Genomic DNA, 57671 nt, shown 5'->3' on the forward strand with positions numbered 1-57671 from the left:
AAGCGAGCCCACTGGACACTATCTCGGAAATTCCGTCGAATGTGGTGCTGCTGATCTCGATGCGCTTCTTGATGCCCAGCTCGGACAGTTGCTGATCGAGTCCGCGAAAGTACGCCGTGGTCACTCCTGCGGGGGAGACCACGTAGGAGAGGTCGGCCAGCTCGGTCAGGGCGACGGATTCCCGCCCGGCGAACCGGTCACGGGGGACGACCGCTCCGAGCCGCTCGGACATCACCGGCAGCAGCTCCAGCGCCGGGTCACCGCCGGCGGGGAGGCGTGCCAGGGTCAGCGCGAGCCTGCCGTCGCAGACCGCGTCGACGAGACGGTCGTTGCCGCCCGGCCAGCGCTTGATCTCGTACCGGTCGCCGAGGCGCTCGGCCAGGGCGTCCATCCGCTCCCGCAGATCTGGGTGGATGCCGGTGGGCACCCCGACCAGCAGGGTGGTCCGCTGCGGCCGTGCTGTCTCGTCCAGCCGCCAGCGGATGGAGTCCACCTGCTCCAGCACACCGCGCGCGATCGGCAGCAGCGCGTCACCGGCCGGCGTGAGGGCCACGTGGTGGGTGCTGCGGTCGAAGAGACGGTGCCCGAGTTCGTTCTCGAGATCCTTGATCCGTCTGCTGAGGGGGGAGGCCGCCATGTGCAGCTTGCGGGCCGCGGTGGAGAAGTTCAGTTCCTGGGCGACAGCGACGAAGTAACGCAGATGCAGGAGTTCCACGGTGCCCACGGTAGAGGGCTGCCGGGCGGGAGTGATCAAGGGCCTTGCCGGGCGGCCGGGTACGTGCCGGTACGGCCGCTCGACGGCCGACGCCCTGGAGCGGACACCACCGCGATGTCGCGGCCTGCCGTGACTGCCGCCCTCGCCCGACGATGCCGCTGTCGGTCGGCACCGGGGTCGTCGTGCGGCGACGGCGTCCGCCCCGCGGGGACGTCATGTACGGCCTCGCGGGACGGTTCTCTCCTCAAGTGCTTCCGACGGGTCCGCACCCGTGCCGGAAATCAGGCCGCGACGAGTTCCTGCTCGCGGTCCGGCGTCTTGACCTTGGGCTTCTTGTTCGGCAGCGACAGCCGGATGACCTTGCGCCACGCGGAGAACACCTGCTTGGGCAGCGGCCCGGTGACGTACTCCAGCTCGTACTTATCGAACAGCGCACGCACCTTCACCGCGACCTCGGCGTACCGGTTGCTCGGCAGGTCCGGGAAGAGGTGGTGTTCGATCTGGTGCGACAGGTTGCCGGTCATGAAGTGCATGGCCTTGCTGCCGCTGATGTTCGCCGAGCCCATCATCTGACGCAGGTACCACTGGCCGCGCGTCTCGCCCTTGATCGACCGGCGCTCGAAGACCTGCACGCCCTCGGGGAAGTGCCCGCACATGATCACCGAGTGGGTCCAGATGTTGCGGACCAGGTTCGCGGTGAACGTGGCGGCGAGCGTGGTGAGGAACGACGGGCCCGACAGCAGCGGGTGGATCACGTAGTCCTTGAGCACCTGCTTGCGGATCTTGCGGCCCACGGCCCTGGCCCGCGCGCGGAACTCCGGGTTGTTGCGGCGGCGCTTGTGCAGGTTCTTGCCGAGTTCCAGGTCGTACGCGGCGATGCCGTACTCGAAGAAGCAGGCGTTGATGAGGTTCCACAGCGGCTGGCCGAGGTGGAACGGGTGCCACCTCTGGTCCTCGTCGACGCGCATGATGCCGTAGCCGAGGTCGTTGTCCTTGCCGATCACATTGGTGTACGTGTGGTGCAGCTCGTTGTGCGAGTGCTTCCACTGGTCGGCCGGCGAGACATGATCCCATTCCCACGTGGTGGAGTGGATCTTCGGGTCCCGCATCCAGTCCCACTGGCCGTGCAGGATGTTGTGGCCGATCTCCATGTTGTCCATGATCTTCGCCACGGACAGGCCGGCGGTGCCGATGATCCACGCGGGCGGGAAGAACGAGAACAGCAGTACGCCCCGGCTGACCAGCTCCAGCTTGCGCTGCGCCGAGATGACCTTGCGGATGTAGGCGGCGTCCTTCTCGCCACGGTCGGCGATCACGTCGTCGCGGATCGCGTCCAGCTCGCGCCCGAGCTCCTCGATCTGCTCCGCGGTCAGGTGGGCGGTGGGGTCGATGGCGGTCAAGGTGCTCCTACCGTTCGATGTCGCAGGGGCCCGCCGCGGCGGACACACAGGTCTGGATGAGGACGCCCGGCTCGGCCTCGGTGATCTCGCCGGTGCGCAGGTCGCGGACGGCGCCCGCCTTGAGCGGCGTGACGCAGCCGAAGCAGATGCCCATGCGGCACCCGGACGGCATGAGCACGCCGGCCTCCTCGCCGACGTCCAGCAACGGCGTGGCGCCGTCCGCGTCGACGGTCTTGCCGGTGGTGCTGAACGTGACCTCGCCACCGTCGCCGGTGGCGACGACGGTGGGGCGGAAGCGTTCGGTGTGCAGGCGCTCCGGGACGCCGTGCTCGGCCCAGTGCTTCTCGGCGGCGTCGAGCAGGCCCGCGGGCCCGCAGGCCCAGGTCTCCCGCTCGGCCCAGTCGGGCACGAGTTCGTCGAGACGGGCGATGTCGAGCATGCCGTCCGTGTCGGTGTGCAGCTCGGTGAGGCGCAGCTTCTCGTCCGCGACCAGGGCATGCAGATCGTCGCGGAAGATCACGTCGTGCGGCCGGGGCGCGGAGTGGACCATGACGGCGTCGTCGAACTCGGTGTCGCGCAGCATGCCCATCACGGGCGTGATGCCGCTGCCGGCCGTCAGGTAGAGCACCTTGGCGGGCTTGGCCCGCGGCAGCACGAAGTCACCGGTCGCCTGGTCGAGCTGGATCAGCGTGCCCGGCTTCGCCCTGCGGACCAGGTGGTTGCTGACCTTGCCGTCCGGGATCGCCTTCACGGTGATCGCGATGCGACCGTCCCCGCGGTGCGTCGGCGAGGTGAGCGAGTAGGCGCGCCACAGGCGCACCCCGTCGACGTCGACCCCGATCCGCACGTACTGACCGGCGGTGTGGCCGCGCCAGCCCCGTCCCGGTCTGATCACGATGGTGGCGGCGTCCGGCGTCTCGGGCTGCACGGCCTCGATGCGCCCCCGCAGATCGGCGCCCGCGCGCAGCGGGCTGACCAGGTCGAGGTAGTCCGACGGCAGCAAGGGCGTCGTGACCATCTCCAGCAGTTTCCAGGCCCTGCCGCGGAGGGCTGCACTCGTCATGACTCCAGCTTGATGCGCCTCAGGGCGTAAAGTCCTGTCCGCAGGACGTGAATCTGATCGGCTGAATTGTTCGCAGGGAACAAAAAATGAGCCATGTAATCCGGAGGGCCACCGAACTGGCCCTGGATGAGACGACGGTCACCGCGCTTCGGGCCGCGCTGAGGACCACCGCCGACGAGGTCGTCCAGGCGATCATCGACGAGGTCCCTCCCTACGCAGGCGCCCTGTCGGGCCGCATGGGCGGCACCATCCGCCGAGCCGTCCGCACCGCCCTGGGCCACTATCTCGACGTGGCGAGCGGGAACGCCACGGGCGGCGACGCCGGTGACGCGGCCTACGAGCTGGGCCGCGGCGAGGTGCGCGACGGCCGTTCGATGGACGCCCTGCTCAGTGCCTACCGCGTCGGCGCCCGCGTGGCCTGGCGAGGCCTGGCCGCAGGTGCCGTACCGGCGGGACTGCCCGCCGCCGAGGTCGCCAAGTTCGCCGAGCTGACCTTCGCCTACATCGACGAGCTCTCCGCCGCGAGCGCCGCCGGCCACGCCGACGAACTGGCCGCCCGGGGCCGGGTTCATGAGCGCCACCTGGAACAACTGGTCCGTGATCTTCTCGCCGGCGCGAGCCCGGACGTGCTCCAGGCCTCCGTGCAACGGGCAGGGTGGCAGCCTCCGGTCTCGCTGACCGCGGTCCTGCTGCCCGCCGCCCAGGCCCGGCCCGCGTACCGCACGCTCGACCCGGGCACGCTCGTCCTCGACGATCTGCCGGACGCCCTGGGCGTGCTCCTCGTGCCCGATGCCGACCGGGCGCATCTGTTGCGGCAGCTGTCCGACCGCACCGCCGTGGTCGGACCGGCCCGGCCATGGACGCGCGCGTCCGCCTCGTACGCACGGGCCGTACGCGCTCGCTCCCTCTCCTCCGACATCCGCGACACCGAGGACCACCTGCCCGAGCTGGTGCTGAGCGCCGACACGGACGCGTACGCGGACCTGCGTGCCCGAGCCCTCGCACCGCTGCTGGCTCTGCCTGTCGCGACCGCGCGGCGGCTGGAGGAGACCCTGCGGGCGTGGCTGCTGCATCAGGGCAGGCGGGACGAGGTGGCGGCGGCGCTGTTCGTCCACCCCCAGACCGTCCGGTACCGGATGTCCCAGCTGCGGGAGCTGTTCCCGGATCTCGCGTCGCCGCACCGCGTCCTCGAACTGACTCTGGCGGTCGGTCTTCGGGCCGGCTGACGCGTTCTCCAGCGGCCCATGTCCGCGTCCGTGAGCTGACGTCGAAGAAGCTCCGCCGCGGGTGTGTCCGAGGGCGGGTGGCGCATCCGCCGGCCGGTCACGCGCGGAAGGCTTGGGTGAGGGGCGGTGCGGGCCGCGCCGGGACAGTCGGGAGAGGTGGTCGTGTGTCCGGAACCGAGGGCGCGACGGACGTGCTGGTGGTCGGGGCCGGTGTGGCCGGACTCGCGTGCGCCCGGGACCTGGTGGCGGCCGGTGTCGGGGTGCGGGTGCTGGAGGCCGGAGACGACGTCGGCGGGCGGATGCGTTCGGACCGGGTCGAGGGGTTCGTGGTGGACCGCGGATTCCAGGTGGTCAACACGTCGTACCCCCAGCTCCGGCGCCGCGTCACCCTGAAGGACCTGAGACTTCGGCCCTTCACCCTCGGCGTCCTCGTCCACAGCCCCTCGGGCCGACTCCGCTTCAGCGACCCCACTCGCCGCCCCCGTGCGCTGCCCGACCTGCTGCCGGGCCGTCTGGCCGGACCTCGTGACCTGGCCGCCCTCGGCGTGCTGTCCGCCCGTGACATGTTCTCGTCCCCCCGTCGGCTGAAACGGGTCGCGGACACCACCACCCGCACCGCGCTGGCGGACGCCGGGTTCTCCGAGACCTTCGTCGAGAGTTTCTTCCGTCCTTTCCTGTCCGGAGTCTTCCTGGAGGACGACCTGGAGACCTCCGCCCGGATGTTCCACCTGGTGTGGCGGAGCATGCTGCGCGGCACCCTGTGCCTGCCCGCCGAGGGCGTCGGAGCGGTTCCCCGGGCTCTCGCGGCCGCCCTGCCCCAGGGCGCCGTGCGGCTGGAGAGCCCCGTGGCGGGGCTCACGGATTACGGAGTGCTGACGGCCGGGGGCCGCGAGATCCCCGCACGCGCGGTCGTGATCGCCACCGGCCCCGGCTCCGTCGGCGTGCTGCTGCCCGAGGTCGCCCTGCCCGGCTACCGGACCGTGACGACGTACTACCACGTGGCTCCGCGTTCCCCTCTCGGCGAGCCGACGCTGCTCGTGGACACCCGGCGCCGGTTCCTGAACACCTGCGTCCTCAGCGACGTCGTGCCAGGGTTCGCCCCGCCGGGCCACGCACTTGTCGCCACGTCGGTACTCGGCCGCGAGGAGGAGGACCGGGAGGGCCGGGAAGCGCGGGAGCGGAGGATCCGGGCGGCGCTCGGGGAGGCGTACGGCACCGGTACGGAAGGCTGGACCCTGCTGACCGTCCGCACCGTCGAGGACGCGTTGCCCGCCATGGCGCCGCCGCAGCCGCTGACCCGCACCACACGCGTGGCACCGGGCCGCTACGTGTGCGGAGACCACCGCGCCACCGGCTCCGTCCAGGGCGCACTGGCCTCCGGGGCACGGGCGGCGCGCGAGGTACTGCGGGACCTACGACGCTGACGCGCATGGCCGTCGTCCCGTGGCGGCAGGCGCGTCCCGTGGCGGCAGGCCACCGGGAGCCTCGACGTCCGGGCGGGCCTCGCCGTGAGCCGGTGTCGTCGTCAGGGCGGACCGTCGCCGCGCCGGCTCTCCTGGCGCAGCAGCTCCTCAAGGTCCGCGAGCCGGTCCAGCCCTCGCACCGGCTGAGCCATCCGGGGATTGCGCTCCAGCCGGGCCCGGTGCCGGTGCAGGAAGGCCCAGTACCCGGCGGTGTACGGGCAGGCCCGGTCACCGGTCCGCTCGCCCGGCCGGTAGACGCACCCGCCGCACAGATCGCTCATCCGGTTCACGTAGGAGCCGCCGGAGGTGTACGGCTTGGTCGTCATGCGCCCACCGTCGGCGTACTGCGACATGCCGACGACATTGGGGACCATCACCCAGTCGTAGCCGTCGACGAAGCACCGGTGGAACCAGTCCGTCACCGCGGCCGGGTCCCAGCCGCGTTGCAGGGCGTGGCTGCCCAGCAGCATCAGCCGGGGAATGTGATGCGTCCATCCGGTGTCCCGCACCTGGGCCAGTGCCGTGGCCAGGCAGCGCGCCCCCACCGCGTCCGCGTCGAGTTCCAGGAACCACTCGGGGAGCGGTTCGTGGTGCCGCAGGGCGTTGCGGAGGCGGTAGTCCTCGCCGAAGTGCCAGTAGAGCTGCCAGACGTACTCACGCCAGCCCGCGACCTGGCGGACGAACCCCTCCACACTGTTGACCGGGGCGCGACCCGCCCGCCAGGCGTCCTCGGCGCGTCCCACGCACTCGGCCGGGTCCAGCAGGCCGAGGTCGAGGGAGGAGGACAGCAGGCTGTGGCTCATCACCGGGTCCCGCGCCAGCATCGCGTCCTCATGCGGCCCGAAGCCGGCGAGCCGGTGCTCGACGAACCGGCGCAGCGCGGCCAGCGCCTCACGCCGGGACGCGGGAAACATCCGGGGGCCGTCCCTGCCGACGAAGGCGACGGAGCCCTCGCGCTCCCAGCGGTCGAGATCACCGCGCACCTCGTCGTCGATCTCGTCCTCCTCCGGCCGGTACGGCGGCGGAGCACCCAGGGTGCGCGCTCCCCTCGGCGGGGGCTCACGGTTGTCGTGGTCGTGGTTCCACCGGCCGCCCACCGGCTGGTCGCCGTCCATCAACAGGTCGTGCGAGCGGCGCACCCACCGGTAGAAGTCCTCCTGCCGCAGCCGCTGTCCCGTGTGCCCGTCGGCCCAGGCACGGAAGTCGTCGTGCGTGACGAGGAAACCGCGGGCGGGCAGCACCCTCACCTGGTCCAGCGACTTCACCAGTCGGAGCGCCGCGTACGACGTCGGTTGACGTACCGTCACCGGCCCGTTCCCGATCGCCTCACGCAGCCCCTCACGGTAGGTGTCGGCGCGGACGTGACGAACCCGGTCACCGAGTTCGGCGGCGCGGTGACGCATCGCGGACAGCACCAGGTGCGCCTTCGCCCGGTGGAAGCGGCGGCGCCGGAAGACCGACCGGGCCTCGATCATCACCACGGGTGTGTCGGATCGGCCGGTCAGGAAGTGCGGCCCGAGCTGGTCGCCGAACAGCCAGTGGGGGACCGACATGAAACGTCTCCTCATCTCCCGATCCGGAGGCCGGATGCATCCGGGAGGACGCCGTAACCGTATGCCCCATATCGGCGAAAAAGGTGATGAAAGCGAACCGGGTGTCGGCTTCAGTGCGGGGCGGGTGCCCTCGGCCACGCAAGCGGCGCCCCTTCTTGCCGTAGTCGTCCTGTCGTACTCGCCCAGCTCCGCGGCCCGGTAACGGCTGTTACCATGCTGGCATGGCCAAGACGCAACTGGGTGCCCGTGTGGACGAGGATGTCGCGGAGCTCGCGAGGAAGCGCGCTGCCGACCTGGGACTGAGCATCGGGGACTACCTCGCCAGGCTGGTGCAGGACGACACCAGCGGGCTGCGCGCCCGCGCGGTGGACGCTGCCGCTCGTTTCCTCGCCGAGCACCAGGCGGTCTTCGACGAAGCCGAGGACACCCAGCAGACGGTGCGCGGAGCCCACGCGGCCTGATGGACCTGCACATCGACGTCCCCTGGATCCTGCAGGTCGCCGAGGCCGCGGGGGCCGACGACCCGGCCCCCGACGACTATGGCGTGCCCGTCTCCGCGGTGGCCCGCCACCGGGCCGAGCTGTTCGAGCAGCCCGTCTACGACGGCCCCTACGCCAAGGCCGCCGCCCTGGTGCACACGCTCGGCCGGTGCCGCTGGCTCGAGCGCTCCAACATGGCCGTCGCCGCCGCGTCCGGTGTCATGTACTTGGAGGCCGCCGGAATCACGGTCAAACCAGGCCACGAGGACGCCGTCGCCCTCAAGGACCTGCTCCTCGACCCTGCCTGCACGGCCGGGAAGATCGCCGCTCTGCTGCGGACCTGGCCCACTGCCACCTGACGCGGCAAGGCTACGGACACCCGTGCCCGATCCGAACCGGCACGCCCGCGAAGGCGGCCAGCGCCGCGCGAGCCGCAGGGTAGACGTCTGCCGGGAAGCACCGATCGGACGACAGCGTCGCTTCGAGCAGAGGCGCCGCGGCGGAGGCCGGGGAGCCGATCTGGGCGACGTACCGGAGTGCCGCGCGGCAGGGCTCGTCGGCATCACCCGACTTCAGAGGTTCCAGGGCCGCCAGCAGCACCGGGACGGCGGCGTCCGTGTCGCCGGTGATCCGCCACCAGGCATGGGCGGCCTGGACACGGGTCCACGGGCCGGGGGACCGCAGCAACGGCCGAACAGCGGCGGCGTATCTCGTCGCCTGCGGCCCCAGTTCCGCCAACCGGCCGAGGTCGGCGTTCACCAAGCCCCGGGATGCCGCGTCCTCCAGGAAAGTCAGGAAGACGCGCGCGTCACCGGTGATGCGCCAGTGCGCCCACGCGGCGTTCTGAGCACCGTGCCATCGTCGTTCGCCGTTCGACACCAGGGTGCTGCCGTCGTGACGCGGGGGCTGCCTGACGCCGCGGACGAAGCTGCTGAGGATGTCCGCCGCAGGTGCCGCCGCCGCGCCGATACCGCCGAGCGCATCGCAGGCCCATCGTGCGTTGCGGGTGGCGAGTGCCGGCACCAGCTCCGGGACCGTCGCACTCGCGACGGGGCCCCATGCGGTCAGTGCGGCGAGGACCTGACGTAGCCCTTCGTTGTCGGCCGAGTCGACGAGCATGCGACGGATTCCGGGGAGCAACTCGTCGGCATGTCCGACCAGCTGCCGCAGGACCGGCCCGAGTGAGGTCACCTGGAAGTACGGGGGTCGGCTGCTCGACGCCAGCCATCGGTGTACCGCGTCCAGAGCTTCCGGACGGTCGAGACGGGCGAGAGCCAGCGCCGCCGGTCCGGCAACCCTGTCGTTGGAGTCGTTGGCAGCCACGACCAGTGCGGGAACGGCCGACGTGATGTCCTGCGTGGAGTCCGCCGACACGAGCCGCGCCAGCACCATCGCAGCGTCGCTTCGCGCATAAATATGATCGGACTCCAGGCAACGCACCAGGCCGGCCACCAACTCCGGCCGGGGCGTCCGCCATCGCCGCAGAATGTCCGAGGCGATGGAGACCGCGCCCTCGACCAGCTCGGAGCGCGGGGACTCGAACCCGGCCATGGCGAGCGCGACCCCGCGGTCCACGTGTTTCCGCACGTCCAGCCGCAGATCGTCCGGATCCACACCCGCGTCCACGAGCAACTTGCGCGCCCAGAAGCCGTGTACCGTCCCGGTCCTGGCGCCTATCCCCGGCGTCATGGCTGGCAGGCTACAGGGGAGGGACGTTTCGAGATCACCGTGGGTCGCGTCCGCGTCCGCGTCCGCGTCCGCGGCGGGCGTCGGCCGGCGTCGGTTCGCCCGCCGACGCCACTGCCGAAGGCCAGGAAGCGGGCCGCCCGAGAGGTACCCGCGCCGAGAAGTCTCCCGGTGATCAGCGCAGACCGGCGAAGAGGTCGTTCTCGGGTACGGCCGCGCCGGTGGCGTCCTGGACACGTACGAAGGTCTCCATGCCCATCAGTTCGCCGAACCTCTCCTTGCCCATCTTGAGGAAGAAGATGTTCTCGCCCTGACTGGCGTGCGCCGCCAACGCGTCGAACTTCTGACCGCTGAACGCGGTGGTGTCCACCCATGTGGTGATCTCGTCGTCGGGGAGGCCGATCTCGGCCAGCGCGGCGGCCTCGGCCGGGTCCGGCTCCGGCATGTCCTCGTGGAACTCGCGCATGACCTCGCCGAACCGCTGCATCATCGAGCGGGGTGCCGTGGTCCAGTACACCTTGGGCGTCAGCGCGGTCATCTCCAGCGCCGCCATCGTGATGCGGTGGGCCTGGATGTGGTCGGGGTGGCCGTAGAAGCCGTTCTCGTCATAGGTGACGACCACATCAGGCCGGTAGTGCCGCATCAGTTCCGCGAGTCGGGCCGCGCCTTCCTGCACGGGTGTCTGCCAGAAGGAGTCGGGGGCGTCGTTGCTCGGCCAGCCCGCCATTCCGGAGTCGGCGTAGTCCAGCGTCACCAGGTCGCTGATCTTCAGGACATCACAGCTCGCCCGGAGTTCTTCACGGCGCATCGCGGCGACGGCCGAGGGATCGTGCCCCGGTTCGCCCGGCTTGACGCCTCCCGGTCCGTCGCCGCAACCGCCGTCGGTACACGTCACGAGAACCGTCCGGATGCCCTCCGCCGCGTACCGCGCGAGGACCCCTCCGGTTCCGGTGGCCTCGTCGTCGGGGTGGGCGTGCACTGCCATGAGCGTCAGCGGCCGGTCAGCCATGAACAAGTCCTCCTGCGGAAAGCGTCTGGGTCTGCTTGCCTAACCATGCCGACCGGACCGGCTGTTCCCAGCAAGGCCGCTTGTTTCGAGAACTTTCTCGCGCGACAGGCAGACGACCCGTCCCGCTCGCTCTACGAGTGCGGCGTGGCCGTGGAGGGCCGCGGCACCGCGGCGAACACCGACAGCGCGAACCACCCCGGCACCGCCCGGCGCAGTGGCTCGGGGCCCTCCACCTTGACCGCGCCGACCCGCAGAGCCTCCGACCAGGTGACGTCACCGCGCCACACCTCGATCATGCGGCGCAGGCCGGCGGTCACCGTGACCGTGACCGCGTGACCGGGGTCCACGTCGCAGACGTCGGTGTCGTCCGGCGTGATCACCAGCCACCAGTTCCGGGTGCTCGCAGGCACGTCCGGGAAGCTGAACCGGACCACTGTCCGCCCGTCGGGGACGGCGTCACGGACGACGTTCCGGTGCAGGTCCCACAGCAGCAGCTTCGGGTCGAGATCCTCGTCCCCGATCTGTCCGATCCAGCGCGTGCCCCAGACACCGAGCGCTTCGATCACCGGGCGCAGCTCGACCCCCGCCGGGGTCAGGACGTACTGCACGTCCCTGCCCTCGGTCCGCTTCTCCACGACGCCGGCGCGCACCAACTGGTGCAGCCGCTTGGACAGCAGCGTGGGCGACATCCGGGGCACCCCGCGGCGCAACTCGTTGAAGCGCCGACTGCCGAGCACGAGTTCACGCACGACGAGCAGCGTCCAGCGCTCGTCGAGCAGCTCCATGGCCTTGGCGACCGGGCAGAACTGGCGATACGGGGACCCCATGCCGGGCAGCGTATGTCCGCGCGGCCGGACGAACCAGGCCAGTGTCAGCCTGATGGTGCCGAATGGCGACGCTCCGGTACAGATCTGGTACTAGGAGACGGCGCGCTCCGTTCCTAGTCTCTGTTCCGTCACGTACGTCATGTTCGTCAGGTTCCGTCGCGTTCCGTGGCGGGCGGCGCGTTCGTCGTCCCGTCACCGTCGTCGTGGTTCCGCGTACTGCCAGAAGGAGAACTGTCGTGAGCGAACTTCCCGACCCCGCCGAGGCCGACCGTGCCCTGAAGGCCAAACACCGGGCGATGTGGGCCCAGGGTGACTACCCTTCCGTGGCCGCCGAGATCATCCCCGAACTGGGCCCGATCCTGGTCGAGGCGTGCGGACTGCGAGGCGGGGGCGGCACCGGGGCTCCCGGCGCCGAAGGCAGGGGCACGCGGGTGCTGGACGTGGCGGCCGGTTCGGGCAACGCCGCGATCCCCGCGGCGCTGGCCGGCGCGCGCGTGGTGGCCAGCGACCTGACTCCGGAGCTGTTCGACGCCGGACGGCGGCTCGCGGCCGAGCGGGGCGTCGACGTGGAGTGGCGCCAGGCCGATGCCGAGGCGCTGCCGTTCGCGGACGACGAGTTCGACGCGGTGCTGTCCTGCGTCGGGGTCATGTTCGCCCCGCACCACCAGGCCGCCGCCGACGAACTGGTACGCGTCTGCCGCCCCGGAGGCACGATCGGCCTGCTCAGCTGGACACCCGAGGGCTTCCTCGGCCAGATGCTCGCCACCATGAAGCCCTATATGCCGCCGCCCCCGCCGGGTGCGCAGCCCCCGCCCCTGTGGGGGGACGAGGCGCACGTCCGCGCCCTGCTGGGGGACCGGGTCACGGACGTCGAGGCCCGCAAACAGACGGTGCTGGTCGACCGTTTCAAGAGCCCCGAGGAGTTCCGCGACTACTTCAAGGCGCGCTACGGTCCGACCATCGCGGCCTACCGGGCCGTCGCCGACGACCCCGACCGCACGGCCGCGCTGGACCGCGACCTCGCCGAACTCGCCCGGCGGCACGACCAGGGGTCGGGCAGCACGGCGATGGAGTGGGAGTACCTGCTGTTCACCGCTCGTGCCGCGTGAGGGGCTGACGGCCTGGGAGTGCACGAGGACGCCGCGGCCGGCCGTGGGCCGTCGCGGCGTCCGCCGTGCGGGTCGACGATGCGCGTCCCTGCCTACCGGCCGGGCGCGTCGGGCAGCCCCAGCGCGTCCGCCGGCACGGGATCAGGATTGAAGGAGCGGTGGTAACTCTCCGGCGGCGCGAGGTAGGTGACGGGCAGCCCGCCGGTGTCGATGACGATCTGGTCCACGGCGATCGCGGGGTCGACCATGAAGAGCCGCAGGACGTGTTCGCCGGGTTCGGTGACGGCCACGGTGGTGGTCAGTCTCTCGATGCCGTCCTCGACGTTGCGGGCCCAGGCGTCACCGCGGTTGCCGGTGGCGACGGCCTGTCCCGTCAGAACGGTGACCGGCTGGTCGTCGAGGGCGAGGGCGACCCGGCGCCGCCCGCGCTCGTCGAGGGAGGGGAGCCGGAGGACGGTGACCCGGAAGTCCCCGGTGCCCGCGAAACGGACCCGATAGCGCAACTCCGGTGCCCGCGTGGTGATGTCCTCGGTGATCGGCGCCGCTGTCGAAGGCGTCGTCTCCATGGCGGCCGTACGGCGCCCGAGCCCACGTACCGTCCGCCAACGCGCCCCGCCGCGCGCCACGCGATGGTCGTGGTGCGCGGCGTCGATCGAGACGTATCCGTGGGTCTCGACGAAGCCGCGCGCCCGCTTGCGCGCCCGCCTTCCGTCGTTGAGCACCCGCAGGGGCACGTCGAAGCTGTTCCCCGCGCCGGTGACGGTCACCGTGGCATCGTGGGAGCCCTCGGGCACCCGCTCCCAGTCGATCTGCACCGACACCCGGGTCTGCTCGGTCATCGTGCCGCCGGAGGTGCTCAACCGCACCCAGGGGTGGCTCGCCTCGGCGGCCCAGTCCAAGGGGAGGAAGCCGGTGTTGAACACGTCGACGAAGCGCCGGTCACGGGTGTAGGAGGAGAAGGACAACGGCCGCGCGGTGCCGGTCTCGTTGCCCTCGGCCGCCACGCCCAGACCTGAGGTCTCCTTCCGGGCGACCCTGGTGACGCTCGGACGGCCCGGCGCCTTGGGGATCTCCGAGGGGTACGGGTTGACGATCCCGTTCCATTTTCCGCCGGCCACCTCGGTGTTGTAGCGCCTGGTGATCGCCGCCTCCTCGGCGTGGGCGGCGTCGGACAGGTCCGCGAAACGGTTCGCGCCGGCCCCGCGTCCCTGGCGGACCGCCACTGCGTTGCGCTCCGCCCAGTAGAACTTCAGATTCATCAAGTAGGCGCCGTGGACCGGGTATTCGACGAGTTCGAAAAAGGCGTCCCGGTAGGCCTCCGGCAGCTTGGCGCCGAGCGCGCGGACCCGCTGGAGGAGACGGTCGTACGCGGCCATCCGGCGGCCCGCCTCGTCACCGTGGTGGACCACGGAGAGCAACCCGCGGGCGACGAACTCCGGGCGCAGCTCGGCCGCGAGACGGTAGTACTCGGTGCGGATCGCGGCGATCTCCGCGCCGTGGCGGTGTCCGAACTGCCGCCCGGCCCATTCGACGAGGAAATCCTCCACATCGCCGGCGCCCCACCGGTCCACGTCCCAGGCCATGTCCATGGAGAAGGACAGCCCGGTCTCGATGGACTTGATGTCTCCCACGTTGAAGATCCACATACGGTCGGCGCCGTGCTCGTACACCCGACGCAACTCCTGCCAGATCTTGGCGAGTTGGGTGGTGTCCAGCCACAGATAGCTCTTGGGGCGGCCCCAGTAGGAGAGGTGGTAGTAGATGCCGTTGCCGCCCGGTCGCCGCCGCTCCGCCTCGTCGGGCAGTTGGCGCATGTTGCCGTGGTTGTCGTCCGGCCAGATCAGGGTGACGTCGTCGGGCACCTGGACACCCGCGTTGTACAGGTCCAGGACCTCCTTGTACGGGATGAAGATCTGCGGTTCGGCCGCCGCGCCCACCTCCTCGGCCAGCAGGCGACGCTGGTCCGCGATGATGTCGTTCATCACCACGACCTTCTCCGCGAGGGTGGTGGCGTGCTTGGTCTCCAGCGCGCTGTCGTGCAGACCGCGCATCCCCAGGGTCCAGCTGCTCTCGTAGCCGGCGTTCTGCCGCGCCCTCGCCCGCCAGTAGTCGGAGATGACGGCGGGGTTCACCGTGTAGTCGTACAACGGCAGGCTGCCGTCGGCGGCCGGGTGCTCCTTCGCCCAGGGGTCCCACTCGTGGACGCCGTTGCGCAGCATGGCCTCGGGGTGGCTGGATCCGACGACGATGCCGTAGTGGTCGGCCAGTTCGGGGTTGGCGCGGTGTTTGTTGAAGAAGTCGGAGTACGGATGCATGGCGGGCCACAGGTAGTTGGCCTTGAGGCGGAGCAGCAGCTCGAAGACGCGTCGGTAGGTCTCCGGGCCGATGTTCTTGTCCGGCTCCTGCGTCCGATGGGACCAGGTGGTGAGGTTCTGCTCGTCGTTGATGAAGATGCCCCGGTAACGGACGGACGGCTCGTACCGCTTCCGCGTGCGCGACGGGACCGTCACCGTGTCGCGGCGTTCGACCGGTACGTCGGCCCACCAGTGCCACGGCGACACCCCGATGCGCTCCGAGGTGTCGTAGACGCCGTAGACGGTGCCGCGCCTGTCGCTGCCGGCGATCACGAGGGCGCGTTCCACGCCGGGCAGTGGGCGGTCCACGACCTGTGTCACAGACGCCTCCCAGCGGCCCTTCACGCGGGAGACGTCCAGCCGCCGGTCCTCGATGAGCCGGTCGATGGCCGGGCTCGCGCCGATGGTGCCCACCAGGACGAGGAGCGAGGCCTCCTGGGGCAGGGCGCGCAGCAGTCGCGGACGCACCCCGCCGACCCGCTCCAGGTCCGCCTGGAGATCCCCGGCCGCGCGGGCCACGGCGGGATCGTCGGCCGGGTCGACGAACAGGTCGACGACCACGCCGTCCCGCAGCAGCGGGAAGCCTCCGGCACCCTCCGACGAGGCGGCCCGGGCCGGCGAGGGCAGCACCCCGGGGAGCAGCGGGGCCACACCGACGGCCGCCATTCCCCGGAGGAACGACTTACGGGTCCACGCGGGCGGCGGGCTCTGTGGTTCGTCGTGCGGCACGGGGCGCTACCTTTCCGCGTCGGGCCGCACCGATGCCACGTCCGGGCCGTCGGGCAGGGCTGACGCATGACTCGCTGGCAGAGGGCGGGGGAGCGGTGCTGTCGGCGCGGGGCGTAGGCGTGGGGCACGGCCCGGTCACGGGGGCAGGTTGGCATGACCAGGCCAGAAAGCGCTTACTGCGTACCCTAGGTCAGGCATGCGGACGCGTCCAGACACTGGGGACCCTTCTCGGACGGCCGCCGTCGTACGCCGCGCACGGGGACGAGCGTGCTGACCGCCTGTCGCCGAACTCGGGTGTGCCGCACGGCACTTACCCGAACGCGCCGGCCCGCCTGGTCTCCTTGCTGAGACCCGCAGCCAGTTGACCGACCCCGAGGAGCGATCTGCCTCAACGGACCCGTCTGTTCGCGCTGTTCAGGTCACAGCGAGGTAGGGGATCGGGGACGATGATGTGATGAATGGCGACATCGGAGGTGCCGACCCGGGCCCTGCGGAGAGTCCGAAGCGGTCGCGGCAACGGCAGCGACAGCGACACCGGCCGCTGAAGCGGGTGCTCGCGGGGTGGCCGGTGGTGCTGCGGATACGGCTGCGGATACGGCTACGGCTGCGGACTTGCGGAACCGCGGTCCGTGCCCACTCGACACCTCGTCCACCCCTCGACCGTCGGTCTTCCGGCAGCCACGCCACTCTGTCGACTCGTCACTCCCCGTCGGCCTGTTCCAGGCCGCCCCTCAGCGCAAGGAAGTACGCGTGAGCGCAATCGGCTCCGGCGCAAGAGTCCAACCGGCGCGTCCCGGCGATCCCTCCCGTATAGGCCCCTACCGCATCGTCGGACGCCTCGGCGCGGGCGGCATGGGCACAGTCCACGCCGGAGTCACCTCGGACGGAACACGCGTGGCGGTCAAGGTGATCCATCCCGAGCAGGCGCAGGAGCCGGAGTTCAGGGCCCGTTTCGCACGTGAGGTGACACTGTCCTCCCGTGTCACCGGCCCGTATCTGATTCCGTTGCTCGCCGCCGACACCGATGCGGCGACCCCGTGGCTGGCCACCGCCTACGTCCCCGGCCCGACCCTGGACCAGCATGTGCGCGAGCGTGGGCCGCTCGCCGAAGGGAGCTCGCACGCTTTCGCGGCGGCCACCGCACAGGCACTGGCCGCCATCCATGCCGCAGGCGTGGTGCACCGCGATGTGAAACCTCAGAACGTCATTCTGACGCCCGCCGGCCCCCGCATTCTGGACTTCGGGATCGCGCACGCCTTCGACGGCACCAGCGTCACCCGCACCGGTGTCATGACCGGGACGCCGGGCTGGATCAGCCCCGAACAGTATCGGCAGGGCACCGCGGGCCCGGCGGGCGACATGTTCGCGTGGGGAGCGCTCGTGGCCTACGCGGCCACCGGACGACTGCCTTTCGGCGCCGGCACACCCGACGTGGTCGCCTTCCGCGTGATGTCGGAGGAACCGGACCTGGACGGCGTCGCCCCGTCCCTGCGCGGGATCCTGGATAAGGCGTTGGCGAAGGAGCCGGGGGACCGTCCGGCGGCCGCCGAAATGGTCCAGCTGTGCGGGGCGTTGCTGTCCTCCCAGGCCACCCAGATCGTGGGCGTCCACGCGCTGCCCACCCAGGCCGGTGACATGGTCGCCCAACTCTGGAATGTGCCGGCCGGAGACGACCCGGCATGGCAGGTGCCGCCGGGCCGGCCGGCGAGGCGCCGGGCGGGCGCCGTGCTCGTGGCGGCGGCGGTGATCGGCGGCCTGGTCGGCGGAGTGACGGCCCTGATGCCCGACACCACCGCCGGCGGGAAGCGTGACGCATCGACCTCGTCCTCCGCGCCGGCGGGGCCTGGGTCGCAGGCCGTGAACACCGACGAGGAGGGTACGGCGGCGGACCGGGGCACAACCGTGAGCGACGGCGCGGCGAGCGCCGTGAGCTGGGCGGAAGCCCGTACGGCCCAGGGCCAGGCCGAACACGACGTGGCCCGGTCCGTCCTGCACGACCAAAGCGTTCTGTCCGGGGAGATGAGCGACGTCCGGCTCGCTCCGGGGAGTGTGACGTTCCATGAGGCACGCCGTGAGGTCTATTTCTCGTACAGCCTGGACACCGACGCTCACGGAACGCTGATCGCGGAGACGGAGATCGCCAGAGCGATGTGTCTCGCGTTGCGCGACTCGGTCCTCAACGTCCACCCGGATCTGCCGTATCGCACCTACGTCACGGTGCGCGAGGAGGCGGGCCGCGACCCGCAGGTGACATGGCAGGAGGACTTCGTCGCCGACGAAGGGTGCCGGTCGGCGGCCGAGGACGGCACGGCGCAGCCCCGCGGCACCGAGGCGGAGCCGGAGCCCGATTGGGAGCCGGACGAGAACGGCCTCGGGGCGGCGATGGTGCCCAGTACCGACAGCGACGAGATCCGGGTCGCGGACCGAGCCGCCAAGAAGGTCATCGAGCGGAGCAACGAGATGCGCCCGACGCTCGGCACCGGTCAGGTCCTCGGACACGACGAGATCAAGGTGGGCTTCGACCCTGCGAACTCGGCCATGTACGTGTGGTCGGACTACCTGATGTGGAACCAGGGGCAGGTCGAGACCTGGGCCGACATGGCCGCGGGGGAGGCGTGCCGTGCCCTGGTGAAACAGCGGCAGAACGCGGGCTCCGGCTGGCCGTACACGCGTTACGCCGTGGCGGAGATCGGCGGGTCGGGCTATCTCATGATCCGTTGGGGCACGGCCACCACGCTCGCCGACTGTCCCGCCTGATCGAGAAAGGGGGAGGGGCCCAGGTTGACCCTCGACATGGTCGAGGCACCAGAGTCCCGGGTGTGGAGAGCGAGATGCACAGCATTGGAGAGATGGCCCGGGACAGCGGGCTCGGGGTGAGCGCCCTGAGGTTCTACGACCGTGCCGGGGTGCTGGTCCCGGCCTGGGTGGACCCGGTGAGCGGTTATCGCTGGTACGAACCCGAGCAGCTCGAAGAGGCCCGGCTGCTGGCCCGGTTGCGTCGGGCGGGCATGCCGCTGGCCGACATCCGGCTCGTCCTGGCCGGCTGGGCCGGCGCGGACATGGAACTGGTGCGCGGTCTTCTTGAGGCGCACCTGCGCCGTCTCGAGCTGGGGCTGTCCGATGCCCGCAGCGAGTTCTCCACGCTCCGAGCCCTACTCGACCACAGGGAGACAGCCTCCATGACCTCGCTTCACACCGCCACCGCCCGGTTCTCCGTGCCCGCGACGGAGTTGGCCGCCGCGTTGGACGCGGTCCGGTTCGCCGCCCGTACCGACGCGGACCTGCCGATGCTCGGCGGGATCCTGTTCGACATCGAGGGTGAACTGCTGCGTCTCGTGGCCACCGATCGCTACCGCATGGCGGTCGCGGGGGCATGTGCGACCGGGCACGGCGAGCCTCGAACGCAGGTGGTCGTGCCTCTTCCGCTCGCCGACGCGATGCGGGCACTGCTGACCGGCGACGAGCCCGCCGAGCTCATCGTGGACGGGGACCGAGTGACGCTAGAGGCCGGGGACCGGCAGGCGGCCGGGCAGAGCCTCGGTGGCGAGTTCCCCGACTACCGTCGCCTCGTCCACCTCCCGGCCGGACGACGGGCCCGCGTCGGGACGGCGGCCTTCCGCCAGGCCCTGGAGACCGGCCCGGTCCGGGAGGGTGAGACACGTGAGCAGGACGGCGAGCCGTACGACCTGAGCGTGCTCCGGGTGGCGGAGGACGGGACCGTGATCGTCTGCGACGACGGTGCCGACGGTGACGACGACCAGAACAACGTGGCCGTCAACCGCGAGTTCCTGCTGCACGCGCTCACCGCCGGAGCCCGGGACGAACTGATCCTGGAGGTGGGCGCACCCACGGCACCGCTCGCGATCCGCCGGCCCGACGACGAGCACGCCTTCTCGCTTCTGATGCCGGTCCGCTTGGAGGGCTAGGACGAGGACCAGGTCCAGGACGAGGAGGAGGACTGGCTTCAGACAGGTTCCGCCTCCAGCGGGCAACTGCTGGGGGCGGGCGCGTGTCACCTCCGCAGAACAACTCCTGCACTTGCCCATCCCCTCCCGGCAGGGGCAACCAAGAGCGGCAGAACGGGAGTTGCACGCCTTCGGTACGGGCGCTTCCCCTCCTCTTGATGCCGACCGGCCCGCCACGAGGGCGGACGTGGGTGAACGCAATGCACGCAAGTACCTCACATCGTTGCCGTTCCCGACTTGTCGGCCCAATGATCACTGCGGCACGGTAGGGGCCGATGAAGCGAGGACGGCGGTGGGGCCCGGGACGGCTCGGCCGGCGAACCGTGTGCACGGTTTCGGGGCATGCCCCCTGTCCGGTTCGGTGTCCATCCCTGCCGAGTGTCTTCGTCGTTGACGTCGGCTCCTCGGCCGCGAGCCGGGAGGAGCCGTATGGCCACAAGCCTTCGTCCGACGCGCTCCCCCCATCCGTATCACTTCCTGCCGAGGACGACAGATGGATTCCCGCGATCTCTTTTCCGATCAAGACCCGCCTGCGGCTGCCGCGCTCTATCTCAGTGCTCTCGACCACGAACAGCATCACTCCGCAGCTGAGTTGTGGCAGGCCGTCTTCCGTGCCCAGGCGGCCGCCGGTCGGCCGGCCGAACTGACGCAGCTGTACCGACAGTCCACGCTCGGAGCCGACGCCTCCGAGTACGACGTCCGGGCCAGACGAAGAAACTGGGCCCTCGACATGGCCCGGCACCTGGCCCTGGAGGACCGCCGCCCCGCCGACGCCGAGCCTCCCGCGTGGTCGGCGTGGGAAGAACCGGGCACGGCCTCCTCCGTGACGCCCCACACGCCTTCGCCGTCGCCGTCCTCGTCCCCTCATCCGGCCAAGCAGTCGTACCCCGGCCCCCGCCAGACCATCGCGCTGCGTGAACTGCGTGCCGCACGCCGTCGCCCGGCGCAGGTCGCCGCCGCGGTCGTCGTCGCTCAGATGTCAGGCGTCGTCCTGGCCAATGAGGCACCAGGTGTCATGGCGGTCGCCTGGGCGGGTCCCCTCAACGTCGGGCTCGGCCTGGTCCTGGCGCAAGTGGCGTTCACCGGCTGGGCGGTGCTGTGGTACGCGCGGTATGCGCGAAGGCGTCTGGAGCCCCTCGTCCAGCGTCACCGCACGTCCTTCCCGCACCTGGAGAGCCGCCCGTGAACACCGTCCTCGCGCTCTCCGACGGCGTGCTCTCCGACTCCGCACTTTCTTATTCCGCGCTCTCCGACTCCGGTGGCGCCTTTCCGCTTCTCGCGGTCTTCGGCCTCTGTGTCGTCTGTACGCTGCTCCTGTCGATCGGGTCGATCCTCCCCGAGAAGGACGAGCTGAGCGGCTTCTACCTCGGTCAGCGGCGGCTGCCCTCGGCCGTCAACGGGCTGGCCATCTTCGGCAGTTACATGTCCGCGGCAGGCATGCTGGGCAATCCCGGTCTGATCGCGCTCACCGGTTACGACGGGATCGCCTATGTGCTGGCACCCATGGTCGCCTGGTCCGTCCTGGTGCTGCTGGTCGCCGAGCCGTACCACAGCACCTCACGCTTCACCATCGGTGACTCCCTCGCCCTACGGTTGCACGCCCGCCCGGCGCACCTCGCGGCCGGCATCACGAGCGTGGTCGTATGTCTGCTGTATCTGACCGCTCAGCTCGTCGGCGCCGGAGCGCTCGCGGCCACGGTCCTGGGCATCGACGGAGACGGCGCCCAGCGGATCGTCGTGGCCGGCCTCGGTCTTCTGATGGTGCTCTACGTCGTGATCGGCGGCATGCGCGCCGCGACCCTGGTCCAGGGTGTCAAAGCCGTAGCCCTGCTCGCTGCCGGTCTGTTCGTCGTGCTGGCGGTGATGTCGGAGTTCGGGTGGAGCCCGGCACGCCTGCTGGACGCCGCCGTCCGTCAGAGCGGCTACGGTGACGCCTTCCTGGAACCCGGCATCCGCTTCCACGACCGCACCAGCAAGATGGACTCGCTCAGCCTGCAACTGGCGTTCGTGCTGGGAGCGGCGGCCCTGCCGCACGTACTGATGCGTATCGGGACGGTTTCCAGCGGGCGCAGAGCCCGTAGGTCGGCCGGGTGGGCAGCCTGCCTGGTCATCGTCTTCACCCTGTTCGAGGTGGTGACTGGCCTGGGGTCAGCGGCACTGATCGGCTCGCGGGCCATCGCGAGTGACGCCGCCTCCGGCAATACCGCCGTGCTCCTGCTGGCCGAGCGCCTGGGCGGGCCGGTCCTGCTCACCGTGGTCGCCTGCGTCGCGTTCGTCACGATCGTGGCCGTCGTCGCCGCGCTCACCCTCACCGCGGCGGCGGCCCTGGCCCACGACGTCTACGGTGCGACGATCATGCGGGGCAACGCGTCCGAGAAGAGTGAACTCACCGTGGCGCGGTGGGGCGTCGGACTGATCGGCGTGGCGGCGATCGCGTTGTCGATGCTCGCCCAGCATCTCAACATCGCCTTCCTGGTCAGCCTCGCCTTCGCCATCGCGGCATCCGCGATCCTGCCGGCACTGCTCTGCAACCTGTGGTGGAAGGGTTTCACGACGAGAGGAGCGGTCTGGAGCATGTACGGCGGCCTGCTCGTCGCCGTGGTGCTGACAGCGCTGTCCCCGGCGGTCTCGGGCAACTCGACCGCCCTGCTGCCTGATGCCGACTTCGCGGTGTTCCCCCTGCGTAACCCCGGTCTCCTCTCCATCCCCGTGGGTTTCCTGCTCGCCTGGGCCGGCTCGGTACTCGACCGCCGACGACACGGAGGAGGAGCGGACTACACGGAGATGGAGATCCGCGTTCTCACCGGATCAGCCTCCGGCCGCGGCGGCAGTTGAGCCCCGCGAGCAGACCACGTGGACCGGCCCCGCTCGCCCGCGCGCCGACTGGCCGTCCGGGCCAGGGCGGGCGGGGCACGCGCACGGGGGGCATCTTCGGCCCCTGTAGCGAAGGGGCGCCACCGGAGTCGCCGCAACCGCACATGCCAACTGCTCTGTGCCATGGGGCCCTTGGAGGTTCACGAGACGTCACCAACTCTAGACAGCCTGTATATGGGCTATATAGAGTACGAGTATGGGTAGTCCGCGAATGACCCTGCAGACCCAACTGGTGCTGCGGGCCTTGCTGGAAGACCCCGCCAAGGAGCGCTACGGCCTTGAGCTGTGCGAGCTGGCGGGACTGCCGTCGGGCACGATCTATCCGATCCTTGCCCGCCTGGAACAAGTCGGCTGGGTGGACAGCACCTGGGAAGACCCCGCCGTACACGAGGAAGCCGGCCGTCCGCGCCGCCGCTTCTACCGCATCACCCAGGACGGTGCCGAACACGCGAGGGAGGCCCTGGCGCGTGCCTACCGCGCCCGCAAGCAGCCCCTGCCGGGGTGGGCCGCCCGCCCGATCGCCGACGGGGGAGTGTCATGAGGGCCCGGCGCCGGTCAGCGCCCCGACCGAACAGGCGGCACCGAGCCGCCGCCCCGTCTCTGGACGGTCTCCTGCACGTCGTGCGTATGCATCACGCGGACGCCGACACCTCACTCATCCAGCGCGCTCACGACGAGGCCGCCATGTGGCATGCGGGCCAAACCCGCCGTAGCGGCGACCCGTTCCTCATCCACTGCGTCGCCGTCGCCGCCATCGTCGCCGACATCGGGATGCCACCGCCCGTAATCTGCGCGGCCCTGCTGCACGACATCGACGACAGTCCCTGCCCGCCAGGCCGCGTGACCGAGCACTTCGGGCAAGGGATCGCCGATCTGATCTCGGCCGTCCGCACCTCCAGGCTCAGTGAAATCCCCCTCAGCGCACTCAACTTCCCTACCGCAAGGCCACCGACGCTCCCGCCGACGCGCGTATCTCGTTCCCCCACCGGGCGGGCGTGGTGGGGTGTCGGATGGCGTGTACGGCGGTGTCGTAGAGGTCGAACATGTCGGCCCGGCCGCCCAGGCGTACCCATTCCTCGTTGGCTGTCTGCATGCAGATGATCGCTGTGGCTGCGACGGCGCGGGCTTGCAGGGTGCGGCGGTCGGAGTCGGGCAGTCGCGGTTCGATCAGCGGGGCGAACAGGTCCTGCCAGCGGCCTTGCTTCTCGGCGTGCCCGGCACGCAGGGAGTCGTTGCCGAACAGCAGCGTGATGAACTCCAGGCGCGCTTCCCCGGCCATGTCGATCTCTTCGAGCACCTGGAACGCCGCGCGCAGCGCCGTCCAGGCATCCTCGTCGGCCAGGCGCTCGGCGAGACGCGCGGCGATGAGTTCGCCCTGTTCGTTATCTGTACTCAGTGCAACGAAGCTGGCCCGCCGCAGCGCGAACCTCGTGCTGGTCGCCCCCGCCCGGACCGCCTGGAGAGTCTGGCCGCCGAACTCACCCGCGCCCACGGCGTCACGGTCACCGCCGTCGCATCACCGCACAGCCCACCGACGCGCAGCGACACCGATTTCGAACATCGCTCGCGACCCGAGGGCGCGATCGCACTGCCCCTTGAGGGGGTCCTTTTGGCCGTGCCCGATGTCAGTGGCTTCTCTGGAACCATGCCTTCGTCCGAGACAGCCGTATCAGGAGCCATACATGGGAACGTGGGGAACCGGCCCGTTCGCGAGCGACCGCGCCGCCGACTTCGTCGATGAATTGGAGGGGCTCACCCGCCAGCAGGTGATTGACGTGCTGGAGCGGGCATTCCAGCGAGTCACCGACTCGGCGGAACGCGTCGATGGCGGAGACGGGGCCGAAGCCGTTGCCGCCGGCGCTCTCGTTGCCAGCACTCTTCCGGACAGCCCCATCGGGATCAACCCCGACGTCGGTCCCAGCGAACCGCTGCCCAGCGTGCCGGCCTCCCTTTGCGCGTCGGCGAGACTCGCACTGCACCGGGTCCTTCAGGACGGATCAGAACTGGCAACCGGCTGGGTGGACCGCGCTGACGCGGACCAGTGGCATGAGCAGGTACGACAGATCCTCCGAGCACTCCAACCACGCGCTGATCACTGCTGAGCTTTTCGGATTGCCTTCGGCGGGTGAGTGACGTCGAGTCCTCCTGAAGGCGGAACGTCAGAAACCCCTTGGCGCTGGACCCTCTGCCCGTGGCAGGCTGTCACACACCGAAGGGGTGTAGCTCAGATGGCCAGAGCGCCGGCCTCCAAAGCCGGATGCCGCAGGTTCGACTCCTGCCGCCCCTGCCACGTACGCATGCCGGCCGTGCTCGGAGCGCGCGCGAAGGGGCATCGATCTAGGCTGAGGGTCTCGCAGGAGGTCCCGGTGCCGCCCTTCGTTCTGCCCCAACCCCTTGCTCGGGCTCGCGCAGTCACTGCCGTGCCCGAGGCGCAGGGCTGGAGTCTGGAGCCGAAGTGGGACGGCTGGAGATGCCAGATCCACACCGCGACACGGCGAGTGTGGAGCCGCCACGGTACCGACCTGTCCCGCGCGTTCTCCGACGTCGCTGCCGCTGCCGCCGCACTGCCGGACGCCGTCCTCGACGGTGAGCTCGTCGCGGTCCTCGACGACGGCTCCGGCGTGGCCTTCGACCGGCTGCAGAGCCGGGCCGGTCGCCGTGGCCCGCGGCGCGACGCCGACTTCACGGTCCATGCCGCCTTCTTCGATGTCCTCGCCGTCGGCGACACCGACTGGCGGCGGCGCCCTTACGCCGAGCGGCGCGTCGAACTGCTGCGCCTCCTCGACACCGGCCCCGCCATACTGCGCCCCGTGCCGGCCACCGAGGACGCCGGGCAGGCCCTCGAGTGGGTCGGCGCGCTCTCGGGGGTGGAGGGCCTGGTGGGCAAGCGGACCTTTGGACCGTACGCCGCCGGCCTTGCCTCGGGCTGGGTGAAGTGGCGGGAGCGTCACACCACCGAGGCGGTGGTGATCGGGGTCACCGGCACGAGCCCGGCGACACAAGCCCTCGTCCTGGGGCGTTACCGGGGCGGCCGGATGCGAGCCGTCGGCGTGAGTCTCCCGCTCGCCCCGCATCTGCGTCCGGCAGTGGCGCCACTGCTGCACGCGTCGGGCGAGGAGATGCGCGAGCTGCCGGGCGCGGTGTGCGGGCTACCCGGTGCGGACGTGGTGCGCTTCTGGCCGGTCAGGGCCGAGGTGGTGGTGGAGATCGAGGTCGACCGGCCGGGGGAGAAGTCCGGCCGGTACGGGTATCGACCGCGCGTTCGACGAGTGCGGGGCGACCTCTCTCCGGATCTGGTCGACGACGAACAGTGACTGAAGGTCGAGTCCGGATCCGGCACTCGGTACGCGGTTCTTGGTTCGTTCCCTCATGGTGTGCGCGGCGGACGCCGTACCGGGTGGCCGGTGCGCGACGGCCTGCGCGCGGCGGATCCGGCGCAGCGGACACACGTGGTCGCTGCCGGTCGGATCTCCAGGCGCTCGGGCGGAATCGGCATGCCGCAGCCTTCGCACCGTCCGTACTGCCCTCGGTCGAGTCGTTCCAGAGCCCGGTCCAGTCCCTCCAGGTCCTCGCGTGCTTGTGCCATGAGGGCGGCCACGTGGGCCCGCTCGAAAGCGGTGGTGCCTCCTTCGGGGTCGTGCTCGTCGTCGACCGCGATCAGGGCGTTCGCCGCGACGATCCCGTCGAAGTCGCGGCTCAGCGCGGCCGCCCGGGCGAGGGTCTCGACGCGGGCGGCCATGAGGCGCGCGCGGGCGGCCGAGGAGGCGGACGGCGCGGGGATGTCGGGGTCATCGTGGGAGGCATCACCCATGCTGCGAGAACGCCGGAACGGGGCTCAGGATTCCCCGTCCACGACTTCGTGATGCCATGCGAGTTTGATCAAGTGATCTCGGTTCTGGGGCGACCGGTGACCGCTGTCGTGACGCAAGCGGGCCCACGAGTGGGGACATGGTTTCCATCGTGGCCGCACCGGCGGCGGCCTGTACGGCAGCCCGGGCGCCTGCCGGGGGCCAAGGGGGCAGGACGATGGGTGACAGCGGGCTCGGCGGCCACATCGACTTCCGTCGAGCACGTGCGATGGACCCCTCACGGGCATGGCCGACTGCCACCGACCCTGGCCCGTCCCGGTGGCCGCGGCCCGCCACCGTGCCCACCCGGCTGATCGGGTCACCGGCCGTCGCGCGGAGTCGAGTCGCCCTGCTGAAGATGGCCTAACCCAGTTTCCGCAGGACTTCTGCGACGGTGGCCCGGTACGTCTGCAGTGCACGGAGTCCGGCGGTGTAGCGGTCATGGTGTCTGCTGATGTCCGCGACCTGCTTCTGTGCCCGGACGGTGTGCCAGACTTCGGCCGTGTGATGGCGGCGCTTGCAGATGACGTCGGCGGTGGCGGTGGCCCGTTCCCGTTGCGTGTGACGGGTGTTGCCGTCGCTGCCCCGCTGCCAGGCGGTGTCGGTGTACGCGGCAACGGGGTCGGGGTAGCGGCTGAATCCTTGTGCTGCCACACAGCGGGACCACACCTGCCACGCCGCACGCAGGCGCGGATCGCGCTTGACGGTCTTGTCGACCTCGATCGCCCGGGTGTCCGCGTAGAGCCAGTCCCGTTTGACGTCGATGCCCCGCATCAGCCGTCGGTTCGACTGCGCGCTGCACGTGGGGAAGTCTGCGTACTCGGCGTTGGTCATACGGCGGCCCTTCGGCCGCAGAGCGTGGGATTTCGCCGGGTCCCAGCCGTAGCCCCAACTGCGCGCGGCGGTGAGGTCCAGGACTCCGTAGTCGGTGCTGACCGCGGTGGCGATGAAGGGATCGCTGGGGTAGCGGGGGTCAAGCGGGAAGTCCGGGTGGCCGTGCTGGGCCATGCACTGCCGGATCAGCAACGCCGATGCCCGGTGCGTTCGTTGGTGGTCCTGAGAGGTGTAGCGGTATCGGTCGGCCGGCAGGGGGCCGAGGTCCGACGCCGTACGGACGACCTCCGGCTGCCCTGGAGCGGAGACACAGACCGCCGCCAGTATCGTCACGACGCCCAGACGCCACCCCCGCATTGTCATGCGCAGGGATGGTAGCGAACAGTGTGGCCCCGCCGGCCACGACCCCCGGCAACCCATCCACGCCCGCCCAAGACTCCAGGCCGACGGACGCGGTACCGCCGTGCGTGTTGACGTGTTGACGTGGTGTCGGGATGACGGGGGGAAGCGGGCGACGTCCTTGTCGCGGGCTTCGGTGTCTGGTGTTCGGCACGTCGGCGCGCCTGACCAGGGCCTGTCGAAACCCTCACAACCGGCGCCGCCGGTTCCCAATATCCCGGCGGTAATCTCGGCGCCGACCGAGTCACTCCTGTATAAGGGGGAAACACTCATGGTTTCGAGAACACTCACGAAAGCGGTGTTAGGTACTCTCACCGCAGCCGCCCTCAGCATCGGCACTCTCGCTGGTGCCACCACAGCCGCAGCCGCTCCCGCGCAGAAGGTCCCCACCCAGACCGCCGCCATTCTGGCCGTGAACAACCTGGGCCTGACCACTTGGGAGGCCCAGAGCGTTCAGTGCTACGTCCGTGACGCCGCGCCCGTGGGCAAGTACAACCCGGGCGCCATCGACGGTCAGCTCGGCACCAACAGCTGGAAGGCCTGGCAGCTCTTCCTCAACGACCGTGGATACAACGCCGGAACCGTCGACGGAGACGTCGGCCCCAACACCATCCGCGGCCTCCAGCGCTTCCTCGTCTACCTCGGCTACGACACCGGCGGCATCGACGGCGACGCGGGCCCCAAGACCAGGGCCGCCTGGAAGGCGTTCTCCCACCTCACCGACGGCTGGTGCTCCTGACCACACGTCGCGGCGTACGACGGTAATCCGTACCGCGACCATCAAGCACTCCTCACTCCTCACTCCTCATTCCGTGATCTCCACGTCGACGGAGTAATGGGCGAGTCGCGGGCGAACAGGCGGCCCCTGCTGGCGGCCTGATCGCCTGCCACGCGTCTTGGGGAGGACGGGTCTGCTGGTCCGCGGAGTGAACTCCGCGACGACCACGGCGCCCCTTCTGTCCGTCCGGCGGTGGGCGGAAGGGCGTTCGTGGCGTCGGTGGGTTGACGCTGTGGACGAGGGCGCGGGAGGCGTCGCGGGCGGAGGCGAATGGAATCCCTGATCATGGGCTACGGGCTCTTCGGAACCCATGCACTCGTGGGAGAGCGGCGCGGCTCGAACTCCGCGGAGCAGGAAGCCGCCATCAGGCGCCGCCTCGACCGCATGATCCAGGCCTGCCTGGACGACTGATCCCGCTCGCCGTCAGCCGACTCCGGTGCGAGTGACGTCGTCGTACCCGTGGATCCACTCCAACTGGTCGCGGACAATCCGCAAGTGCCGGATCACGCCTGTCGGCTCGGGTGCCGTCGGGCAGTGGTGTCGCATGGCACCAGCACCAAGATCAGCACAAGCGCCAGGATCAGTCTCTGCCGATCAACTCGGCGCGGTGCGCCGCGAAGTAGTCGACGACGGGGGTGGCCGGCTGGCCGGTGAGCCGTTGGACGGTGTGGGTGGTGATGTCGTACCAGCCATCGCGTTTTGCCGTGCCGGCTGCGCTCCACGCGTGAGCGAAGTGTTCGGGGAACCCCTGGCCCATGAGTCGCTGGGGGTGTGCGGCGTCGGAGACCTCCTCGTAGCGTATGTGGCGGCCCGTGGCCTCGGACAGCGCGGCGGCGATGTCGGCGTCGGTCACCGCCTCCGGCCCCGTGACCTCAAGGATCTCTCCCTGGCTGCCGCCCTCGGCCAGGACGGCGGCGGCCACCGCGGCGCTGTCGTCGCGGGTGATGTGACCGATGCGTCCGTCCCGGCTGTTGCTGGGCAGAACCCCGGTGGCCACGGCCCGAGGGGCCACTCCGACCAGGTTCAGCATCTCGACCCACACGTTGAAGCGCAGCACCGTGAACGGTAATCCGGATTCCACCAGCAGCCGCTCGGTTGCCCCGTAGTCGGGGACGAGGGGATTGGGGTGGCCGGGGTCGCCGGCGCGCGTGATGGAAGTGAAGAGGACGTGACCCACGCCCGCCTGCACGGCGGCGTCGATCGCTCGGACGTGCTTGGGCAGACGGTCGTCGGTTCCGATGCTGATGATCAGTAGCCGCTCCACCCCGTCGAGGGCCCGCACCAGCGCGTCCGGTTCGTCGAAGTCGGCATGGCGAGCGCGTACGCCCAGATCGGCGACCCCTTCCGGGGTGCGGGACAACGCCAGGACGCGGGCGGCGTCGGTGCGTTGGACGAGATGGCGCTGGTGGGCTCCGGGTGGATCCGGAGCCCACCAGCCTGCTGCTGCTTGACTTACCAGCGATACCAGCGTCCCCGGCGGCCGCCTGCGTCCGCGGAGCGCATGACGAAGCCGAGCAGCCAGACGACCAGCACGATGACGGCGATCCACCACAGTGCCTTCAGCGCGAAGCCCGCGCCGAAGAGGATCAGAGCCAGCAGAAGAACGAGAAGCAGGGGAACCATAGTTATCAACCTCCGTCGCTCCTCGTGCCCGGCAAATGCGAGAACACACGGTCGATTTCCTTGGTTTCTTCACTGCTCTTACGGGCACTCAACCCAGTTCCTCCACCGTGTCCACCTCGCCACCGGGTCGCGTACCTCGGGGCGGCCGACAGGCTCACCGGTGTGCCACGTCCACCGCCCGTGAGAGCCGATCCCGTTCTCCTTCGTCCCAGCGCCTCTTGTTGGACATCTGGCCTGTGTGACAGGGTGGTTCACGCCCAGGACAGTTTGTAACCGGCTATCGGTTTGCACAGGTCCTGGCGTTGCCCGCTCACTCCCACAAGGCGGTCGTGCGGCACGCCCAGGCGGTCACCACCGCGAGGCCCCGCTCTCCGCACTGCCACAGCCAGGTCCGCGCTGCCGCTGTTCCCGCATCGGCTCGGGATGAGGCTGCCCAGCACGCCTGGGAGAAGGAAAGCCCCCTGTGTCTTCCGCTCACCGGTTCCCCGCAAGCGTGGGCCCCGACCCCGAGACCGCTCCGGGGATGTCCGACGACGCCCTCGTCGCCGCGCTGAGAATGTCCCGGACCATCGAGGGCACCACTCCTGTCGCGGCGCTGATCGCGCGACATGGCCCGTCGGTCTCCGACTACGCGGAGATCTGCGCCTCCGGTTCCCCCGCCCTCGCGCGAGCGTTCGCCTCCGCGGCGTTCCGCCGGGTGGTGCAGGAACTCCAGAGAACCGGGCCCACCGGCGCCCTGCGCCCCCGCCTCCTCGTCACCGTCCGGGAGGCCGTGCGAGCGCGGTCACGGACCGGGAGCGCCTCGGGGCTGTCGTACGACCAGGCCGGGGCCGCCGACAGTGACAGGCCCCCCTCACGTTCGGTCGCCGAGAACCGGCACCTGAGCCACGTCTCTTTTCTGCAACTCCCGAGGACCACGCAGTACGTTCTCTGGCACATGGACGTGGAAGCCGAGCCGTGGGCCGTCCCCGCGGCCCTGCTCGGTATCGAAGGGGATATCACCCCCTTCGAGTTGGACCGGGCGCGGGAGCAGTTGCGATCGGCGCTCCTGCGTACGCATGTCGAGAATTCGGCTGGGAGACAGTGCCGGGACTACAGTCGGCTCCTTGACGCACCCTCACGCGGTGCAGGTTCCACGCTGCCCGAGGTGCAGGCGCATCTGGATCAGTGTGCCTACTGCCGCCACGCCGCCGAACAGCTCAGGCTGTGTGCCGAGGAACCGGGCGTGCTGCTGGCGGAAGCCCTCCTCGGCGAGAGCGCTCATCCCTATCTGGCCGCGTGCCGGGCGCGTCCTTCGAGGACGGCGTCCGCTCCCACGGCCGCCGCCGGAGCCGCCGCCGGAGCCGATGTCGGTCCCGCAGGCACCCGGCACAGGTCGCGGGGGTCGGCCAGGGAGCGCAAGCCTCGTGCCACCCGCAGGGCCACGAAGATCTTCGTTGTCGGCATCGTTGCCGGTTCGGCTGCCGTCGCGGCAGCGCTTTTCGTGACCGGCACGTCGTCGCAGAACACCACACCGACTCCCCAGACACAGCAGCCCACGCCTACGCCCACGCCGTCGACCTCATCGCCGGCAGACTCGACCGCCCTCCCTGTCCCCCCGGAGAGCGGCAGACTGCGCAATGCTGCCGCCGACCTGTGCATGGATGTCCGGGGAACACCGCCCGAACGTGGCGCAGAGGTCACGTTGTCCACCTGCTCGAGCGACAGTACGCAGCGGTGGACGTACCTTGAGGACGGACTCCTGAGGAATCTCGCGGCACCGGATCTCTGCCTGGACGCCGGAGGGGACGACGAGGTGCTGGATCTGGAGTCCTGCGACTCCTCGGGCGACGTCTCCTTCGGTCTCCGCTTCGAGTTGAGCCCCGAAGGCGAACTCTTCACCCAGGACGAGGGGAACCTCGTGATCGTCCCCGCCTCGCCCGAGGCCGGCACCATTCTGGTACCGAGCGCCCGCAACGGAGAGGCGAAACAGAGATGGCTGGTCGAGGCGATCTCTGGAGCGTCCACGACCGAGTCCGACACATGAGGCCTTGCCGGACGACCGACCACGGCCTCCGCTGAACGGACCGACCGACTCCTGACTCCCGTCATGGGCGGTCGGTTGGGTCGTCCGCGGCCGTTGCAAGGTCCAGGCTGCGCTCCGGTGAGTGAGATCCTCGGTCCGGCTATGACATCAGACCCGGTCGAACGGCTCCGCGTACGTGAAGACGCCTTGCAACGCAGGATCGTGGGCGGCCAGAGCACGGACCTGGAAGTACTCGCCCCACGAGGGGTCCGGTGCGGTGATGCTGTAGTCCGTGCTGGTGCGGAAACCGTAGCGGCTGTAGTACGCGGGGCTGCCGAGGAGGGCGACGAGGGGTTCGCCCAGGGCATCCGCTGCGCCGAGCACGGTGTGGACAAGCGCGAGGCCGACGCCGCGGCGCTGGTGGTCGGGGTGCACGCTGAGCGGGCCGAGGCCCAGGGCGGGGGCGGTGCCGACATGGCCCCGGGTGCAGACCACGTGACCCATTACCTCGTCCTTGCCGCTGAGTGCCACGAGCGACAGTTCTGGTATCCAGCCGTCGCAGGTGTGCCGCAGCACGTGAAAGAGCCACGCAATGGGTCCTTGTATGCGCCCGCGCCCGGACCGGACCGGTCTGGCCTGGTCCGGGCGCTGTCGTGGCCGCGGCCGTGGCTGCCGCACTCAGAACATGGTGTTGTCGTTGGCGCTTTTTTCGGGCACCTCCTGGATCACGTCCCAGTGCTCGACGATCTTTCCGTCGGCGATGCGCCAGAAGTCGGCGACGGCCATGCCCCGGTCGCCGGGCTTGAGATGCAGGTTGCTGTGGGTGACTACCAGGTCCCCTTCGGCGACCGCCCTCTTGATGTCCAGACGCAGGTCGGGGAACTGCCCGCGCAGCCAGTGGACGTAGCCGACGAACGCCTGCGGACCGTCCTGCGCCTCCGGGTTGTGCTGGGTGTACGTCTCGCCGAGATGCGCGGCGGCGGCCTCTTCCGGCTGGTACTGGTTGAACGCCTGCTCGTAGAACGCGATGACGAGTGCTTTGTTGTCGGCAGCTGACACGGGGCTCTCCTGTCTTCCTGTGCTGGATGGTGCGTCTGGACGGTCATGGCGTCGCGGACGAGGGCCGTATCGACGAACTGCTCGAAGTGGACGATCAGGCCGCCACGGACGACGAAGTGGTGGGCGACGCGAACGTCGATCGGCTTGCCGGTGGCCCTGTTGGTGGCGGTGTAGCGGGCGAGGACGACGACGTTCTCGCCGTCTACGACGTAGGTGTCGTCGTGCGTGGCCCAGCCGTCCCAGTCCTTGCCGAGCTGTTCCATGACGTTGGAGGTGACGCCGTCGGGGGTGCGGTACGTGCCGGCGAGCGGGAAGCCGGCCATCTCGGTCCACTCCACATCGGGGGCGAGGGTGGCGCGCAGGGAGGTGAGGTCACCGGCGGCGGAGGCCAGGTACTGATGGCGTACGACGTCGGCGGGCGCGGTGGAGGCGCCGAAGTCGTTCATGCCGGTCAGCCCCACTTCATCTCGCCCTTGGCGACCTTCGCGCCGATCTGGGCGGCGATCAACATGCCGTTGTCGGGATAGCGGGCCACGAGCGCCTTGGTCAGGGCGGCGCCGTCGGCCGCCTTGCCCAGCTCCTCCTCGAAAGCGAGCAGGTAGTCGCGGGTGGCGGTGATGGCGGACGCGTCGGCCGGGGTGTTCGGCAGGCGGTGGCCGGGGACGACCAACTCGGGCTGCAGGGCGGCCATCTCGTCCAGGAGGTCGATCCAGGCGGCGCGGTCACCGGGGGTGGGGGTGTCGGCGACCCAGACGTGTTCCTGCTGGAAGAGCAGGACGCCGCCGAGCAGGGCGCGGGACTCGGGCTGCCACAGGTAGTGGCGGTCGGGCAGACCGGCGGGGCCACCTTTGAGCTGGAAGGTATGACCTTCGAGGGAGAGGTCGCCGGTCAGTGGCTGGATGTCCACCAGTCGGGTGGGCAGGTTGGCCCCGAGCGCGGCCCAGGCCTTGAGCTTGCCCTCGTAGGAGTCCTTGATGTGTTCGATCACCAGCGGGGTGGCGACGAAGGCCGCGTCGGGGAAGGCGTCGGCGACGACTTCGGCGCCGAAGTAGAAGTCGGGGTCGGCGTGGGAGACGAAGACGGTGGTCAGGGTCTTGCCGGAGTCGAGGATCTCGGCGGCCAGGCGGTGGCCGTCGGCGCGGGTGAAGGCGGCGTCCACCAGCAGCGCCTCCGTCTCACCGGTGACCAGGGTGGCGGTCTTGTTCCTGCTGCCGGCCGGGAAGTCCAGATCGAGGACCGTGAAGGACAAAGTGCTCATCGTCAGTGCTCCGTGCAGGTGGTGGGGGCGGGTTCAGGAGAGGGCGGCCATCGCTGGTCGATGTCTCGGCGGTGGCGTGGCCGCGGGCCAGGGGGACGAGGCGTGCGCCGTCCACTGCCGGGAGGGCGGGGACACCGGAGACGCCCAGTTCGGCTCGGCGGCGTCGGCGTCCAGGCCGGCCTGAGCGGCGATCTTCCGGTAGGTCGCCGGGTCGCACAGGCTCAGACCGTCGACGTAGAAGGCTCGCTGAAGGGCGGTTCCCCACTCCGCCGCACGCTCAGGGGCCGCCAAGCGCAGGTCCGCGACGCCACGGGCGGCGGCCTGCGAGGCCATCAGAAACGAACCGTCGGGGATCAGCCATACGCAGTCCTCGCCGAACTCCACGCCGGGCAGCTCGGGATGCCGGGACGTGGACTCGCGGGAGGTGAACTCGCTCAGCGTTGCCGAGAAGCCGTGCGACCATCCGCAGTAGGCATCGAAGACGTAAACGAGCTTCATCAGGTACCTCGGCAGGGTGGGTGCCCGCGCCTCCCGCGAGCGATTCACCTGACGAGACAGTACCTGACTCATCAGACGTTGCTCTATTTTTTGTGACCTGGGCCACACCGAGATGGCTGGCGTCATTGCCTCGGCGCCACCGCCGAACCGCAGGTCAGGTCAGCCGGTACAGCACGTCCCGAGTCGCGTGGCCAGGGGCCGGGTGACCGAGGCCGCCTCGTCGAGCACGAGCCGCGGGACCCGTCCTGCTCGGCGTCTTGACGGTGAAGCCTCGGGGTGTGCGCCGCTTGCCGGACGGACCTGCCCTCAATGGGGGACTGCCTGCCGCAGGGCCGTGAACGGCATGCAGGGGGGCAACGGCCTTTGGGCTCACGGCAGTTCGGTCGCCGACCGTGAAGTTAATGTGGAGACCCCCCGGTATATCAACTTTCAAGATTATTACCGATGGGTCTGCTGTGACACTTTGAGGCCATCGGGGGACCGAGATCTTTCCGGATCGATCGACATGGACCACAGTTGACGAACCACCACATACGTCCAAGAGCGGCCGCCTTCTGGCTGACGCCCCTCCTGGCCGGAGCCCTGACCCTGACCACGGTCGTCGCTCCCACTCATGCCGACTCCACTGACGTCACCGGCGATCACCGCGACGGCACCTACATCGTGAAGCTCGCCGACGCACCCGTCGCCGCGTACGAGGGCGGTCTGCCCCGCCTGCGGCGGACGGCCCCCGCCCCGGGGGAGCGGCTCGACGCCGATGCCGCCGCTGTCCGCAGCTACGTTCGGCATCTGGATTCCCGCCGCGACGCGGTTCTGGACGCCGTTCCTGGCGCGAAGAAGCTGTACGACTACGACTACACGTTCAACGGATTCGCCGCCCGGCTCACCGCACGGCAGGTCGCGAAGCTCAGCGCGACGCCGAGTGTGGTGTCGGTGACCCCCTCCAGGCTCGTGCGTCCGAACCCGCCTGAGCAGCCGGAGACGGCAACAGGGCCGGTCAGGAGGGCGACGGGGAGTACCGGCGGCGAGCACGCCGCGCCGACGCCACCCGCATCCGCCCCGGTAGCCGCCGTCAGGAGCGACCCCTCCCACGCAGCCCTCCCCGACGTGCCTCGCTTCCTCGGCCTCACCGGCAAGAAAGGCCTGTGGGCGAAAGCCGGCGGCCCTGAACGGGCCGGCGAGGGCGTGATCGTCGGAGTGATCGACCCCTTCGATCCGAAGAACCCGATGCTGGCTCCGCTGCCGGAGCCCCGCCCCGACGCGGATGTCATCGCCAAGAAGTGGCGCGGAAGCTGCGACGAGGGCGACGCCGGCGACCCGGCCCACAAGGTCACCTGCAACAACAAGGTGATCGGGGCCGCGTACTTCCGGGCCGAGCTGAAAGACCCCCTGCCGATCGATGTGCCCTCGCCCCTCGACATGCACAGCCACGGCACCCACATCGGCACCACGATCGCCGGCGCGCACAACACGCCCGCTGAGATATCCGGTACCGACATCGGTGGCAAGCTCGGCGGGCTGGCTCCGGCCGCGCGGCTGGCCTTCTACAAGACGTGTTGGAGCACCGGTTGCGGTAGCGCGGACAACACCGCCGCGATCGACCGCGCGGTGGCCGACGGGGTGGACGTCATCAGCTATTCGATCGGCGGCACACTGACCGACCCGGTGTCCACGGAGGCGATGTTCAACGCCGCGAAGGCGGGTGTGTTCATCGCCGCCTCCGCAAGCAACAGCGGCCCGAACACCGTGGAGAACACCGCGCCCTGGATCACGACGGTCGCGGCTGAGACCCACGACACCGGCTACACGACGACCCTGACGCTCGGTGACGGCCGCGCCTTCACCAACCACGGCCTCACGCAGGGGGTGCGCTCCGCCCCGCTGGTCAATGCCGTCGTGGTAGGCAGACAGGGCGCCGAACAGATCGAGCACTGCGCACCGGGCACACTCGACCCCGACAAGGCGAAGGGGAAGATCATCGTCTGTGACCGGGGCGGCCAAGGCTTCGACTACCAGGGCCGGTTCGACGAACTGAAGATGTCCGGCGCCGTCGGCATGGTTCTGGCCAACACACCGACCAGCGCCCAGGACTTCGGCGTGGACCCGCAGTTTCCCGTGATCTGGGTGACCCCGGAGGAGCGGGAGACGATCAAGGAATACGCCGCTCGTCCGGGTGCGACCGCGGCACTCACCCCCACCAGCAGCGGACGCGTCAGGGCCCCCGTCATCACCGACTTCTCCTCCTCGGGCTCCGATCCGTTCTCCGGCGGGGACCTGCTGAAGCCCGACCTCGCCGCACCAGGTCAGTTGATCGCGGCGGGCACCGTGCCCGGTGGTTTCGCCGGATACCCGGGCCAGTACGGGTTCATGGACGGCACCTCGATGGCCGCCCCGCACATCGCCGGACTGGCCACCCTGCTGAAGCAGTTGCATCCCGACTGGTCTCCCATGGCGATCAAATCGGCCCTGATGACGACGGCAACCACGACCGACAACGAGGGGAAGCCGATCGTCCGGCAGACCGGCAAGGGCGACGAAGTCGCCACCGCCACCATGCTCGATTACGGCTCCGGTTCACCCCGGGTGACCCGAGCCACCGACCCCGGCCTGGTCTACGACTCGACGTCCGCCGACTGGACGGCGTACCTGTGTGCCCTCGGCGAGCACCCCACGCCTGCTGACGGCACCGACCCCTGCGCCACTGCCGCGAAGACCGACCCGAGCGACCTCAACTACCCGTCGATCGCGATCGGCGACCTGGTCGGCAAGCAGACGGTGACCCGTACGGTCACCAACGTCTCGGCCATGGCCACCACCTACAGGGCGAAACTCCAGACCCCGCCGGGCTTCCGCGCCGAGGTCACCCCGAAGCGGCTGACGATCGCCCCAGGCGAGTCGGCGTCGTACAAGGTGGCGATCGAGCGCACGAGTGCCGCCCGCGGCACCTGGTCGTTCGGGTCACTGACGCTGAGCGACGCCCACAGTCGGCACGAGGTCACCAGCCCGATCGCCCTGCGCTTCGAGCTGTTCTCTGCTCCGGAAGAGGTCACGGTAACCGGCAGCGACTCGGCGACGCTGACGCCGGCGGTCGGCTGGAAAGGCACGCTGACGGCGAAGGCCTCGCTGTACACCGGCGAAAAGACCACGGGCACCCTCACCGGCACCGATCAGTCGCCGTTCTGGAACAGTCAGCACACCAACGACGCCGTGGTACGGCACCGCGTCCACGTTCCCGAGGGCGCCCTCTTCACCCGGTTCGCTGTCTTCTCCGAAGATCACATTCCCGGCAGCGACCTCGACCTGTACGCCTTCGACACCGAGGGCAACCACGTCGGCGAATGGGCTGATGTCGGCTCTGACGAACACGTCGACCTGCCACCCGGCGACTACGACGTCTACGTCCTCCAGTACGAACTCCCCGCCGACGCCGCCGGCCAACGCTACTCCCTGTGGAGCTGGAAAGTCGGCGAGGGCGCCCCCGCGGTGACGCCCACCGTCACCCCGGCCGCGCAGACCGTCGGAAAGGGCGATCGGCCGAAGGTCACGGTGTCGTGGCCGGGCGCGGTCCACGGAGAACGCTATGTCGGGGCCGTCGAGTTCGGGGACGGCTCGGCGAACGTGGGGCGCACACCGCTGATCGTCAGGCCGTGACTCACCCCATCACACAGCCACTACCCAGCCGCCGCCCGCGCGCTCCGAGAGCGCGCGGGCGGCACGCGTCGGGAGCCGCGCCCGTTCCTGTCCGAAGCCCGCGTCAAGGCTTCGCGCATGTGGATGCGGGGCCGTCGTGCCGGTACCAGACAGTGTCCAGCTCACGGCCGTCCGGGAGGGTGTGGCGGGCTGGGCCGGGGGCGGGGACGAAGTCGGCGCGTCCCAGAGCGCGGCGGCAGGCGAGGTTCGCCGTCGCCGTGCCTGCTCGTACCGTCGGCAGACCGGCGTGGCCGTGGGCGAACTCCGCGGCTGCCAGGAACAGTTCGGCGCCGAGTCCCTGACCTCGGTGGTCGGGGGCGAGGGTGCCGCCGGTCTCACCCCTGTCGCGGTCGAGGTCGAGGTATCCGGCGTAGCGCCCGGTGCCGCGGCGTACGCAGACCATGAAATCGGCCAGCTCGGGGCTGGGTTCGAAGGGCTCGGCCAGCTCGGGGTTGGACTTGAGGAACCAGCGGGGGGTGGCGCCGGCGGGGCCCATGCGCAGCAGGGCCCGTCTGGTGTCGGCGTCCGGTACGACCTGGTTCATCTGGCTCCCCTGCCAGCGCTGGGCTTCGGGGTCAGCGCCTGCGGCGATGGCCGCCAGCGCGTCGAGCTTGGTCACCGGGGTGTAGAACAGCAGGTGCCGGGTGGCGAGAGCGTGCCGGCCGCGCGTGCACCGGTCCGGGACTGGGAGGTCCGAGGCTGCCCGGCGACGTCGTAGGAGCGACCGGATCATGGAACCCCCCTTCGTATTGGTCCTGTTGTCGTGCCCGGCCGCACGTACCGGGTGTGTGCGGTCCAACGTACCGGCAGGGGAGAGCGCTGGAGCCCTGTCCTCCACCGACGACGGGGTACGGCGTTCAGAGTGCGTGGCGGCGCTCGGGGCTCAGCGGCGGATCGCTACGGCGACGGTCATCAGCGCCATCACCGAGAGGGGCGCGGCGGCGAGGGGACGGGGGTGAGGGGGCGGAGGGCGAGGGGACGGGTGCGGGTGCGGGTGCGGGTGCGGCATCCTCGCGCTCGACAGTGGTTTGACGCACGGTCACAGTTCCCCATCGTCACAGGAACTGCGGGTCGACCGGGGGCCATGGGTAGCCCAGTCGCTCGGCATCGTGCGAACCTCCCCAGACCTCGGCGGTGGCACGGGGATCGCCTGCGGTCAGCCGTTGCTCAAGGCGCTCGGCCTGGTCCGACGGGGGGTCCGCCAAGATCGGGAGGGTCATACCGAACTGGAGCCAGGGCAGATCCCCATCGGTCCCGTTGCGGGGATGCCTCAGGACGACGTGGATCCGGTCGGGTTCCTTGCGGGAAGCCCAGACGCCTTCCAACTCGCAGTCCCATCCGACGAGCCAGTCCTCGCGACCCCTCAACCCCGCCTCCAGCAGCCGCGCAACCGCTCCCGCCGGCCACTCCCAACCGCGGTCCTCTACGGCTCGCAGGACCTCGGCCTCGTAACGACCCGCGGTGAACCGAAGCTCCGGGAGGTCGAAGTCCTGATGGGCCAGGTCGCGCCAGCCCGCCCAGACAACATGCTCCCCGTCACGCGTGACCGTCATGTACAGCGCGCCACAGCACTCCTCCACGCCGCACCCGGACCAAGCGAGACGCACCTCGTGGGGCGTCGCCGTGGCATGCAACGGCCCGTCCTGGCTTAGCAAATACCTGGGGCTTACTCCGCGGTACATGGAGCCTCCCACGCCACCGGGGAGTAGTTCGGCCAGGAGATCCCGGCCATTGACGATCGGGCGGACCTCCACGCAGCCCTCGTCGGGTGGAGGGCACACGACGCTCAGACTGAGAAGGTCCGGTCTCGTGGTCATCGGCCAATGATCGCGGAGCCGGATCGCCAGTGTCTTGCGAATTTCGGACGGCGTCGAGGCGGGAGATCGTGCAGCACCTGTCGTCCTGGGAAGGCACAATCGGCGCATGCCTGAGACCTTCGTCGACCTGGGATCTGTGCGTGCGCCGTCCGGTGTGCTGGTGCTCGGCATGGCCGGGTGGATCGACCACTGGCGGGTACTGGGGCAGCCCCTGTCCGAGCGCGCCAGGGCGGTGTCGTTGTCGGGAGGAGGCCATCTTCGTGAGTGGCTGTGCGAGGCGGTCGCGGTGCCGGCCGCCGCCGACCGGACGCTGAGGGTGAGGGCGACGACCTCGCCGTCCCCGTTCGACGAGGAACCGACGATCGCGACGCTGGAGATCAGCCTGGGACTCGTATGGCCCGGGACTGCGGAGCAATCGGTGCCCGTCAGGCTCGGGGACCTGCCTGTCGACCGGTGCGGCATGGTCATCGGCGACGCCGTAGGGCTGGACGCGTGGACGGGAATGGACGACGAGCCGGTCGACGGGCTCGCCGACGTCACCTACTGGGGCCGGTACGAGGACGACGCCTACACGCAGTTCGGTGGCGAGCGAATCGCTCACTCCGGCGGCGACGGCCCGCACGGGTGGCTGGACCTCCCAGTGGCCGAGGCAGCCGCACGGGCGGCCGAACTGACCGCCTGGCGCGACCGCCTTCACGGCAAGGGCCTCATGGTCTCGATCGACAAGCACACCGACTTCCATCGCTTCCGGCGGGCCCGATGGCATCATCCGCTGCACATCGGTGCGATCGAAGTCGGCGGCTGCCAGGTGCTCGGCATCGTATGGGACCAGGGTGACCACTCGATCAGGCACCGCGGTGAGCGGGACGCCGGCCAGGTCTATCCGGTCACACTCGAAGTCGACGAGGCGGGCGAGACGGTGATGCGATGGACCATCCCGCCCTACGACTTCGACGACGAGGGACCATGAGGAGCCCGGTCGGCTCTGGGGGATCCGTCACCGCAGTGAGACGCATCAGCCCCGACCTGTAGTGAGACAGCGCTGAAAGCCCCGGGTGGTCACGGACGGGGTGGTTGTCAGGCCTCGGCTTCTCCAGGTGCGGAGCAGTTGGAGAAGCCGGATGGCTTTCGAGCCGCGCGTCGTTCGGCGCCGTGACCGCAGCACTTGGGAATCCTGAGCGGGCGGGCGCGCCACGGACCTTACGGGCAGGAGCTCGTACTCTGGCCGATGACATGGGCGTCCGCGTTGTCCGCTGCCTTGACGTAGGCAGCCGACAGGCCGCGGCGGTCGTACGTCCGGTTGAAGTCGTCGCCGAAGTCGACGATGAACCTCACCTTGTAGCACCAGCCGGCGTCGACGCGCAGCGTGTCCCAGTCCTCTCTGTAGGGGGTGTGGCCGCCGTTGGGAGACAGGTACATGCTCTTCTGCGGCACGTCGTCGCTCTTGCACGTCGGCTGTTTGTCCGTCGACGCGCCGGTGCTGTCTCCGCCGCGGCACCAGTTCTTCAACGCGGTCGCACCCACGCTGGTGTCATTCACGGAGGATGAGCATCCGGTGACTCCACAGCTCGCCCCGGCGTGTGCGGTGGTTCCCGTCCCCAGCACCGCGACGAACGCCATCGCCGTCACAGCGACTGCCGATCTACCGAGACCGTTGGACTGCCTCTTCAAGGCCACGAGATAGTTCCTTCCCCCCAATGAAGTGACATGGACTCGACAGGAAGGGTAGTCCTCTTCTTCCCGTCATGTCAGCTGAGTCGCAATTCGAGGGGCGGGCCCCTCCAGCGCAAACGGGAAGGGCTTGCTCCACGAGCACTTCCGGAAGGAAACCGCCCTCTCAAGCGAGTGCTCGCGGTGGGGGGAGGGGTCTTCGCATCGTCCGGGCCCGGTGTCAGTCCTTTATTCCGTTGACGGGCGTGTGGCCCGGTCTCGACGATCAGGCGTATGTCTGCTGCTCTGGCGCCTCTGCGTCACCGCCCGTTCCGGCATCTCTTCATCGGTACGACGGCCAACCTGCTCGGCAGCGGAGTGGCACCGATCGCCCTGGCCTTCGCCGTGCTCGACGCCACCGGCTCGGTCGGCTCGCTCGGGTTGGTGGTCGGCGCCCACTCCCTCACCAGCATCTGCTTCCTGCTGTACGGCGGGGTGCTGGCGGACCGGCTACCACGTGGCCCGCTGCTGGTCGGCAGCAGCGTGGTCTGCGGCGTGAGCCAGGCGGTGATCGCCGCTCTGGTCCTCACCCACAACGCCGCCATCCCTCTGCTTATGTTGCTCGCTGCGGTCTCCGGGGCGTCAGGCTCCTGCTATCAGCCCGCCGCCCAGGCGCTGTTGCCCCAGACGGTGCCGGCCGAGTCCCGCCGTGCCGCTCTCGCGCTCTCCCGCATCGCGGGCAGCAGCGCGGTGGTCGCGGGTGCCTCGCTCGGCGGCGTACTGGTCGCCGCGATCGGTCCGGGCTGGGGCCTGGCCGTCGACGCGCTCAGCTTCGCGCTCGCCGCCACCTGCTTCGCGCTGGTCCGCGTCCGTGCCGCGCCGCCCGCGCCCAGCCACGGAGTGGTTCATGAACTGCGCGTCGGCTGGAAGGAGTTCACCTCCCGCAGCTGGGTGTGGGTGATCGTGGTGGCCTTCTGCTTCCTCAACGCCGGCCTCACCGCCTCGTTCACCGTCCTCGGTCCGGCCGTCGCCGACAGCACGGAGATCGGCCGCAGCGGCTGGGGCCTCACCCTCGCCGCAGGCTCGCTCGGCGCGGTCGCCGGCGGCGTCCTGTCCCTGAGATGGCGGCCCCGGCGCGCGATCCTGGTCGGCTGCGCGCTGATGGGCCTGACGGCCACGATCCCGCTGCTGCTCGCCCTCGCCCCCTACACCTGGCTGCTGGTCGTGGCCAACTTCGTGGCCGGCGTGGGCGGCGAGCAGGCGGGCGTCGCCTGGTACTCGACCCTCAACGAGCAGATCCCCGAGGACCGCCTGGCCCGCGTGTACGCCTACGACGACCTCGGCTCCTACCTCGCGCTCCCACTCGCCCAGTTCGCCGCCGGACCCGCCGTACTCCTCCTCGGCCTCCAGGCCACCCTCTACGCGGCCGCCGCGCTCGTCCTCCTCGCCACCCTCGCCATGATCGCCACCCCCTCCATCCGCGCGCTCGCCCCGAAGACCGCGGAACCGCAGCCAGCCTCCGAAGCGCCAGCGCCCAGCTGAGATCGACTCCTGTCAGTGGCGTCGGAGGTTCTTCGCCCGCCGTTCGACGAGGCGTTCGTGAGGCCCAGTTGAGTACTGCCGATCACCGCTCGCTTCCGGGGCCACGCTGCCTGAAGCCGCCCCCGGTGCCGGGCACGGCCTCGAAGGCTTCCGGTGCCGACGGCCGGGCCCGTGCTTCATCTGCCCGACAGCCACCGGAATGCGGGGTAGCCGTGCGTGAGCAGCCGTTCCTTGTGACGCTTCGTCACTCACGTCACGCCCCACGCTCCACGCCCGGAAGAGCACGGGCGCCGGTCAGTCCGTCCGCGCGCCCGCCGTGTGCTGCCGGTCGGCAGCTGCTTCGGCTGTGCGGACCACCTGTCGACGCGGCGCGGTCCGTCCCCCGGCGGCGGTCCGCTGCCCAGGAGGCGGCCGCGACCGCGAAGCCGGAGGCGACGAGGGCCGCGCCGACGAGGTTCGGGGAGGTCAGCCCGAACCCCGCGGCGATGGCCAGCCCACCGAGGTATGCGCCGGCCCCGTTCGCCAGGTTGAACGCGGCCTGCATCGCCGCGGAGGCGAGGGTGGGCGCGTGCCCGGCCTTCTCCATCACCAGGGTCTGCACGGTCGGCACGATCGCGAACCCGGAGAACCCGATGGCGACGGACGACAGCGCCGCCGCCCACTGCACGTGCGCGGTCACCGTGAACAGCGCCAGCACCGCTGCCAGCAGCAGGAACGCCGCGCAGATTGCCACGGCATCATCGGGATGCGCGAACGCGCGGCACTGTGCGGCGGCCACGCCACCGTGGGGGTCCGCCCAGAGGGAGGCTGGACAGTCGAGGCGGCCCTGCCCCATCCGGTGGTGTCCACCTAAGGCCCACCATGGTCCGTCTCGTGTGAGCGGCCGCACCGGGGGAGGCACAGCTGTAATGGGCGGATGTTGGCCGACGTACCTGCCGCAGCCGGGAGGGGCCGCGCCCTGGCCCTCGCCGGCACCGCGTCCTCTCACGGCTCATTGCGGCTGTGCTTCACGCGAGGGACGTACCGACACACCGGGATCCGAGGACGGCAGCACGGTCTACGCCAGGGTCACCCACGTGCCGCTCCGGCGTTCCTGACGCGCCCGGTGACAAGGACCAGATTTTTCAGAGCGGCGTCGTGGGTCGCTGAAAAACGCCTCTGACCTGGACGCTCGTGACCAGAACGACCGTGGCGCCCGCCGATGACGTCCGCCCTCCCCTCTCCCAGGTTCTGGTCACACATGCGCACTCGCACCCCTCTGTCCTCGCTTCTGCTGCTCGGCACACTCTCGATCACCACGGCCTGTTCCCCCGGCTCCTCGGAGCCGGCATCCGCCGGCCCGCCACGTGCCGCTGCCGAGTCCCCCTCTCCCCTCCACAGCGTCGACCCGTCGAAGATCAAGGGCCTGCGGATCGTCAGCAACAGCAGTGAGCAGCGCTCCTGTCCCTTCGCCACGAGCTACCCGGACGTGCCCGGCGCGGAGGCGATGACGGCCGCGATGAAGAAGGACGTGGAGCAGCGCCTGGCCACATTCCGCGAGGGGGCGTGCGGCAACGGCTCAGTCGCCGAGCTCAACGTCAGCCACAGGTTCCTGGTGGCTTCCGGCGATGTACTCGGCGTCCGGCTCACCACACAGGACGGCAGTGTCGCCGGGTCCGGGCTGTCGGCCAAGGCGTACTGGTACGACGGTGACGCGGGCGCCTACGCCACCGCTCTCGGACTCGTCGCCGACGACTCCCGGAACGCCTTCATCTCCACCTTGAAGGACGAACTCAAGGGGCGCGAAGGCTTCGACACGACCATCTTCGACGGCACGCTCTCCGACCCCGCATCCCGCGCCACCGGTCTGGACAACATGACCTTCACCGCCGACGGCGGGCTGCGGGTGACCTTCGACAGCGGCGAGGTGGGCGCGCCGCCCGCCGGAACCTTCCTGGTGAACCTCTCCAGGAAGACGGTCACCCCCTGGCTGTCCGGGTTCGGCAAGCGCGCTCAGCGGCAGACCATGACCCCCAGCCGTTCGCTCGACCTGGGCGCGACGCACACCCCTGGCCCGGCCGTCCCCACCCACACCGCCTCCGGCGACGACGACACCGACTGCAAGCGGGTCACCTGCATCGCGCTGACCTTCGACGACGGACCAGCGGCGCCGGAGACCGCGACCCTGCTGACCCACCTGGCGCGGTACAAGGCCCGCGCCACCTTCTTCACCACCGGACAGAACGTCGCCGCCCACCCCGACCTGGTCCGCGCCGAGGCCCGCGCCGGACACGAGGTCGGCAACCACTCCTGGAACCACCCCGACCTCACCAAGCTCACCCCCGAGCAGATCGCCTCCCAACTCAACCGCACCAGCGCCGCCATCGAGGCCGCCACCGGAAAAGAGCCCACCCTCTTCCGACCGCCCTACGGCGCCATCAACTCCACCGTCCGGTCCGCCACCAGGCTTTCCCCCGTCCTGTGGGACGTGGACACCGAGGACTGGAAATATCCCGACGCCGCCAAGGTGGCCCAAACCGTCATCGACAAGGCGCAGCGCGACAGCGTCGTCCTCATGCACGACATCCACCCCACCTCCGTCGCCGCGATCCCGCAGATCCTGCGCACCCTCACCGCCCGCGGCTACCACTTCGTCACGGTCAGCCACCTGCGCGCCAGCCTCTGAGCACCCGCCGACACCTCACTCGCCTGGCGTTCCCCGACTCCCAGCAGGAGTCGGCCTCGACATCGCTGCGTCGAGCGGCCAATGGCGGCCCGAGTCCGCCTGTCAACCACCCAGTTGTCGAACCATCAGATTCCGGCGTGGAGCCGGACACCGAAGGAGTACGCATTGCTGCCCAAGTCAGTCAGGTGGGGGGTGCTCCCCGCCCTCGCAGGTGTGGTGGCCGTCTCGGTCGCCGCGCCCGTACCGGTCGCGCAGGCCGTCGCCCCCGAAGCAGCGTCGGTGGGGCGGCACACGGCGACCGCCAGAACCGTGACCCTCATCACCGGCGACCGGGTCATTCTGCGCACCCAGCCCGACGCCACGGCCCCCGCCGTGTCCGTCCTGCCCGGCAAGGGCCGCGAGGACATGGGCTTCCGCGTCGTCCGCTCCCTGCGAGCCGGGACACAGCACATCAGCGTGATTCCCCATGACGCCGAGCGCCCCCTGGCCACCGGGAAGCTGGACGCCCGGCTGTTCGACGTCACGGAGCTGATCCGCATCGGGCAGGACGACGCGCGCTCGCGCTCTCTGCCGTTGATCGTCATGGAACGGGCCGACAAGGGGGCCGCCCGCTCCGCCCTCACCGCACACGGAGCCGGCCTCGGCCGCACCCTGCGCGCTCTGAACGGCGGCACCCTCACCCAGCCCAAGAAGAGCACCAGTGGTCTGTGGCAGTCAGTGCTCAAGGGACCATTGTCCAGCCGTGTCAGCAAGCTCTGGCTGGACGGCAAGGCGAAGGTCCTGGACGACGAGAGCAACAAGATCATCGGTGCGCCGGCCGCCTGGAAGTCCGGCCTCACCGGCAAGGACGTGCTGATCGCCGATCTGGACACCGGCATCGACGCCGGCCACCCCGACTTCAAGGGCCGCATCGCCGCATCGAAGGTCTTCGCCGGCACCAGCCTCAAGGACGGGTACGGGCACGGCACCCACACCGCCTCCACCATCGCCGGCACGGGCGCAGCGTCGAACGGCAAGTACGCGGGCGTCGCGCCGGGCGCCAGGCTGCTCATCGGCAAGGTCTGCGACGACGACGGCGGCTGCCCGGACAGCGCGATCATCGCCGGCATGGAGTGGGCCGCGGCCCAGCACGCCGTCGCCGTCAACATGAGCCTCGGCGACACCGTCACCGACGGCACCGACCCGGTGTCCACCGCCCTGAACCGGATCACCGAACAGACCGGCACCCTGTTCGTGGTGGCCGCCGGCAACGACGGCGGGCCGAAGGGCAACGGCGTGGACGGCACCGTGCAGAGCCCCGGCAGCGCGGACGCCGCACTCACCGTCGGCAGCACCACCAAGCGCGACACGCTCAGCTACTTCTCCAGCCAGGGACCCCGGCTGGGCGACGCCGCCGTCAAACCCGACCTGGTGGCACCCGGCTCGGACATCATCGGCGCCCGCGCCGACGGCACCAACATGGACACACGTACGCCCAACCCGCGCTACGAGCAGGCGTCCGGCACCTCCATGGCCACCCCACACGTCACGGGTGCCGTGGCCCTGCTCGCCCAGGCCAACCCCACCTGGAAGGCCGCCGACTTCAAGCGGGCCCTGACCTCCTCGGCGCACGGCCTGAAGAACCTGACCGCCTTCCAACAGGGCTCAGGCCGCCTCGACATCGTCCGCGCCCTCAAGCAGAAGGTCCACGCCACCTCCGGCGCCGCCAACCTGGGCCTGTTCACCTGGCCGCACGCCGACGCCACCGCCACCCGGCAGATCACCTACCGCAACGACGGCGACCAGGCGGTCACTCTCAAGCTCGCCCTGGACACCTACGGCCCGGGCGGCAAGCGAGCCCCGGCCGGCATGTTCTCCCTGGACGCCACCAGCGTGACCGTCCCCGCGCACGGCACCGCCACCGCGAACGTCACCGGCCGTACCACCAAGGCCCAGATCGGCCGCTACGGCGGCGCAGTTTTTGCCACCGCCGGAGACACCACGGTGCGGACCGCGGTCGGCCTGTTCGCCGAACCAGAACGCCACACACTGACCATCACCGGCCTCAACCGTGAGGGCAAGCCGGCCGCCGGCGCGGCGCTGACGATCGTCGGCCCGCGCACCGGCATCCAGCAGGGCATCCGGCTGGGGAGTGACGGCACGTTCCGACTGCGTCTGCCGGAGGACGACTACACCATCCTCGGCATCGACGACAGCCTGGCCGAGCTCGACGGTTCCGGCACCCGGACCGGCACCCGGACCCTGCTCGCCGCCACCGGCATCCGCACCGACCACGACCGCGCCGTGACACTCGACGGGCGCAAGGCCGGCAAGGTCTCGGCCCGCATCGACCACCGCGACGCCACAGCGATCTCCACCTCGGCCACCCTCGCGCTGCCCGGGGGCCAGGCAAACGACAGCTACTCACTCACCGCCGTCGTCGGCGGCAAGGCCACCCTGTACGCCACGCCCACCGCACAGGCCCCGGGCGTCCGCTACGCCGCCTCCACCACCCTCACGGGCAAGGACGCGGCCGGCGCCTATCGCTACTCCTTGCGGCAGACACACAAGGGCGGCATACCCGCCGACACCAACCCCGTCGTCCACGACCGGCAACTGGCCACCGTGCATGCCCGTTACGCCTCCCAGGGCGGCAAGCGGGTAGCAGCTGTGCGCTCCGATCAGCCGACCAACGAGACGGAGTTGATGCCGTTCATCCCGACGCTGCACACCGCACTGCCGAGCCGAGTGACCGAGTACTACTCAGTCGCCCCCGGACTCACCTGGACGCACTACCTCGACCTCTTCGGGACGACGGACCCCAGGTCCGACGGCACTCTCCCGGACCATGACGAGACGACCGCGGTCCGCCGCTACCAGGCCGGACGCACGTACACCGTCGACTGGAACCGGGCCCCCGTCGGCCCGGCCGTCTACAGCTCCACCCGCAAGGGCAACTACCTGTCCCTGGACATGGCACCGTATGCCGCCACCGGCACAGGGCAGCGCCTCGACGGTTCCTCCAACTTCGCGATGGAAGGCGAGGCCGTGCTGTCCTCCGGTGGACGGGTCATCGACCGTACGGGCGACCTCTCGAACATCGGCTTCACCGTCCCCAGCGCCGCCAAGCGCCGCTACACCCTGACCACCCGCACCACGCGCACGGCCGACTGGACGGCGCTCGGCACTCGCTCCACGCTGACCTGGGGCTTCACCTCGTCACGACCCCGCGGCTCGACATCCTCGGCGCTGCCGCTGCTGACCGTACGCACGGGGGGAGACGTCGACCTCAAGAGCACCGCCCCCGCCGGCCGTACCTTCCGCGTCCCGCTCACCGTGCAGCGCCCCACGAAGGCCGCACGGTCGGCGGTGAGCCGACTGACCCTCCAGGTCTCCTACGACGACGGCCGCACCTGGAAGACCGTCCGCGTCACCCGCCAAGGCACCACCGGCAGCGCCCTGCTCCACCACCCGAATCGCACCGGTTACGCCTCGCTGCGGATCAGCGCGGCGGACAAGGCAGGCAACACCGTCACCCAGACCGTCATACGGGCCTACCGAATCGCCCCAGTTCACTGACCCCGTAGCAGCCGACGGCGCCCTCGGGGGACCTCCACTCCCGGTGAGGGGTGCCTCGGCCCACTGCCCACGGCCTTGGTCGGGAGCAATCAACGCGGTAGGCATGGCCTGAGGGGGAGCACCGGGTCTTCCCGGCGCCCCCCTGCGAGCGCGGGCGATGGCGGACAGCCGACGGCCGACGGCCGACGGACGTACGCGAGCCTTGGCACTCGTGGTGATCACATGGCGTCGATCACACGCGAGGACGGTTCAACAGCCGGGAGAGCACGATGGCGCTCTCGGTCCGTTCGACAGGAGCTGTGGCGCGCACGCGTTGGATGGCCTGTTCCAGGTGGTGGATGTCTCTGGCCAGCATGTGGACGACTGCGTCGGCGGCGCCGGAGACGGTACAGGCTTCGACGACCTCGGGGATGCCCTCAAGGGCTCGGCGCAGTTCGGCGGGGGTGGGATTGCCGGAGCAGTAGACCTCGACGAAAGCCTCGGTGTGCCAGGCCAATGCCTGAGGGTCGATGAGAGCGGTATAACCGCGGATCGCGCCTGTGGCCTCCAAACGGCCGAGACGCCGCTTGGCGGCGGGCGCGGACAGCCCGGCCGCCTTGCCGATCTGGGCGTACGTGGCCCGTGCGTTGTGCAGCACATAGCGGATGATCGCTTCATCGATGGCGTCCATGACCCCACTCCAGACGACAGGACCTGCGGCGCGGCGCATGTATTCGCCATGAGCCCGATGACATTGCAAGAAATCGACAGTGGACAGCAGCAAATGGCGATTGATTGCGTTGTCGGGCCGAACATAGTCTCCGGCTTGTCCCTATGTCACGTGCCGGGAGCAGTGTTGAGATGACAGCAAGCCTGAGCGGTGTGGAAGCCTCGGCACTGGCCGCCGTGGACGAGGCGGCCATCGGCCGGTTGCTGCTGGAGCTTCTCTCTGTTCCGAGCGTGACGGGGAGCGCCGCGGAGTCCGAGCTTCAGCACGTCCTGGCCCGGCATCTGGAGCGGATGGACCTCGATGTCGACCTGTGGTCCATGAACCTGCCCGAGCTACGTGCCCATCCCCGTTTTCCCGGCAGCGAGGCCCCGCGCACGGAGTCGTGGGGCCTGGTGGGCGGCACGCGACGCCAGGGCGACGGGCCGAGCCTGGTCCTTCAGGGACACGTCGACGTCGTCCCGTCCGGGGACCTGGCGCAATGGGAGGGAGACCCCTTCCGCCCCCGGGTTTCCGGGGACGTGGTGCACGCACGAGGAGCGTGCGACATGAAGGCGGGCGTGGTGGCGATACTCGCCGCCCTGGCCGCGATACGCCGAGCGGGCGCGAAGCTGCGCGGCCAAGTGTCCGCACACTTCGTCGTCAGCGAGGAGGACGGAGGGCTCGGAGCGTTCGGAACCCTCGAACGCGGCCACACCGGGGATGCCTGCATCATCGCGGAACCGACCAGCGGCGCGCTCATGACCGCGAACGCCGGCGCACTGACTTTCCGTATCGAGGTACCCGGCCGCGCCACCCACGGCAGCACCAGATACGTGGGAGTGAGCGCCGTCGACGCGTACCTGCCCATCCACCGCGCGCTCGCCCGTCTCGAAGCCCGCCGCAACACCGGCGCGAGCCCCCTGATGGCCGAGTACCCCATTCCCTACCCGCTGTCCGTGGGTACCGTCCGGGCCGGCGACTGGGCCAGCAGCGTGCCCGACCTGCTGGTGGCCGAGGGAAGACTGGGGGTCCGGCTGGGCGAGGATCCGGCCCAGGCGCGCACCGAACTGGAGACGTGCGTGGCCGAAGCCTGCGCGGACGATCCGTGGCTGCGCTCTCACCCCGCCACGGTGACGTGGCCCGGAGGCCAGTTCGCCAGCGGACGGCTGCCGGCCGGGCACCCGCTCGCGGCACTGGTCGGCGACGCGCACGCCGACGTCACCGGCGGCCCACGACCGCCGGAGCGCGGCGCTCCCTACGGCAGCGACCTGCGGTTGTACTCCGGGGCGGGCATCCCCACGCTGCAGTACGGCCCGGGCGACGTACGCTTCGCGCACGGCCCGCAGGAGCAGGTCCGCGTCAGCGAAATCGTCACCGTCACCCGGGCGTTGGTGCTCGCCACACTGCGAGCAGTCGGCATCGAGTAGTACCGCCCGCAACTCGGGTGGACGGGGCTGCGCGGGGCACGCTGGCAACGCCGCGGGCGAGAGCGGAGAGCGGATCTCCATTCGCGGATCACCATTCCGGTCCGAACGGTGAGTCGTCGGTCGGGCGGTGGCCATGGCTGGTGTGCGGGCCAGGTCGAGAACCTGTAGGTGTCAGTCAGCCGCTCGTGTCAGCGAAAGAAACCCCGTGAAGACGTTCATCACCTCCAAGCCCGTCCTGTGGTTGCTGTTCCTGTTCAACCTGCTGGCCGCCGCCGTGATCCCCTTCGTCGCCGAGGGTGCCCAGGCCCTCGGAGCCTTCATCGGCATGGGCCTCGTATCGGTCAAGGCGGGTCTCGGCCTGATGTTCAAGTACCGCGAGGGGCGCAGGCGGGCCAGCCACGCCATGGTCGTCGCTCAGTAGCGTCGCCGGCGGCTCTCGCCGGATTCACGGCGCCCGTCACATCTCCACCCGCGACACCGCCTCGCCCGGCGCAGCACAGACAGGGCGCCGACATCGACATCTTCATCGAAGCCACCGGGGTGGACGCCCTGGTCGACACCTACTTGACGATGTGTTCACAGCAAAGCGTCATCGGGTCCGGCGATTATCAGCTGGAAGACGTCGCCACGGTCATGGAAATCATGGAGTCTGGGCGGTTCGACATCGAATCGATCAATACCCACGAATTTCCTCAGGACGAGATCGTCAGGGCCATCGAGACCGCAGGCGATGTCCACACGGCCCTGAACGTCGTCGTCAAGTACTGAGTGCCTGCTGTGTTCCCTGAGGGGAGACTGGCTGATACGAGCCCGGCGCGCGCCAACCACCAGCCGTAATGCGGCTTCAAGGGGTCGATGTCGCAGACGGGCCAACTCGTGCTTGTTGGGTTCGGGGGCCGTTTGCCCGATGCCTGGCACCGTCATAGAGTGGCACTAAGCAATTTCACGCTTTCCGAATCCGCAATCCGCCTCTCTCATCGGGTTCGGCGACCTTTTCTCCGGACGCCCGGATTGAGAATGTCGCCCGGTCAACAAACGGAGGCGTCGAAATGAGAATGAGTTTGCCCGAGCTGCGCGCCCTCGCCGCGGAGGCGGGGTTCACCGGCGATGACATCAAGATCGCGGCCGCCGTCGCCATGGCCGAGTCCAAAGGCTACGCGGGCGCTGTCGGCGACCAGCACCTGGTCGACAACAAGTGGGGGCCGTCCATAGGCCTCTTCCAGATTCGCAGCCTCAAGCACCCGGGGCAGTTCTCCCCACCGGACACGCTGAGGATCGAGGGAAAGCTCAAGAACCCGCTCTACAACGCCAAGACGGCGAAGGCCATCAAACACGCACACAACTGGAAGCAATGGTCCACGTTCGTGAACGGAGCCTACAAGCAGTACATGGACGGCGGGCCAGCCAGCCCGTCCCACTTCGAGCCGTTCCCGAGCGCGTCCTTCTTCCATGCCGGACGGAAATCGCCGATCGTCGCCGCGATGCATCAGCGGCTCGTCGCCGAGGACTGCAACCGGTACCAGTCGAGTGCAGGAGCCGACACATGGGGCCCGGGCGATGTGAAGTCCTACGCCGCCTGGCAGCAAAAGATCGGATTCGCAGGTGACGACGCCAACGGCATTCCCGGCAAGACCAGTTGGGACAAACTGCGGGTCCCCAACGTGTGAAAGCTGAGCCACGGAGCCGGAAGCGAGTGGAGCGAAGCGAGCGTACCCGCCGCCACGTCCCGGCCGGAAAGGACGGCGTCATGCCCGAGAAGAACTTCGACGACGAGGACCTGAAGGCGGCTCTCGCCAGAACAGACGTCAGCGATGGACCCGGAACCGACAACCTCGACGACCTTCCCGAGAGCGACTTCGTCGCTTTCGCAGAGGACGGCGTCGAGAACGACATGGAGGACTCCAAGTGACCGCCACCATCGCTTATGACCGTGACGTGGCGAACCTCATCGACGAGCTGAGCGCCACCGGCCACGTCTTCCACACGGCGCACAGGAAGACGTCGGTCACACTGCACCACAACGCCGGCCGCTTCTCGCACCAGGGCCTGCTCGAGGTCTGGAGGAAGCGTCCGGCCTCGGCCCACTTCGACGTGGACGCCGCGGGCGAGGTCGCGCAGTACGTCAAGGTGAACGAGTTCGCCTGGGCCGTCGGCAATGTGGCCGGCAACCAGCGCTCGATCAGCATCGAAATGGCGAACGCGACGCTCGCGCCCGGCTGGACGGTCGGCGAGGCCACCTGGAGGAGTGCCGCACGTCTCGCCGGCTGGAACTTCGCCAAGGTGATCGGCGAACGCCCCAGCAAGAGCAACCTCTTCTACCACCACCGCTGGTCCTCGACCGTCTGCGCCGGCCCGCACATGGACGACATCTACGACCAGGTCCTTGAGGCGGCTCAGGCGGCGTACGACCAGTTCAAGAATTCCCACCCCGACCCCCGGCCGGACACCGAGCCGTTCCCTGGTGCGTCGTTCTTCCAAGCCGGACGGACATCGCCGATCGTCGCCGCGATGCACGAGCGGCTCGTCGCCGAGGACTGCAACCGGTACGAGTCGAGCGCCGGCGCCGACACATGGGGCCCGGGCGATGTGAGGTCCTTTGCCGCATGGCAGCGAAAGCTCGGCTTCGCGGGGGGCGACGCCGACGGCACTCCTGGCAGGACCAGTTGGGACAAGCTGAGGGTCCCCAACGTCTGACCGTGCCTGCCGTCTATGGCCCGGGTTCGCACGTGGCTCGACGCCCCGCTCGGCGACCTTCTTCCGGAGAACCTGGACCGGATTCGGCCTCGCTCTGGGCCCCGACGCCAGTCAGCTGGTCCGTCGGTCCCCGTCGTCGTCCTGATCGGCCGAGTGAAGCAGTTCGATGACACGTTCCTCGTACCGGACGCGGGCCGGGGAGAAGTCGTACGGCATCTTGCCGATGGCCTCCATCGCGCTCATCCTCGCCCCGTCTTCTTCCTCGCCGGTGTGCTCGTCGTCCCGTTCCAGGAGGACGTTGAGGGCCTCTTCCAGGCCGGATTCTTCGATGGCGGCTGCCAGGGCGGTCTCGTGATCGCATCGCCGGGCGGCCAGGTCTTCGACGCGGGGGTCGTCGGGGGACACGGTGTCGTCCAGGGCCGCCTCGACCTCGGCCAGTCGGTCCTCCTCGGCCCGCAGCTCGGGGTGGGTGGCCAGGACGATGAACCGGTCGGCCTGGACAGCGGCGCCCAGAGGGCCGAAGACGCGCTCCGTGACCAGGAGGGTGTCGAGGTCGGCGGAGCGCACCGCTCCGGGTGGGAGATCGCGCAAGCGGCCAGTGACCAGCGGTGAGAGCAGGCCCAAAGGACTGCCCACTTCGCGGAGACGGTTCACGGCGGCCCGCTGGGCCTCGATGGCGGCAGCCTTGGAAACGAGGGACTCCTCCAGGCGGGCCAGGGACAACTCGATGCCGGTGGTGCCCTTGAAGGCGGCGTGGATGTCATCCAGGGAGACACCCGCATCGGCCATCCTGCGGATCCACAGCAGGCGGACCATGTCGTCGTATCCGTAGCGGCGGCGGTCATCGCTGCCGCGTTCCGGTTCGGCGAGGAGCCCGATGGCGTGGTAGTGGCGGATGGCGCGGGGTGTGGTCCCGGCGAACGCGGCGGCATCGCCGATCTTGACCCGGCGGGGAATCGCAGGAAGGGGCATGCGGGGGAACCTCTCAATGTCGTGCTCGCCGCCTACTGGACCACATGCCGCTACGGCACATGCAAACCCCTCTGTCGGGGGTGCGCGCCCGTACTCCCGCACCATCAGAGTCGTACGGACGGAAGTCGGCCGGTTCGCCGTCCGGCTAGCGGCTCCGACCTGCTCGGTCGCCGTCCACCATCCGGCGTGGCACGGCCAGTTGGCACGCTCGTGACGGCCGATCACGCGTGACCGGCAGACCCGGCCGCGTCGGGTAATCCCGCCCGAACTGTTGACGCGTTGACCGGATGCCGTTCATCATCGGGCCACTCGATGTCAGCGTTGACACAAGTCAGCGTTGACACTCTCTGGTGCCGGTGTCGACGACATCGCGGACCAGGGCGTCATATTTCGGGCCGCCCGCCGCAGGCTGCGCTGTGCTGCGTGGACGGCCGCAGCAGAGGAGGCATCATGAGCTCTGGACGTGTATCCCGGCATGACCGTGTGCGGATGACCGCCGCGGCGGCCGTCTGCGCACTGTCCGCCGCCCTGCTCGCCCCCCAGGATGCCGCGGCCGACACCCCGCTGTACTCCGAGACCTACCGTCCCCAGTTCCACTTCACTCCGGAGAAGAACTGGATGAACGACCCCAACGGCCTTGTGTACTACAAGGGTGAGTATCACCTTTTCTACCAGTACAACCCGAGCGGCAACTCCTGGGGCGACATGTCCTGGGGCCACGCCGTGAGCCCGGACCTCGTCCACTGGCGCGAGCTGCCGCTCGCCCTGTCGCACGACGACGAGGAGATGGTCTTCTCCGGAAGCGCCGTCGTCGACGAGAACAACACCACCGGTTTCGGCACCAGGAAGAACCCGCCCATGGTGGCCGTCTACACCAGCCACGACAAAACCACCGGCACCCAGGCACAGTCGCTCGCCTACAGCACCGACCGCGGTCGTACCTGGACCAAGTACCAGGGCAATCCCGTCATCGACATCGGGTCGAGAGACTTCCGCGACCCCAAGGTCCAGTGGTACGCGCCGACCAAGAGCTGGCTGATGACGGTGTCGCTGTCCGCCGAACACAAGGTGCGGTTCTACTCGTCCAAGAACCTCAAGGACTGGACGCAGCTCAGCGAGTTCGGCCCGGCCGGCGCGACGGGCGGTGTGTGGGAGTGCCCCGACCTGTTCCCCCTCGCCGTCGACGGCGACACGGACAACATCAAGTGGGTCCTGGTCGTCAACATCAACCCCGGTGGTATCGCTGGCGGTTCGGCAGCCCAGTACTTCATCGGTGACTTCGACGGCACGAAGTTCACCGCCGACGACGACGGCACCTACACCCCGCCCTCCGGGACCGTCTTGCAGGACTTCGAGGACACCGGCTTCGGTTCGTGGACGGCCACGGGCAGCGCGTTCGGCGCGGGACCGGCGGCCGGGACGCTCGACGGGCAGCAGACAGTCGGCGGCTTCGACGGCAAGGGCCTCGCCAACAGCTTCCACTCCGGGGACGCCACCACCGGCACCCTCACTTCGCCCTCCTTCACCGTCGACAGCCCCTACCTGAACTTCAAGATCGGTGGCGGCCGGCACCCGCACCAACCCGGGACGGTCCTCGCCGACTTCGAGGGCGGCACCTACGGCGACTGGACGACGACGGGCGACGCCTTCGGCCCGGCACCGGCCACCGGCACCCTCCCCGGCCAGCAGCAGGTCTCCGGCTTCCAGGGCAGTGGCCTGGTCAACACCTTCCTGAACGGCGACGCAAACACCGGCACCCTCACCTCGCCCGAATTCACCATCGACAAGCGATACATCAACTTCCTCATCGGCGGCGGCAACCACCCTGCCGGCTCCGCCGACCCCACCGCCCTCGAACTCCTCGTCGACGGCCAGGTCGTGCGCAGCGCCACCGGAAAGGACGCCGAGGCACTCCAGACGGCCTCCTGGGACGTGCGTGACCTCGCCGGCAAAAAGGCGCAGATCAGGTTGGTCGATGACAGCACGGGAGGCTGGGGTCACATCCTCGCCGACCAGATCGTGCTGTCCGACACCCAGGCCCAGCCCGGCTCCCAGGAGACCTCCGTCAATCTGATCGTCGACGGCCAGGTCGTCCGCAGCGCGACCGGGGCCGACAGCGAGACGCTGGACTGGACCTCGTTCAACATGCGCCCCTACCTCGGCAAGAAGGCGCAGATCCAGCTCGTCGACATGAACACCGGCGGCTGGGGCCAC

49 protein-coding genes, 1 tRNA gene and 3 pseudogenes (2 of these 53 cut by a window edge) are annotated in these 57671 nt (G+C 69.8%); 29 read left to right on the plus strand and 24 right to left on the minus strand.

All coding sequences use genetic code 11. The features are described from left to right. From HW837_RS41210 to HW837_RS41220, 3 genes are all read right to left on the minus strand, one after another. Positions 1-715, minus strand: partial view of a LysR family transcriptional regulator gene (locus HW837_RS41210; protein ID WP_045562235.1) — the 5' portion only. It extends 197 nt beyond the left edge of the window; only the first 715 of its 912 coding nucleotides appear in the window; it begins with the start codon at positions 713-715; its stop codon lies off the left edge, out of view. A 281-nt stretch (positions 716-996) separates the two neighbouring features. After that, positions 997-2115, minus strand: coding sequence for a fatty acid desaturase family protein (locus tag HW837_RS41215; RefSeq protein ID WP_193382715.1), 1119 nt, complete (start codon positions 2113-2115; stop codon positions 997-999). 7 nt (positions 2116-2122) lie between these two features. Continuing rightward, entirely contained in the window at positions 2123-3178 is a 1056-nt protein-coding gene (locus tag HW837_RS41220; RefSeq protein ID WP_045562179.1) for a ferredoxin reductase, read from the minus strand. Between the two features lie 86 nt (positions 3179-3264). On the opposite strand from HW837_RS41220, the gene HW837_RS41225 reads away from it, so the two are divergent. Then, on the plus strand, positions 3265-4404 hold the full coding sequence (locus tag HW837_RS41225) for a PucR family transcriptional regulator (RefSeq protein ID WP_060888290.1): 1140 nt from the start codon (positions 3265-3267) through the stop codon (positions 4402-4404). Between the two features lie 164 nt (positions 4405-4568). After that, positions 4569-5828: an NAD(P)/FAD-dependent oxidoreductase gene (locus tag HW837_RS41230; RefSeq protein WP_193382714.1), complete on the plus strand. Its 1260-nt coding sequence runs from the start codon at positions 4569-4571 to the stop codon at positions 5826-5828. A 101-nt stretch (positions 5829-5929) separates the two neighbouring features. Here the strand turns inward: HW837_RS41230 and HW837_RS41235 are convergent, their stop codons facing one another. Beyond that, the gene (locus tag HW837_RS41235; protein WP_193382713.1) at positions 5930-7420 is read right to left on the minus strand and encodes a cryptochrome/photolyase family protein; all 1491 of its coding nucleotides are present in this window, start codon (positions 7418-7420) and stop codon (positions 5930-5932) included. A 221-nt stretch (positions 7421-7641) separates the two neighbouring features. Here HW837_RS41235 and HW837_RS41240 point away from each other — a divergent pair, with 221 nt between their 5' ends. Together HW837_RS41240 and HW837_RS41245 are read left to right on the plus strand one after the other, a co-directional pair. After that, a complete protein-coding gene (locus tag HW837_RS41240) occupies positions 7642-7881 on the plus strand; it encodes a hypothetical protein (RefSeq protein ID WP_045562175.1) in 240 nt (79 codons plus the stop codon). After that, complete coding sequence (locus HW837_RS41245) at positions 7881-8258, plus strand: hypothetical protein (protein ID WP_045562174.1); 378 nt, start codon at positions 7881-7883, stop codon at positions 8256-8258. Before HW837_RS41240 ends, HW837_RS41245 begins: the two co-directional genes overlap by 1 nt. A gap of 10 nt (positions 8259-8268) precedes the next feature. On the opposite strand, the gene HW837_RS41250 is transcribed toward HW837_RS41245, so the two are convergent. The 3 genes from HW837_RS41250 to HW837_RS41260 form a co-directional block, all read right to left on the minus strand. Next, positions 8269-9588 (minus strand): HEAT repeat domain-containing protein, encoded by a 1320-nt coding sequence (locus HW837_RS41250; RefSeq protein ID WP_193382712.1) that lies wholly within the window; start codon positions 9586-9588, stop codon positions 8269-8271. 172 nt (positions 9589-9760) lie between these two features. Next, the gene (locus HW837_RS41255) at positions 9761-10594 is read right to left on the minus strand and encodes a PIG-L family deacetylase (RefSeq protein ID WP_045562172.1); all 834 of its coding nucleotides are present in this window, start codon (positions 10592-10594) and stop codon (positions 9761-9763) included. Positions 10595-10725: 131 nt separating this feature from the next. After that, on the minus strand, positions 10726-11421 hold the full coding sequence (locus tag HW837_RS41260) for a winged helix-turn-helix transcriptional regulator (protein ID WP_045562171.1): 696 nt from the start codon (positions 11419-11421) through the stop codon (positions 10726-10728). A gap of 236 nt (positions 11422-11657) precedes the next feature. Here HW837_RS41260 and HW837_RS41265 point away from each other — a divergent pair, with 236 nt between their 5' ends. Then, positions 11658-12530 carry a class I SAM-dependent methyltransferase gene (locus HW837_RS41265; RefSeq protein WP_313895654.1) on the plus strand — a complete coding sequence of 291 codons (873 nt, stop codon included), beginning with the start codon at positions 11658-11660 and terminating at the stop codon, positions 12528-12530. Positions 12531-12622: 92 nt separating this feature from the next. Here the strand turns inward: HW837_RS41265 and HW837_RS41270 are convergent, their stop codons facing one another. Continuing rightward, positions 12623-15550, minus strand: a complete 2928-nt coding sequence (locus HW837_RS41270; protein ID WP_193382717.1) for a glycosyl hydrolase 115 family protein — start codon at positions 15548-15550, stop codon at positions 12623-12625. An 813-nt stretch (positions 15551-16363) separates the two neighbouring features. Here HW837_RS41270 and HW837_RS41275 point away from each other — a divergent pair. The 6 genes and pseudogenes from HW837_RS41275 to HW837_RS50515 all read left to right on the plus strand — a co-directional run. Then, the gene (locus HW837_RS41275; RefSeq protein ID WP_193382711.1) at positions 16364-18370 is read left to right on the plus strand and encodes a serine/threonine-protein kinase; all 2007 of its coding nucleotides are present in this window, start codon (positions 16364-16366) and stop codon (positions 18368-18370) included. A 74-nt stretch (positions 18371-18444) separates the two neighbouring features. Continuing rightward, a complete protein-coding gene (locus HW837_RS41280; protein ID WP_078853877.1) occupies positions 18445-19539 on the plus strand; it encodes a DNA polymerase III subunit beta family protein in 1095 nt (364 codons plus the stop codon). A 532-nt stretch (positions 19540-20071) separates the two neighbouring features. Beyond that, the gene (locus HW837_RS41285; protein WP_078853876.1) at positions 20072-20764 is read left to right on the plus strand and encodes a DUF485 domain-containing protein; all 693 of its coding nucleotides are present in this window, start codon (positions 20072-20074) and stop codon (positions 20762-20764) included. Next, positions 20761-22413 (plus strand): solute symporter family protein, encoded by a 1653-nt coding sequence (locus tag HW837_RS41290; RefSeq protein ID WP_052683129.1) that lies wholly within the window; start codon positions 20761-20763, stop codon positions 22411-22413. Before HW837_RS41285 ends, HW837_RS41290 begins: the two co-directional genes overlap by 4 nt. 235 nt (positions 22414-22648) lie before the next feature. Continuing rightward, entirely contained in the window at positions 22649-22993 is a 345-nt protein-coding gene (locus tag HW837_RS41295; protein ID WP_234442792.1) for a PadR family transcriptional regulator, read from the plus strand. Between the two features lie 143 nt (positions 22994-23136). Then, positions 23137-23289 (plus strand): annotated as a pseudogene (locus HW837_RS50515) (HD domain-containing protein); the annotation flags it as partial. A 97-nt stretch (positions 23290-23386) separates the two neighbouring features. Here HW837_RS50515 and HW837_RS41305 read toward each other — a convergent pair. Further along, a complete protein-coding gene (locus HW837_RS41305; protein WP_052683127.1) occupies positions 23387-23944 on the minus strand; it encodes a hypothetical protein in 558 nt (185 codons plus the stop codon). Positions 23945-24134: 190 nt separating this feature from the next. Here HW837_RS41305 and HW837_RS41310 point away from each other — a divergent pair, with 190 nt between their 5' ends. The 3 genes from HW837_RS41310 (at position 24135) to HW837_RS41320 (ending at position 25766) form a co-directional block, all read left to right on the plus strand. Continuing rightward, complete coding sequence (locus HW837_RS41310; protein WP_045562166.1) at positions 24135-24554, plus strand: DUF4259 domain-containing protein; 420 nt, start codon at positions 24135-24137, stop codon at positions 24552-24554. 111 nt (positions 24555-24665) lie between these two features. Continuing rightward, positions 24666-24742 (plus strand) — tRNA-Trp (locus HW837_RS41315). A gap of 130 nt (positions 24743-24872) precedes the next feature. After that, positions 24873-25766: an ATP-dependent DNA ligase gene (locus HW837_RS41320; RefSeq protein WP_159040963.1), complete on the plus strand. Its 894-nt coding sequence runs from the start codon at positions 24873-24875 to the stop codon at positions 25764-25766. Positions 25767-25819: 53 nt separating this feature from the next. On the opposite strand, the gene HW837_RS41325 is transcribed toward HW837_RS41320, so the two are convergent. Next, entirely contained in the window at positions 25820-26263 is a 444-nt protein-coding gene (locus HW837_RS41325; RefSeq protein WP_045562165.1) for a TraR/DksA family transcriptional regulator, read from the minus strand. Between the two features lie 400 nt (positions 26264-26663). Further along, on the minus strand, positions 26664-27497 hold the full coding sequence (locus HW837_RS41330) for a hypothetical protein (protein ID WP_234442791.1): 834 nt from the start codon (positions 27495-27497) through the stop codon (positions 26664-26666). A 334-nt stretch (positions 27498-27831) separates the two neighbouring features. On the opposite strand from HW837_RS41330, the gene HW837_RS41335 reads away from it, so the two are divergent. Beyond that, positions 27832-28272, plus strand: a complete 441-nt coding sequence (locus HW837_RS41335; RefSeq protein ID WP_234442790.1) for a peptidoglycan-binding domain-containing protein — start codon at positions 27832-27834, stop codon at positions 28270-28272. Positions 28273-28581: 309 nt separating this feature from the next. Then, on the plus strand, positions 28582-28722 hold the full coding sequence (locus tag HW837_RS41340; protein WP_159040962.1) for a hypothetical protein: 141 nt from the start codon (positions 28582-28584) through the stop codon (positions 28720-28722). Positions 28723-28891: 169 nt separating this feature from the next. Here the strand turns inward: HW837_RS41340 and HW837_RS41345 are convergent, their stop codons facing one another. Continuing rightward, positions 28892-29833, minus strand: coding sequence for an NAD(P)H-binding protein (locus tag HW837_RS41345; RefSeq protein ID WP_319771739.1), 942 nt, complete (start codon positions 29831-29833; stop codon positions 28892-28894). Continuing rightward, positions 29764-29934 carry a DUF5670 family protein gene (locus HW837_RS41350; RefSeq protein ID WP_045562163.1) on the minus strand — a complete coding sequence of 57 codons (171 nt, stop codon included), beginning with the start codon at positions 29932-29934 and terminating at the stop codon, positions 29764-29766. Before HW837_RS41350 ends, HW837_RS41345 begins: the two co-directional genes overlap by 70 nt. Positions 29935-30397: 463 nt before the next feature. On the opposite strand from HW837_RS41350, the gene HW837_RS49795 reads away from it, so the two are divergent. After that, positions 30398-31960, plus strand: coding sequence for an RICIN domain-containing protein (locus HW837_RS49795; RefSeq protein ID WP_193382710.1), 1563 nt, complete (start codon positions 30398-30400; stop codon positions 31958-31960). A 147-nt stretch (positions 31961-32107) separates the two neighbouring features. Here the strand turns inward: HW837_RS49795 and HW837_RS41360 are convergent, their stop codons facing one another. From HW837_RS41360 to HW837_RS41380, 5 genes and pseudogenes are all read right to left on the minus strand, one after another. Beyond that, positions 32108-32617, minus strand: coding sequence for a GNAT family N-acetyltransferase (locus HW837_RS41360; protein WP_319771738.1), 510 nt, complete (start codon positions 32615-32617; stop codon positions 32108-32110). Continuing rightward, entirely contained in the window at positions 32618-32998 is a 381-nt protein-coding gene (locus HW837_RS41365; RefSeq protein WP_060887593.1) for a nuclear transport factor 2 family protein, read from the minus strand. 38 nt (positions 32999-33036) lie between these two features. Then, a pseudogene (locus tag HW837_RS41370) lies at positions 33037-33459 on the minus strand (nuclear transport factor 2 family protein); the annotation flags it as partial. Further along, entirely contained in the window at positions 33450-34256 is an 807-nt protein-coding gene (locus HW837_RS41375) for an MBL fold metallo-hydrolase (RefSeq protein WP_093792553.1), read from the minus strand. The gene HW837_RS41375 and the pseudogene HW837_RS41370, both read right to left, overlap by 10 nt. A gap of 64 nt (positions 34257-34320) precedes the next feature. Next, a pseudogene (locus HW837_RS41380) lies at positions 34321-34754 on the minus strand (DsbA family protein); the annotation flags it as partial. Positions 34755-35270: 516 nt separating this feature from the next. Between HW837_RS41380 and HW837_RS41385 the strand changes: the two are divergent. Next, complete coding sequence (locus HW837_RS41385) at positions 35271-38405, plus strand: S8 family serine peptidase (RefSeq protein ID WP_193382708.1); 3135 nt, start codon at positions 35271-35273, stop codon at positions 38403-38405. Between the two features lie 103 nt (positions 38406-38508). Here the strand turns inward: HW837_RS41385 and HW837_RS41390 are convergent, their stop codons facing one another. Next, complete coding sequence (locus HW837_RS41390) at positions 38509-39177, minus strand: GNAT family N-acetyltransferase (RefSeq protein ID WP_193382707.1); 669 nt, start codon at positions 39175-39177, stop codon at positions 38509-38511. Between the two features lie 322 nt (positions 39178-39499). Further along, a complete protein-coding gene (locus HW837_RS41395; RefSeq protein ID WP_237270598.1) occupies positions 39500-39997 on the minus strand; it encodes a hypothetical protein in 498 nt (165 codons plus the stop codon). Positions 39998-40367: 370 nt separating this feature from the next. On the opposite strand from HW837_RS41395, the gene HW837_RS41400 reads away from it, so the two are divergent. Next, on the plus strand, positions 40368-41231 hold the full coding sequence (locus HW837_RS41400; protein WP_078853870.1) for a hypothetical protein: 864 nt from the start codon (positions 40368-40370) through the stop codon (positions 41229-41231). A 230-nt stretch (positions 41232-41461) separates the two neighbouring features. Here the strand turns inward: HW837_RS41400 and HW837_RS41405 are convergent, their stop codons facing one another. Next, a complete protein-coding gene (locus HW837_RS41405; protein ID WP_143671883.1) occupies positions 41462-41938 on the minus strand; it encodes a hypothetical protein in 477 nt (158 codons plus the stop codon). Positions 41939-42205: 267 nt separating this feature from the next. Here HW837_RS41405 and HW837_RS41410 point away from each other — a divergent pair, with 267 nt between their 5' ends. Continuing rightward, positions 42206-43453, plus strand: coding sequence for an MFS transporter (locus tag HW837_RS41410; protein ID WP_193381769.1), 1248 nt, complete (start codon positions 42206-42208; stop codon positions 43451-43453). Positions 43454-43706: 253 nt separating this feature from the next. On the opposite strand, the gene HW837_RS41415 is transcribed toward HW837_RS41410, so the two are convergent. Next, on the minus strand, positions 43707-44186 hold the full coding sequence (locus tag HW837_RS41415) for an MFS transporter (RefSeq protein ID WP_143110789.1): 480 nt from the start codon (positions 44184-44186) through the stop codon (positions 43707-43709). A 507-nt stretch (positions 44187-44693) separates the two neighbouring features. On the opposite strand from HW837_RS41415, the gene HW837_RS41420 reads away from it, so the two are divergent. Next, complete coding sequence (locus HW837_RS41420; RefSeq protein WP_193382705.1) at positions 44694-46118, plus strand: polysaccharide deacetylase family protein; 1425 nt, start codon at positions 44694-44696, stop codon at positions 46116-46118. Positions 46119-46283: 165 nt separating this feature from the next. Then, positions 46284-49676 carry a S8 family serine peptidase gene (locus HW837_RS41425; protein ID WP_193381767.1) on the plus strand — a complete coding sequence of 1131 codons (3393 nt, stop codon included), beginning with the start codon at positions 46284-46286 and terminating at the stop codon, positions 49674-49676. 232 nt (positions 49677-49908) lie between these two features. Here the strand turns inward: HW837_RS41425 and HW837_RS41430 are convergent, their stop codons facing one another. Then, positions 49909-50346 carry an Lrp/AsnC family transcriptional regulator gene (locus HW837_RS41430; protein ID WP_045562151.1) on the minus strand — a complete coding sequence of 146 codons (438 nt, stop codon included), beginning with the start codon at positions 50344-50346 and terminating at the stop codon, positions 49909-49911. 170 nt (positions 50347-50516) lie between these two features. Here HW837_RS41430 and HW837_RS41435 point away from each other — a divergent pair, with 170 nt between their 5' ends. The 6 genes from HW837_RS41435 to HW837_RS41460 all read left to right on the plus strand — a co-directional run bounded on the left by HW837_RS41435 (position 50517) and on the right by HW837_RS41460 (position 54485). Next, a complete protein-coding gene (locus HW837_RS41435; RefSeq protein WP_196790094.1) occupies positions 50517-51791 on the plus strand; it encodes an ArgE/DapE family deacylase in 1275 nt (424 codons plus the stop codon). Positions 51792-51996: 205 nt separating this feature from the next. Next, positions 51997-52212 (plus strand): hypothetical protein, encoded by a 216-nt coding sequence (locus tag HW837_RS41440; protein WP_045562149.1) that lies wholly within the window; start codon positions 51997-51999, stop codon positions 52210-52212. A gap of 119 nt (positions 52213-52331) precedes the next feature. Further along, positions 52332-52559, plus strand: coding sequence for a hypothetical protein (locus HW837_RS41445; protein ID WP_045562148.1), 228 nt, complete (start codon positions 52332-52334; stop codon positions 52557-52559). 287 nt (positions 52560-52846) lie between these two features. Next, the gene (locus HW837_RS41450; protein ID WP_193381766.1) at positions 52847-53458 is read left to right on the plus strand and encodes a peptidoglycan-binding protein; all 612 of its coding nucleotides are present in this window, start codon (positions 52847-52849) and stop codon (positions 53456-53458) included. An 80-nt stretch (positions 53459-53538) separates the two neighbouring features. After that, positions 53539-53700 (plus strand): hypothetical protein, encoded by a 162-nt coding sequence (locus HW837_RS41455; protein WP_159040960.1) that lies wholly within the window; start codon positions 53539-53541, stop codon positions 53698-53700. Then, positions 53697-54485, plus strand: a complete 789-nt coding sequence (locus tag HW837_RS41460) for a peptidoglycan-binding protein (RefSeq protein WP_045562145.1) — start codon at positions 53697-53699, stop codon at positions 54483-54485. The genes HW837_RS41455 and HW837_RS41460 overlap by 4 nt, the downstream gene beginning before the upstream one ends. 111 nt (positions 54486-54596) lie before the next feature. Here HW837_RS41460 and HW837_RS41465 read toward each other — a convergent pair whose 3' ends face one another. Beyond that, positions 54597-55457 carry a MerR family transcriptional regulator gene (locus HW837_RS41465; protein WP_193381765.1) on the minus strand — a complete coding sequence of 287 codons (861 nt, stop codon included), beginning with the start codon at positions 55455-55457 and terminating at the stop codon, positions 54597-54599. Between the two features lie 450 nt (positions 55458-55907). On the opposite strand from HW837_RS41465, the gene HW837_RS41470 reads away from it, so the two are divergent. Beyond that, positions 55908-57671, plus strand: the 5' portion of a protein-coding gene (locus tag HW837_RS41470) for a GH32 C-terminal domain-containing protein (protein ID WP_193381764.1). It continues 762 nt past the right edge of the window; only the first 1764 of its 2526 coding nucleotides appear in the window; its start codon is at positions 55908-55910; its stop codon lies beyond the right edge, outside the window.

The sequence above is a fragment of the Streptomyces caniscabiei genome (assembly GCF_014930365.1).
GTDB lineage: Bacteria > Actinomycetota > Actinomycetes > Streptomycetales > Streptomycetaceae > Streptomyces > Streptomyces caniscabiei.

Bases quoted from the DNA above. Each gene is read 5' to 3' on its own strand.
- HW837_RS41220 (WP_045562179.1), bottom strand. From the start codon at position 3,178: ATGACGAGTGCAGCCCTCCGCGGCAGGGCCTGGAAACTGCTGGAGATG.
- HW837_RS41225 (WP_060888290.1), top strand. From the start codon at position 3,265: ATGAGCCATGTAATCCGGAGGGCCACCGAACTGGCCCTGGATGAGACG.
- HW837_RS41235 (WP_193382713.1), bottom strand. From the start codon at position 7,420: ATGTCGGTCCCCCACTGGCTGTTCGGCGACCAGCTCGGGCCGCACTTC.
- HW837_RS41240 (WP_045562175.1), top strand. From the start codon at position 7,642: ATGGCCAAGACGCAACTGGGTGCCCGTGTGGACGAGGATGTCGCGGAG.
- HW837_RS41245 (WP_045562174.1), top strand. From the start codon at position 7,881: ATGGACCTGCACATCGACGTCCCCTGGATCCTGCAGGTCGCCGAGGCC.
- HW837_RS41250 (WP_193382712.1), bottom strand. From the start codon at position 9,588: ATGACGCCGGGGATAGGCGCCAGGACCGGGACGGTACACGGCTTCTGG.
- HW837_RS41255 (WP_045562172.1), bottom strand. From the start codon at position 10,594: ATGGCTGACCGGCCGCTGACGCTCATGGCAGTGCACGCCCACCCCGAC.
- HW837_RS41260 (WP_045562171.1), bottom strand. From the start codon at position 11,421: ATGGGGTCCCCGTATCGCCAGTTCTGCCCGGTCGCCAAGGCCATGGAG.
- HW837_RS41270 (WP_193382717.1), bottom strand. From the start codon at position 15,550: ATGGCGGCCGTCGGTGTGGCCCCGCTGCTCCCCGGGGTGCTGCCCTCG.
- HW837_RS41280 (WP_078853877.1), top strand. From the start codon at position 18,445: ATGCACAGCATTGGAGAGATGGCCCGGGACAGCGGGCTCGGGGTGAGC.
- HW837_RS41285 (WP_078853876.1), top strand. From the start codon at position 20,072: ATGGATTCCCGCGATCTCTTTTCCGATCAAGACCCGCCTGCGGCTGCC.
- HW837_RS41295 (WP_234442792.1), top strand. From the start codon at position 22,649: ATGGGTAGTCCGCGAATGACCCTGCAGACCCAACTGGTGCTGCGGGCC.
- HW837_RS41310 (WP_045562166.1), top strand. From the start codon at position 24,135: ATGGGAACGTGGGGAACCGGCCCGTTCGCGAGCGACCGCGCCGCCGAC.
- HW837_RS41325 (WP_045562165.1), bottom strand. From the start codon at position 26,263: ATGGGTGATGCCTCCCACGATGACCCCGACATCCCCGCGCCGTCCGCC.
- HW837_RS41330 (WP_234442791.1), bottom strand. From the start codon at position 27,497: ATGACAATGCGGGGGTGGCGTCTGGGCGTCGTGACGATACTGGCGGCG.
- HW837_RS41340 (WP_159040962.1), top strand. From the start codon at position 28,582: ATGGAATCCCTGATCATGGGCTACGGGCTCTTCGGAACCCATGCACTC.
- HW837_RS41350 (WP_045562163.1), bottom strand. From the start codon at position 29,934: ATGGTTCCCCTGCTTCTCGTTCTTCTGCTGGCTCTGATCCTCTTCGGC.
- HW837_RS41375 (WP_093792553.1), bottom strand. From the start codon at position 34,256: ATGAGCACTTTGTCCTTCACGGTCCTCGATCTGGACTTCCCGGCCGGC.
- HW837_RS41390 (WP_193382707.1), bottom strand. From the start codon at position 39,177: ATGATCCGGTCGCTCCTACGACGTCGCCGGGCAGCCTCGGACCTCCCA.
- HW837_RS41395 (WP_237270598.1), bottom strand. From the start codon at position 39,997: ATGACGGTCACGCGTGACGGGGAGCATGTTGTCTGGGCGGGCTGGCGC.
- HW837_RS41400 (WP_078853870.1), top strand. From the start codon at position 40,368: ATGCCTGAGACCTTCGTCGACCTGGGATCTGTGCGTGCGCCGTCCGGT.
- HW837_RS41410 (WP_193381769.1), top strand. From the start codon at position 42,206: ATGTCTGCTGCTCTGGCGCCTCTGCGTCACCGCCCGTTCCGGCATCTC.
- HW837_RS41420 (WP_193382705.1), top strand. From the start codon at position 44,694: ATGCGCACTCGCACCCCTCTGTCCTCGCTTCTGCTGCTCGGCACACTC.
- HW837_RS41430 (WP_045562151.1), bottom strand. From the start codon at position 50,346: ATGGACGCCATCGATGAAGCGATCATCCGCTATGTGCTGCACAACGCA.
- HW837_RS41435 (WP_196790094.1), top strand. From the start codon at position 50,517: ATGACAGCAAGCCTGAGCGGTGTGGAAGCCTCGGCACTGGCCGCCGTG.
- HW837_RS41450 (WP_193381766.1), top strand. From the start codon at position 52,847: ATGAGTTTGCCCGAGCTGCGCGCCCTCGCCGCGGAGGCGGGGTTCACC.
- HW837_RS41455 (WP_159040960.1), top strand. From the start codon at position 53,539: ATGCCCGAGAAGAACTTCGACGACGAGGACCTGAAGGCGGCTCTCGCC.
- HW837_RS41465 (WP_193381765.1), bottom strand. From the start codon at position 55,457: ATGCCCCTTCCTGCGATTCCCCGCCGGGTCAAGATCGGCGATGCCGCC.